Origin of the sequence: Enterococcus sp. S53 (genome assembly GCF_016516865.1) — a bacterium.
GTDB classification, from domain to species: domain Bacteria; phylum Bacillota; class Bacilli; order Lactobacillales; family Enterococcaceae; genus Enterococcus_D; species Enterococcus_D innesii.
In genome coordinates, this window is sequence record NZ_JACVUH010000018.1 from 1 (window position 1) to 53,223 (window position 53,223).

Sequence of the window (53,223 nt, forward strand, 5' to 3'; positions counted from 1 at the left end):
TAGCCCACGGCTACAATAATCACATCCTGCTGAAATTGCTTTCCTTTAAAAGGATTCATCGTCATTCCTCCTGCTATCTTTTTCTATTATTCTACCTTATTTGATAGTAGATTTAAAACTTTGCAACAGAACCCTACAAACCTATCGTCTCCCGAAAGTGCGCAACAGCACCAATCAGGTTCGCATCATTCCGGAAAGCGCAGACTTGGATGTCCGGATCGACAGCTTCTGCGCCATGCGCATTCAGATGATAGGCTGTCCGTTCCCCGATGCGCGCGATCAGATCCTCGCGGACGGAAACGCCGCCACCGATGATGACACGGTCCGGATTGAAGCTGACTGAGAGGTTATAAATACCACGAGCCAAGGCATCGATCATGCCCTCCACAAACTCTACTGCCATCGGTTCGCTTTCTTGCGCTTTCTCGAACAGATACTTCCCGTCGACCACTCCATCGGGCATTTTCATCGCCTTTCCGTAGCGTTCGGCGACTTGGACAGGGCTGCCCAATCTGCTCAGCGTGTTCTCCCCGTCCAGCAGCATGTAGCCGAACTCGCCCCCGAAAAGATTTTTCCCCTTGAACAATTGGCGATTCACGATCACCGCACCGCCGATGCCGGATCCGATGACGATGAACAACGCATGTTGCACATCCTTCGCCGCGCCCAACCATACTTCGGCCAAAGCCGCGCAGTTCGCGTCGTTCTCCACGGAGACCGGGACTCCGAATAAATTTTCCCATTCTGCTTTGATCGGGAAACGATGGATGTACGGAACCGCGCTGATACCGCCGATGATTCCCGCAACGCTGCCGACAGCACCCGGTGAACTGATAGCGACACCCTCAACTGAATCGGTTTTCGCAAAGCCATCAAATACGGACTTCATCTCATTTTTCATTGCATCCCAGCTTTTCGGCGTCTCAAAAGAGCCTTTTCCTGACAAGGCAGCCTCTTTCCATAATCCGAACTTCACGGCGGAACCGCCGATATCAAATACAACTATACTCATATACACACTCCGTTCACTCAGCTTGCTTTTTGTTCAATTACTTGTAAGAACAAACTCCGCGGAAAAGTTATCATAGCGATGAATAGATGTGGAGAATTCAAATGCGCTACCGGTATCCAGATAACCTACTTGCTCCGCCACCGCTACCGGATCACCTTTTTCCATACCCAGTTCCTCAGCTTCAAAATCTGTCGCTTTGCGGACAGAAACCGTCCGATGAGCGCTTTGAATGTTCAGATGAATCTCTTCTTTGATATAGCCATAAATGGATCCCTTGATATTTTTCTCCTTTAAATTCGGAATGAGGTCAATCGGCATATATATCTTCTCCATCACAGTCGGCTTAGCATCCACATAACGAACCCGGTGGATGTCATAAACGAAACTGTCGGACGCGATATTCAGCTTATTGGCAGCCAGTTCCGGAACCTTCTGGATGGAGAAATTCAACACTTTGCTATAAACCTTTTTATCTGGGTACAGAGCAGTCGTTCCGCGGAATTGGTTCGCCAAACTGATGCGGTTGATGGCATCCGCACTCAGATCCTTGACGAATGTACCGGAACCGCGCCTTTTGATGATCAAACCTTCCGACACCAACATATCCAAGGCTTTTTTTACCGTCATTTTACTTGCATTATAATGGACACACAAATCCTTTTCAAAAGGGATCTGTTGGTTTGCAACATACTCCCCATTCAATATTTTATTTCTGATATCATTTGAAATGATGACATATTTTTGCATACTTTTTACCCCTCTCGTTGACAGCTTTCGTGAGAAATGCCAAAAAAAGCAGCTGCCTCAACAAAAAGTCTATATTTTTAGTATATCGAAAATATGCCCCACTGGCAATGACTTGAATCTCATAAAACGATTTCCATTGGTTCTTCACTCACCTGTTTCGCCCATTTAGCAACGATTGTATCCGGAACTTCCAGCTGATTCTCCTCGACTACCTTACGGAACCAACGGCCGGACTTTTTGATTGTCTTCACTTGAGTATGGATATTGGTAGAGATGAAACCATAGCGGTTACGGTAAGCATTCATCCAAGACCAACAGTCGATTGGAGTCCATAAATGGAAACCAAAACAATTGGAGCCTTCTGCCATTCCCTTCGCCAACCAGTATAGATGCTCTTGGATAAATTGGATCCGGTAGTCATCCTCGATAATGCCGTCCTCGTTCAAATATCGTTCTTCCTTGGAAACGCCCATCCCGTTTTCCGACACGAACCAAGGGATATTCCCGTAATTATCACGGATATTTAAAGCGATATCATACAAAGCTTGCGGATATATCTCCCATCCCTTGTCCACATTCATGCGGCGCCCCGGCATTGCGAAACCATCGAAATACTTGGTTGGCAGCCAGTCGACCGCCAAACTGTCAGCTGAAACATCCGGACGTTGGACCCGATTCGGATGATAAAAATTCACACCGAGCAAATCAATCGTGTTCTCCGCAATCTGACAAAGTTCAGCCTCGGACGCATCCCACAAGACACCATCCTTCTGGAACGTATCAGTCAACTCCTTAGGGAACTGTCCCTTGACAGCTGCATCTAAAAACATTTCGTTCATCCATAGATCAGCAAACCTTGCAGCAGACAAGTCCGCTGGATCATCCGAAGCCGGATAAGAAGGTGTCAGATTCAAAATGATGCCGATTTTTCCGTCAACATGTGTATTTATCTTTCTGTATGCTTTGACTGCTTTTGCGGAAGCCAAAGCGATATTGTACGCCACTTGAACGGCCTTTCTGCCGTCCACAAGTTTTGGATAATGGAACTGATACAAGTACGCGCCGTCAACAATGACAAGTGGCTCATTGAAAGTGAACCATTCGGTCACCCGATCACCGAAAAGTTCGAAACATTTGGATGCGAACTTCACGTAAAGATCAACTACGTGTTTCGATTCCCAACCGCCATATTTTTCCTGCAACGCTATTGGCATATCAAAATGGAAAAGATTGATGACAGGCCGGATGCCTTGGAGTAAACATTCATCAATGACCGCATTGTAGAAACGAACGGCATCTTCATTGACAGTCGCTTCCTCGAAATCATCGATCAGACGCGTCCATTGAATCGAAGTTCGAAACGAATTCAATCCGATTTCTTTCATCAAGGCAATATCTTCCTTGTAGCTGTTATAGAAGTTGGAAGCCACATCCGGTCCGACCTGATCGTAGAAGGCATCCGGTTCTATCTCAAACCAATGATCAAACACATTGGCGTGTTTCTTGTTGAAACGACCCTCGCTCTGCGGACCTGATGTCGCTGCACCCCACCAGAATTGCTCTGGAAAATCTATTTTCATTACTTTTCATCCTCACTGTTGTTTATTGTTTGCAAATGATACAGGCGACTTGAAAAATCTCCTGACATTTCCCGGCTCCAGTAATCCTGAGCACGTCCGATATAGTTCCCACCTGAGAGAAGTCCAATTTGCATCAGATCATCTCCGTAGCGGTGTGCTTCCTCTCCCTCTATCCGATAAAGTGCATGGGCATCAAGTCCCTCCAACAGAACGCGTTCATATGCAGGATTTGGTTTCGCCAATACGTGGTACACACCTACCAACGCTTCGGACTTATCTTTCGAAACAACCATCCAAGCTGTGGTGTTGCCATCAAACGGACTCATCAGGCGATAGAAATCCCCTTTGTGAATCAGTGTCTGCCATGCCTTCACCTGAACAATTTGCTCCCGGATGGTTGCTTTATCTGCTTCTGATAGTTTCGTGCTGTCCAGTTCACAACCAAATGTACCAAAAGTAGCTACATCTCCGCGCATCTTCAATGAAGTGACACGTCCCACTTGATGGTTGGGCACTTCCGAAACATGGCTGCCAATCGAAGCCAACGGATACACAAGGGAAGTTCCATATTGAATTTTCAGGCGCTCCACTGCATCCGTGTCGTCGCTCGCCCAGGTTTGAGGAGCATAGTACAACAATCCTGGATCAAAACGACCGCCTCCACCCGCGCAAGACTCAATCAGCAAATCAGGATAACTGGCAAGAAGTTTTTCATAAAGGTCATAGACGCCTAGAATATAGCGGTGCAACACTTCCCCTTGTTTACTTGCCGGAAGGGCTTGCGAAAAAGCTTCGGAAATATAGCGGTTCATGTCCCACTTAACATAATCTATCAGCCCGCATGAAAGGATTGCATCCATTTGGGTAAAAATATTTTCTACAACTTCCTGACGCGAAAAATCAAGAACATACTGGTTACGCCCATGGGAAATATTCTTATTTGGATGGCCTATCTTCCAATCCGGATGCGCTTCGTCAATCGGAGTCCTCTCCGAAACCATTTCCGGTTCGAACCAGAGCCCAAATTGCAGTCCCATTTCGCGTATCTTTTCAGCCAATCCAGCCACACCATTCGGTAACTTGGCCTTATCAACCGTCCAGTCCCCCAAGGAACTGGCATCGTTGTCCCGCTTACCGAACCATCCGTCATCCAATACAAACAATTCGATTCCTAAATTTTTCGCATCGGCAGCCAGTTCCAGAATCTTTTCTTCATCGAATTCAAAGTAAGTAGCTTCCCAATTATTGATCAGGATTGGCCGTTTACTTCCGGACCATTTAGGGCTTATCAGATGTTCCCGGTACAGATTGTGGAATGTGCGACTCATCCCATTCAGTCCGTCCTCACTGTAGACCATCACCGCTTCCGGCGCTGTAAAGATCGTCCCTGGGGTCAGTTCCCACTCGAATTGATGCGGATTGATTCCCAGCATCGCACGTGTGACGTGATAAGCATCCACTTCTACTTGTGCAAGAAAATTGCCGCTGTAGAGTAGGCTGAAACCAAATGCCTCGCCCTGCTTCTCGGTAGTGGTTTCCTTAGCCAAAGCGAAAAATGGATTGTGCACATGACTGCTGGCTCCACGTGTACTCGACACCTGCTGCACGCCGGTCAAGAGCGGTTTTCTTTCGATTTGCGCTTCTCTGGCCCAAGCACCGTGCAAGTGAATGAAGTCATATCCATCCGTCGGCAGATCAAGGTTCAGGCTCATCAGACGTTCCAGAGCATAAGTTTCTTCCCCGCGGTTTTCAATGACAGCATGCCGTGTCATGGCTGCATGTTCATGGAATATCGTATAAGCAAGTGTCAAATACAATTCCGAATAGCGGTCCTTTAAAATGATCTCCAGTGTCGTGGCTTCTGCCGATTCGGCAAAAGTAGTCGGCATTCCCGACAACTTGCGTTTTCCCTCCTCGATCCGGAAAGATTGGTATTCGAACTGACTGATGCGATCCCCTTCCGGATAACGTACTTCCAAGGCAGGATAGCGGAAATCGGTCGTCCCAAACACCGGCATTTCTTGTTTGATATGTTCAAGAGAAGTCGTATGGTCCCCAGTAACTTGATTATTTGAGGGACGTATTTCGCGTTCAATCAGATAACCGAATGCTTCCCGATGTCGGATGGCCTTTCCGGCATACAATTGCTCCATTACATTCGTTTGTTCCATCACTCGGAAAATATAGCTGATTTTACCGTTCGTAAGATGAAATTCATTCATTTCTTTATTAACATAAACATATTTATTCACAGGGCACCTCTATTATAATTTTCTGGTGACTTCTTAATGTCCGGATACTTTTTGCAAATTTTTAGCCATACGGATCTTGATTTTCGAAACAGTCCAAACGCTGGATATCCCCAATATGCCTGGTGCAAAACCGAAGAGGAATATACCGTTCTGCAGACTGAACCAGAGAACCAAAAGAATTTCCATTAACAACAGGATTGTCCAGCTCATGCCTTTTACCAGCATGTAGACCTGTAAAGGTATCGACCATTCCAAATTGCTGAACGCTCTTTTAAAAGATTCCCGGGTAAACAACATCAGGAATGTCCCTCCCTCCATAAATAAGACTAGATGGGTGATTCCTTGCCACAGTGTTTCTTCAATCAATTTTGGCGCCGGCAGAAAGGGAATGATGAACAGATACAACATAAGAAAAAAGAGAAAAACAGAAAGAAATCTTCGTCGATCATTATTCTTGTAATTACGCTTATAATTCTCAAAAGTGTGTTTTCGTTCATTTACCAAAACATCGGAACTTACTGCAAGTAAAGCATCAATAGCTGCATACAGTGTAAAAATACCAGCTCCTTTGATCAAATATAGCCAGAAAAAGAAGCTATTTTTGATCAATTCATAAAGGAAATCGGTCAACAAGTAAATCCTATGCACGAAAGCATCCATTTTATTCGCATTTTGTTGCATGATGATTCCTCCTTTCAGAAATGATATAAAAAGACTGAAAGCACATCGGCGCTTCCAGTCTCCCAAACAATCCGGATAAATCCGCGCTTAATCCAATTTGTATTCCTTGCGCAAATCTTCAGCAAGTTTTTTCAGTGGCTGTTCCACAGGCGTATTGTTCAAATTCAATGTTTCGATCAGAGCAGTTATTTTTGACTCAACTTCCGATACAGCCGGATGGTAAGGTGTGTTCAAAATAATGCTTCCGTCACTCAGTTGGTTCACAAGTGATTGCGCATTGTCAGGTGCACCAGCAAGAGACAATACGTCATCGGCAGCTCTGTTTACAACCGGCACAGCTGATGCGATTTCTGCTTGGATGTCTTGTCCACCGCCGTAAGTCAAGAATTCAAGCAATTCCCAAGCTTCCTCCGGATATTCCGTATCAGCATTGATACTGATCGGCAGATAAGCTGCAGAAGATTGCGTTCCTTTATCGCTTCCTACAGGCAATGGTACAACATCGAATTCAAAGTCAGCATTTTTTTCATACTCAATCCAATCCCATGGCCCCGTCATCCGCATCGCGGCAACTCCAGAAAGGAACAAGTTCGAAAGCCCTTCTTGTTGTGCTCCAGTAGGCTGTACATTATACTCATTGGCTAACGATTGGCTGAAGGCGATTGCTTCAATGGTTTGTGGATCGTCCAATTTTACAGCAGCAGTCACTGGATCGAGCATGCTTGTGCCGTATGCAGTCAACAACTCTTTCAGATAGAAGTTCTCTATGCCGAATTGTACAGTCCGTTCACCCTCTTTGACCGTCAGTTTTTTTGAAATCTCAAGGAACTCATCCATTGTCCAATCATCTTCCGGATAAGGAATTCCTGCTTCATCAAACATATCTTTGTTGTAACCGATTTGGACAGTAGAGCGATCGCGCGTCATTGCATATTGTGCGCCATCAACCTGTCCCAATTCCAATACACCCGGCTGAAATTCTTCCGTATCCAACGCAGCAACTTTATCGGTCAAGTCCGTTAATAAACCATTTTCAACGAAACCGCCGAATCCAGAGGGCTGAACCCACAGCAAGTCCGGGAGATTTCCGCCCGCAGCCATTGTCAATACTCGTTCATTGTACTCAGCGTATGTGGCGGATATTTGTTCGATTTTTACATTCGGATGTTCTTTTGTGAAGGCATCAAGAATTTCTTGTTCTTTCTTTGTTCCTTCCGGGTTGTTGTTCCATGTCATGATTTTTAACGTAATCGTATCTTCACCATTGGCATTTTGACCAGAAGAATCCGTTGCAGCTCCGCTACCGCACGCAGCCAATAACGTCGCACCAATAACTGCCATCGAATATAATGCTTTTTTCCCAAATTTCATCTTTATTTCCCTCCTATAATTATCCTTTATTTCCTTGCGTCGCAATACCTTGTACAAAATATTTTTGTCCAGTAAAGAAAATAATGATCAACGGTACCAACATCAACGTACTTGCAGCCATCATCGGTCCCCAGTATACCGTCAGCGCCCCTTGGAATTGCATGACCCCAATCGCCAACGTGTATTTTTCCATGCTTTGCAGATAAATCAGTGGTGTCATGAAATCATTCCAAAATCCCATGAAGCTCAATAAAGTGACCGTTATGATGGAAGCACGTGACATTGGAAGGATCAGCTTCCAATAAATCTGAAACGTATTGGCCCCATCCAGATAAGCCGACTCTTCGACCTCTTTTGGGATTGTACGGAAAAACTGCCGCAACAAGAAAATATAATAAGAATTACCCAGAAAAGCCGGCAATACCAGCGGCACTAACGTATCCACAAAGCCCAACTTTGACCAAATCACGTACACCGGAATCATTGTTACTTGAGGCGGTAACATCAACGTGGATAACAGTAAAGCGAACCAAATCCCTTTCCCTTTAGCCTTTATGCGGGCAAATCCGTAGGCTACCAGTGAACTGGAAACCACCGTACCGAATGTTCCTAGCCCCGCAACCAACAAGGAGTTTTTATAAAACGTTGCGAATGGAACGATTTCGAATACTTCCTTATAATTATCCCAATCCCAAATTTTAGGAAGCAAGCTTGGCGGAAACGCCATCGCTTCATTTTCCGGTTTGAATGCTGTGAAAATCATCCAAAGGAACGGGAGTATAAACAATAATGAAAGTGAGATCAAGAGTGAGTATATCAGCAGTCTGTTTAATTTATTAGCTTGTTTCTTGCTTCTCAATTTCTTGTTTGTCTTTAATGCTTCTTGCGGTGTCTCCATTTCAAATTCTCCTTTCTTTTATTATTAGTCCCCTGCTTCGTAATAAACTTGCTTACCGACAAATTTGAAAATGAAGACCGTCAGTACAAGGACTATGACGAACAGGACCCATGCTAATGCAGATCCGTAACCTTGATTGAAGAAACGGAATCCCTGTTGATACAAATAAAACACGTAGAACATCGACTGGTAATTGGGTCCTCCCGTACCGCTGCTGACAACGTAAGCTTGGGTAAATACTTGGAGCGATCCGATCAAGCCCATGATCAGTTGGAAGAATATCACCGGTGAAGTGATTGGAACCGTAATGTTCCAGAATTTGTTCCAAGTACTCGCGCCATCCAATTCGGCCGCTTCATAAAGCGTAACAGGCACTTCTTGTAGGCTGGCTAAGTAAATGACCATCCCCCCGCCGATTCCCCATAGACTCATGATCACCAAAGTAGGCTTGACCATCTGCTCGCTCAACAACCACATCGAAGTAGGCAGACCAAAGAAATCCAAGACAGCGTTTGCAATTCCGAAGTTAGGTTGGAAGATAAGCGTCCAAAGCAGAGATGTAGCAACTGTCGGCACAATCGAAGGCAGATAAAAAATCGTCCGGAAAATACCGATCATCTTCACCTTCGCGTTCAATAACACTGCCAACAAATAACCGGTTACCAGACTCAACGGTACGCTCAGCAGCGTGTAGAACAAGGTGTTCCCCATAGATTTCCAAAACAGAGGATCCTCCGTGAACATATTTTGATAATTCTCCAAGCCGATCCATTGTGGAGCTCCAAAACCGGTAGAGTCGGTAAAGGAAAGATAAAGCGAATAAAGCATGGGCCCCGCTGTCAGCAGGATGAAGCCTGCAATCCATGGGAAAGTAAACATGTAAAATAATTTCGTTCTATTTTTGCTTAACATTCTGTACTCCTTTCTCACTCGCTGACGAATGCCATCCATCGTAAATACTGCGGCTTTTACGAATGCATGCATAACATCCTATAAATGATACCCTTTACAATTTGTTTGATTGCCAAATTGTGCTTTTTTCAAGAAAGCATGTATTTATCACTCATTGCATTCGATACTGATGGTCGAATCTTATTTCCGCTCCTCTCCTTAAATCTTCATTCCGCTCATGCACAGTAAGCCGTCGCCGCAGCCTGTTTTTCATTTGATCTCAACCACAAGCATATTTTAACATATATACTTTTAAAAGCAAACATATAGTTATATCTTTTTTCGATAATGTATTGACATGCTTTTTTCAATGTATATATTTATATGTATGCGGTACCATTATTCCCTATCCGCTGCACTTTGTAAAGTACTGATGTGTTCAAGATTTCTGTACATGCACTAAGAGGTTGCAAAAAATATAAAACAAGGAGAAGTATGAATGAAACACTCTGATTGGAAAAGCTATTCAGGAAGCGGGATACGGCCGCAGGATTTCGACGCTTTTTGGGAAGATGGTTTGCGTGAATTGGAGAGTCTGCCGCTTGCGTACAACTTGGAGATAGAAGCTATCCCGTCACAAGTCGCAACCTTCTATCATCTGACGTTCATCGGTGTCGGTGGCGCTCAAGTGCACTGCCAGCTTGTGACACCGAAATTCACAGCAGGCAAAAAATTAAAGGGCATGCTGCAATTCCACGGGTACCATGGCGACTCTGGAGATTTCCAGGACAAAGTCGGTTGGGTGGCGGAAGGTTTTGTCGTGTTGGCAATGGATGCCAGGGGCCAAGGTGGTCTTTCCGAGGACTGCACAAAAACAAAAGGAGGCGTCATGAAGGGGCTGATCATCCGCGGCTTGGAGGAAGGCAAAGAAAACCTCTATTATCGTCAGGTTTTTCTGGATACCGCTCATGCTGCTCACATTCTCAAATCGCTTGATTTTGTGGATGAAACCAGGATCTATGCGCAAGGTGCTTCACAAGGGGGCGGTCTGACGATTGCCTGTGCAGGACTCGTGCCTGACCTGTATCGCGTGTACGTCACCTACCCGTTCCTTTCCGATTACCGCAAAGCCTATGCGCTCGGCGCCCAGACTTCCGCCTTCGAAGAAATTCCGTACTGGTTCCAATTCCGCGATCCACTGCACAAGCGTGAAAAGGAAGTCTTCGATACGCTGGAATACATCGATATCCAGCATTTCGCGCCGCGCATCCAAGCGGAAGTCTGCTGGGTTGTCGGGTTGCAGGATGCTGTCGTTCCACCGATCACGCAGATGGCTACCTACAACAAAATCACTGCAAGAAAACAACTAGTTGAACTGCCGGAATACGGACATGAGTACCTGCCGAAAGTCAGTGATGAGTTGCGGGGGTATTTTGTGGAGTAAGAGATTAAATCTGAAGAAGCACACCAATAATCAAAGGAAAAGATCAGATACAAAATGATTCGAAATTTGCTTTTATGACAGAGAATATGGTCAAGTACGCTGCCTTGGTAATCTTGTAAGCAGAGGAACTACTTCTTGGTTCTCAGAAAAAAAGGTTCCAATCACCAAAATTTGGTGATTGGAACCTTTTTTCAGGCCCTTCAGGCAACTAAATAAAAGTACAATCGGAAAAACAGTCAGAGCCCTTTAAAAGGATGATGAGTTTGCTTTCGTCAGATCTTCTGTTGCATTTTGCAAAGATATCCAAGCTTGCCAGAGTTCATACTTATCCGCTGATTTATTTTTTATAACCTTTTCTGCATATTTTCGAGCAGCCTTGAAAGTACTCCAACTTTTTTTTGTGTACTCTTTTTTTACAAATGCATCTGTATCAGCAATAGCTTTCTTAAGAGTTTCAACAGTCATCTCATCAATGGATATTTCTTCGACTGTTTCAAATGATGCCTCAGTCTTGTCGGAGGCAACAGCGATGATTTCGTCATAATAGATCGTTCCGCTGACTCTGCCATCTGCAATTGCGGAAGAATCACTTATTGCGTTCATCCAAAGACCAAAGTTTGTCACGCCGCCTGCTACTTCGCTTGTGAGACGAGTTTGGTTTCTTTTATCCACAAATTCCAAAAACGGAAGGGTGACAAGCATCGGCTCAGTTGTAGTTGCATATTCTTCGTATGTGTTCAGATATGCCTCGTAAGAGCCGCCATCTTCAGTATTGATCTGAATGACAGTTTTTTGATTTTTCCCGTCGGGAACAACCCAAAACTGCAGTGCGTTGCATGCTGACCAGTCAGATTCTTTGGCGATTGTGGCACCCGCCCAGCCCGTGTTCGTCTCATCATAAGAAAACTGAAGTGAGAAATCACCCTCAAAAACGTTATCTTCAGATAAAGAAATAACCAGATTGCTCCCGCTATCTTTATTTACAGCCCAACTGCTGTTCAGCATAGAGGATTCTCCGTAATAGGATTCAAAATTATCTACCAACAGTGAATCCTTTTCTTGCTCAGGAATATTGAACAGAACTGGGATTTCTTGCAGCTTCGTATCGTCAGCGTACAGAAGGATTTTTCCATTAGGGGCTGCACCAAGTCGTGCTAGGATATCATCAGTCAAAATAGCTCCCACGGTTTTGCCGTCTACGTGCGTATCAAGCGGTATTTCTAGAATACCATTGGAAACACGTATAGAAGCCGATATTCCTTCTTTATTCAATCGTGCATTCAAATTTATTTCTTCCAAAATACGGCTTCCTGCAATCGGAATGGTAAGGTAGCCGCTTGTCTGAGTCCATGCTATGTTGGATGGAACTTCAGGTTGTACAGACAAAACTGATTTTTGGTCGTTGGCAAAGATACTCTTTTCGTTATTATAAAATTCAATAAACGGATCCATCAATTCATGGCCATGCAATAGACCTTCCTGATCGACTGATGCGACATAGGGTGTATAAAAACTGCTATCAGAATAGTTTGTCCAAGTCATGAAAAAGCTACAATCATAAATATCTTTTGAAAGGATATCAAGAATTTCCATAAACCATTCCGGTCGTCTATTCCCGGTGTCGGTCATACCGGCAATCCCTATTTCAGTTACTGCAAAAAGTTTGCCATGCTGTTTCGCAAATGCATCTGTAAGTTTTACTGAATTTTCAAAATTTTTCTGGAACATGTATCCTTCATCGTCCGGCACTGGATTGGAATCATAGGTATCAAATCCAATTAAATCCACAAATTCATCGCCTGGATATCTCTCGTCGTACTCTTCAAGTGAGGAAGCCTCGGATCCTGGACCGTATAGGTAAAGAATATTGTGTACTTCCTTTGTATCGCGCAGGTACTCTACAGTATACTTAAATACGCTTTTATAGGTTTCGGGATCACAAAATGCTTTTCCCCACCAGAACCAGCTTCCGGTATTCTCATGGAAAGGGCGGAATAGCAATGAGCCATCCACTTGTTTTGCGTACTCAGCAATCATATCCAGATACGCATTAAACTGCTCATGATATTGTCCGCCCGGAAGAATCTGATTCATGACGTTACCTTTTAAATTGTAAGAGTCTGCCACGGTATAGTCATATCGATCGTATGTTTTTGTCGCTGAAGCATCCTTTGTAGCAGCGAAAGCAAAATTCGGCATATGTGCAGAAAGGGTCATCAAAGCACCTTTTTCAGATGCTTCATTTGTAAATAAAGCTGCTGCTCTGATATTTCCTTCTGTATTCTCCGGAATCTGTTCGACTTCTGGGTGACGGGTGTTATATTTTGCTGCAAATCCTGCAAACAGATTTCCGCAGTCTAGTCCGTTAAGCCCGGAAATCGAGCCAGTCAGATCTTCGGTGTCTGAGTAAGTCAGCTCGGAACTTCCAGCTTTTAATACGGTATCTTCCATATGCCCATAGATAACCGCATCTGATTCCCCTACTGCTTTCAGATATTGGTAAACTACCTTGGCAGAATCATCTGCTCTTGGATCTGCAAGTTGTATTTCCGTAGAGTAAGGAATGGATTGCCCATTTACGGTAAGCGCTTTATTTTGTCCCGAAAGTTGAGTTCGAGTTTCTGGTGTTACCGTCGCGTCTACATAATTATCCTCGATTGCAGGAGCAGAGAGGCGGATATTATCAAACCATAAGCTACCCTTATAATCCGTGCTATTTCCCACAATCAAAAGCATCAGTTTTTCGGGGGTTTCTGTTTTTGCATAGCTCGAATCAAGCTGAAATTGTATGGCTGCTTTCTTCAGAGTTCCGCCTGCATCTTCCGTCACTAAATTGTGGAATCCTGCCATTTGATCTTGAAAGACATTGTCGGAATTAGCCTTAATCGTTATTTGACCTGTTGTGAAAGCTTCCGAATCATAGTATAAATCAAAAGTTAGTGTGGTGAATGCCGAAAAGTCGATACCAGCTTCTTCAGAAAAGCTAATCCCAGGCTGGGACCAGCCGTTAGTACTATCCTGAGAAAAGTCTATATCTACTTTCAGCATGTTCTTTCCTACGTCATGACTGTATCCACTTATGCCGTGATAGCCGTCACCTGCCCAGCTACTATCAAAAAACCATCCCTGTGTCCCGTCAGAAAAATCCCAAATCCGTTCTTGAGAAGCACTCTCTTCCGCTGCAACCATCGGAACCACTGGATCCAAATAACCTACACTTAAAGAAACTCCTAAAAGTAGCAAACTTACACTCTTAACAAATATCTTTTTCATGAAACTACCTCCTTTTGGTCAAATCTTAACACACCTCTCGAAAAATTCAATAGTATATACTTTTTAATTTTCGAGCGAACTAGTTTATTCAAGAAGAACACGGTTGTTTTAAAGTGTGTTTGTTCGTTATTTGACAGTATTAGAACTTCTCGGTTACTTTCTTATTATTCCGGGTTATCGGACAACTAGCAATTCAAATCGTACGCATTATGGAAATCGTGATAAGTAAATAATAAAGCTGCAAAGAATAGATATAGCATCCATTCTTTGCAGCTTTATTTTTATACCATTTCTTTCTTCTTTGATCTTAATTCATTAGTGATACCAAATTTCATTCTATATCTCCTGAAAGTTCTCCTATTTATGCCTGTTTGCGCTTCTACATCTTTGTCTGTTGCTCCTTCTAGGAACAACTTGAACGCCAGGTGAAGACGAGGGTCATTATCTCTATATTTGGGTTTCCCGCCTTTGTATTTACCTTTTGCTTTAGCAAGTGCAATTCCTTGTTGTTGCGTTTCACGAATATACCGACGTTCTTCTTCAGCCTGGTACTTGTACAGTTCGATAATTAAGTTATTAAGTAATCGACGCAAATTATCATCAGTGATACCTGTTAGCGCTGGCAAATTCAAAACTTCCAGTGTAGCTTTCTTCAGCTGAATTAAATTCATCGTTTCTGTTAGCTCTTTATTATTTCGCCCAAGACGTTTTAATTCTGTCACAACGACTATATCACCTTCACGTATGAATCGCATCATTTCTTGAAATCCTTCACGATTGGTATCTTTCCCCCTTGCTTTATCACTAAAAATTTTATCACACTCTGATAACAACTCTAACTGTCGATCTAAATTTTGATCTATGCTGCTTACTCGAGCATACCCAATTTTCGCCATAATAAAACTCCATTAAAATTCTCAAATCCGGATCATTTTTTTATTTCTGTTGCCCAACTCTGTTGACCTCTTAGAAATCCAAGTATATCACAAATATTCAAAACGACCAATAGGGTATACTCTGGTGGCCTCTAGAATCATCTTTCTGCCCTAATGCTGAAGGAACCATGAAACGAGTAATTAAAAAAGGTCAAAACATTTAGTTTCTGACCTTTTAATATAATTTAATTCGAATTCAAAAGTTGTTAATGCTCTTAGAGATTTAGCTTCCACAGATTTTTTTACAAACACTACTAATCAAAAAATCACTCAACTTGTTATAGATTATTGTTGTTCTCCTAGTATTCTCATCTCTGAAATACCTAGAAAATTTGCCCACATATATATTCGAACATACTTATATGCTATTCCTCTATGATTGCTATCTGGAATAAAACTCTGCCAGTCTTTTGTATTCTTTCCTCGTGGAGCTGCATCTTCCCAAAGAACCCCGTCTTGTGAAACTTGAAATTGAAAAGCCTCTGCTCTCTTTGAATATTCATCCTGTCGAGCTAAAAATTCAATTCTATCAATGACTATCGGTTTATCCGAAAAATCGAATTGTACATATGTTTCGCCATTCTGCTCTTTTCTAAATTCTGACATGGTACTACTATCGCCATCAAACCATGCAGATACATCCTTTGGACTTCCACTACTTGTCTTGTAAACACGTGCGAGTGCATCTTTGATAAGCCGAGCATTACTAGATTTATAAAATTCTTTTTTATCGGTCGTTTCAAATAATGTTGCCCCTGGGTTTCCATCGGCATCTAAGTAATCAACTTTTACTGAGATATCTGAACCAAAATCTTTGCCTTCTGGATAAGTAATTGATGCAATCCAATTTAAGTCTCCATTCTCTTTTACCTCAGCTTTGACTTGATCAATTTCCACTTCTAGATTGCTTATATTTTCTATTGCCTCTATTTCTAGCTTGACTTCCTCCCCAGGTAAAATCATATTTTTAATTCCTGAATTTTTCATTTCAACTCTGGTAATCTTATGATTGACTTCATGCCTTTCCCCGAAAATCCGCAACTCGGAAAATGAACTAATATTGGGATAGGCTGGATCTGTTGGAGTGCCAGGATTATCTACGCGTAACATAAAATATCGATAGAATGTATTTTTATATTCTTCTTTTACATGGAGTGTTTCCATTTCTTCGGTAAAAGTCGTCGAATTTTCAGTTAGTAACGTCCATGTTTTATTATCTTCTGACCCATAAATATTAAACCCTTGATAGCGGTTAGGAAATCCTCGTCTCGTTTGCATTTGAAAAGAGTTGACCGTCATTCGATACTCTGAGCCAAAGTCTAAATAATATGGATTTTTTAAATCTCCACTGAATGTTGCATCATCATTATCTAGTAAAACGTGCAGATTGGAATTATTTGGTAAAATCGAAGAATAGGCTGCATAATCAAACGAGCCATCTTCAACTAATGGATTCAACAATTCTAAATCTGCTTGAGCCTGCGTAAATGCCTCGTAAGCTTCCATAAATTCTTCATCTGAATATTTTTCATCTATTGCCTTTTCAACTTCCTCCATGGTTTCTAAAAAAGTAGTTTTTGAGCTGCTAGTATAAATCTGATTTGAATCAAATTCTTTCATCGCCTCATCAAAAGCAGTTTGTCGGTCTGGGTAAACGTTTAAGTGAATGGTTTCCCCGCGAATGAATTGATCATTTTCCATGCCTATAACTATATTTCTCTTTCCTAGAGCCATATTATTGCTGTCTATCGTCATTTTAGCATCCTCTAGTTGAATCCCCTCTGAATTATCCCCTAAAAAGATATTTGCTCCCTCACCATCAACGATATCTATATTAAACGAAGCTATTTGTCCTTTAATGATATGTCTAGCTTTAGAAGTATCTTTTGCAAATTTAGGTATGGTTCCTTTTATCCCATCATTAGCTGTGTTTACATAATTGACCCATTCAAAATCCACTGTGACTTCTTGATCAGATAAAACAGCGTAAAAATCGATATTAGGCAGATTTTGAGCTTTAGTGTCTATCCCCTCTTCTGTCGAATATACAACTGTTTTCCATTCCCCTTCTGTATTTGGTAATACGATCACTTGGTAAGGGTCACTATAGTCATTGGAACTGGATAAATTTAAACGAGACTCTCCATTCGATCGATAGCGAATTGCCATATTAGCCGTCTTTCCTAAACTAGCAACAGAAAAGTGATTGCCACCCCTAATAGTCGATGTATCTTTAGGGTAGCTTTTATCATAAGCAGTTTCCTTTAAATCTTGTATAGTTGGTACAGCTTTAGTTGTAAAAAACTGTTTTCCATTCTCAGTATTAAGTTTTGTGTGAGTTTCATCTAACAGGGTTCCTCTTACTGTTACATTCACTTCGGGATTACCTTGAGTTGCTGGCACAGATAGCTCCGGTTCATTTGCTCGATCTAGGGGCATCGATAGCCAGTATTCCGCGCCAATTTCGGTCATTTTATTATCAGAATGTGATCCCCAAAAATTATTTTTCTTATCAAATGAATAAAAGACTGGTGCTGCTTGATTTTTTGCCATATGCGCGATCATAGGAGCTTTTTCTTCAATTTCAGAATCGCTCATACCTATTTTGTACCGATACATATCATAGAGTTCGGTACTACTATAGTATAATCCGGTCCTACCACGATAAGCCGGAGATATTTCCCCACCAAAATCCATCCCATTGCCAGTCTTCGTCCATGGAATTGTTTGTCCAACCATGTACTTCGCCCACTGCTCTGTTCCTTCTAATAACCGATTATTTAAAAATTCATATATTGTTGTAGCATCCTCATTAGTAGAAACTGTCCCCTCAGTAGGATCAATTCGCGTTTTTTGCTGAGTAAGTATTCTGGCTAACCCTATCATATTCAAAACATCCCCTGAAGAATGTGCATTATCACGTCCCATTTCAAGATGTTGGATATAATCTTGACCAATTGGATTCCCCTGTTTATTAGCTTCAATCAAGGAATATTGATGAATCAGGGAACCATTTCGTTCAGGTCTATCCGTATCTTTATTCACCGTGAACCATTCAACAGCTTCCTCATACATTGCTTGATCATTTTTAAAGATTGCTGTTAGAATCACACCTGTTGTAGCATACAAGTGTTGATTCATATAGTAATCATTTCTGTTATAGAATGTTTTTTGAGCGGGATCAATAAAGTTTTCAATCAAACGTTGATTATCCTCTTTTGTCCAATTCAAATCATAATCCTTTACATCTTCATTGCTAAATGTTTGATCTAAGGGTTCCGTATACTTAATCATTTCAGCAGCACTGACTAGGTAGTACACTGGAACAGCTACGTGTATATGAGCATCTGGGAAATAGTTGAATTTTTCAGCATCTAGATTACTCCAGATTCTAATTAATCGGATAGCATTATATCGATACGTGCTATCTCCAGTTAAATAATAGAGAATCGATTGTGTATACGCTTTGAAACTATCTTGACTCAATCTTACTGTTTGTGAGGCATTGTCATAACTTGTAACAGCAGGATCGTGTAAAGTTCCCTCAACTAAATTGCTGGATTTAAATTGCTTTTCGGCAGCAGCGGTTTCTTTCATTGCTTTGTAGTATCCTAGATACGTTTCATTTCCTTCAATTAATTGCTGCCTGGTAATCTCCAATTGTTCTGGGTCGACACTTATTCCTGGATGAATAAATCCATTTTCTTCTGTAATTTTTAAATTTACTTTATCTTCGATTTCCTCCGTTTCACTCGCATAAGCATTTGATGGGGCAAGTAAAGTCATTACAGTCATTGCCAAAACTGCTATAAAAAAGTGGATACCGTTTCTCATTTTCTTCCTCCTAAGCCTTTTATATTAGCGCTTTCATTTATACGTATTCGCTTTCCTGTGAAAAATATTTTTGAAATTAAGCGGTTAAGGTCTCCTTTCCTGGCTCCTTGCCTATTTTATTTGAAGTATTTCAGTAATGATTCATGGTATTTGTAAAAAATAGATCTGAGTCACACCAATTTATGGAATCAATTGTTTTTCCTTATAATTTAGTGAAACGGACAGATCTATAGAGTACCAAAAGTAATTCTTCTTGAATGGACCTTTCTTCTAGCCAAGTTTTTACGTGATTAGAAGTTTAGTGCATCATTTTATTCTTTGTATCTTATCTAACGATCTAACGTCATTCTAAGCTATAAACAACAATTCTTTCTTACAAACCGCAAACCCTAAAAATACAATACACAATCGTTTAATGTGTTTGGCAATGATTCTTTTTCTCGTAAAAAAGTAACCTGACTTTCATTCACGAATGGGTCATGCGTCGTGATGCTGTTCCTGATAGTGAAAGAAATCAAAATCGGCAAAAGAACTGTGGTCATCCATATCTTGTGCACATAGCCCAACCATGGCTCCGGTAAATGCAAGTTTTCCATTTGCTTTGATGTAATCATCACTTAAATGATCAGCAGGTGTTTTGTCACCAATGGCTTGAAGTTCTTGATCCCCCACTGCAAAAAAGAATTGAGCCTTATCTCTCGCCACTTCCACTGCTAAGGTGATCGGTTGATTTGCTTCAATCATGATTCGCTCAGAAGCATAGGACATATGATTCACGTCATTGATCTCAAGTTGAATATATTTCTCAGCTGTACTTTCATCATACGATACATGAAGATAATGCCAATTATCTGTGTCATAGAACAAGATCAGACCAGCGATTTGTTGAAAATTTTTCGGTTCAAAAGCCATCACGGTTTCAGCCCGAAAAGAAAAATGCTGCCAACGTCGAGCAACCAATGTCTGCTTATGCAAACTGCTAGGGCTTTGTTCCCCGTACAAACGTAACCATCCGGGACGTTCACTTAAAGAAAGCTTAGGGTGTTTTTTTAAAGGTTGTCGCAAACTTTTAAAATAAGCTGGTAATTCCAGTTCCTCAAAATCAGTAAACGTAGAAAAATCTCTTTTTTGAGTAGTATTTTTAGCAATACTAGGTGCTTCCACTTCTAAATCCGGGAAAATCGTGCCGTTACTTAGCCGTGGCCAACCATCGATCCATTCGATTTTTTGTAGCGCGGTTTCTCGTCCTAGCGTACAATTTCCTCGCTCTGTCAAGGGTCTAGAACAAATATGCAGAATATACCACTCTTCTTTAGAAACCTCTACAAAAGAAGCATGACCGCTTTTTTGCAACGGATTGGTTGGATCTGGTTTGGTAGTAAGCAATGGGTGATACGGAGAAAGTTCATAGGGCCCCAATACATTTGTTGAACGGCAAACCGTTGCTGCATGGGAGTAACCTGTCCCACCGGCAGCACATAATAAATAGTAATAGCCATCTTTTTTTAAGATTTGTGGTCCTTCACAGACACCCAGATCTGTGCCATGGAAAAAGTGTTTTCGAGTTCCCACTAATTTCATTTGTTCCACATCGTACTCCTGAATCACCAATCCATCAAATCGCTGTCTGTCTAAACGGTGATCAAATAACATACTCATAATATAATGCTTACCATCGTCATCGTGAAAAAAGGCCGGATCAAAACCAGAAGCTGTGACAAACACCGGATCACTCCATGGACCCGTCACATCATCAGCAAACAGTACATAGTTTAATGTATCTTTAAACTCCGTTCCTGTTTTTACATCCGTGATCAACAACCAAAATTTGCCGTCAGAATAACTTAAATGCGGTGCCCAGATGCTGCCAGAATTGTAATTTCCAATCAAATTGGCATGCTGATACTCTTGTAATGGGCAGGCGATTGCTTCCCAATTGATCAAATCGCGCGAGTGATAAATCTCTACTCCCGGCATCCATTCAAATGTTGATGTTGCGAGATAATAATCCTGCCCCACTTTCGTAACTGTTGCATCAGGATTGAATCCCCGTAGAATTGGATTTTCAATTTTTCTCATGTTCTTCCATCCTTTAAAAAAAAGCTGTGACAGAAGGATCCGCTAAACAAAAATCTCCGAACAACAGCACTTCATTATCGTTGGATATTCAGTTTGCTGAAAAACGAACGTCACAGCTTATATTTTATTGATATTTTCCACCAAAAGGTTTTTCCGTCCACACCACTCGTAAATCTCGTTTCTTCTCTCCAAATACTTCGATTGGCAGTATGCTGTAGCCAGAAGCTTGCAGATTTTCTGGTTTCCAATGATCCAGCATCAAGTAGACTTCCCCCTCTACTTCAAAGGCATAATTGGTTTGTCCAAAAAAAGTTTGACGGTAATTTGGTCCCTCACAGGGGTTATCGATCAGTTTATGTGGAGAGAACAAAAATGGTGATCTGGAATATAGTGCTGCGTTGGGATCCCACCCTGTCGTTCCAGAGGTGAGCATAAAATACAGACCATTGCGTTTAAAGACGGCTGGTGCTTCACGTTCTTGATCAATCAATATTTTTGTATAAAGACCCGTGAGCGCTTTACGGTCTTCTGTCAATTCAGAAATATACATGGTTTTATTGAAATCACTACTATGAATCAAATACGCTTTTTCCCCATCTTCAAAAATAGTCATATCACGACAATCTTTGCGATTTGGTTTAAAGATATCTTGTAAGATAAAAGGACCGGTTGGGCTTTTCGCAGTAGCCACACCACAAGCAGCATATAAATAATCATCGTGATCGTAGTGGAACCACAAAACAAATTCTTGCGTCGTTTTCGAGAAAATCACCTTGGGTCGTTCGATGATCTTGTCTTTATATAGCTTATCTTGTGGCTCCTCAGAAGCTGTTAAAACTAAGCCTTCATAGTGCCAGTCCTTCAAATTAGTGGAGGTATAACAAGAGATTCCAATAAAATCCACTTTCCTTCCGCCAATGGAAGAAACTACATTCGGTCCGGATTTGTTCTCCCCATACCAATAAAACGTATCTTCATGTTTTAAGATCATCCCACCGTGGGCCTGAACGGGGTTGCCATCTGTGTCAAGCCACTGTTCACCATTTCTATTTGGCATTATTTTACATAACTCCCAAAACAGCTAAGATTGCTGAAAGAATAAGAATCAATATCATGATATAATTCGGTGATTTCCCTTTCCGCAACAACTGTGTAGAAACTAGTACCAATGATAAAGGTAAGATCCCTTTCATCACTTTATCAAGAATATCTTGCAGAACAAATTCTTGTCCAGAAATGTCCGCTTTAAAATTTAAAACAAATGGAACGTTCAAGAAAGTCATTGCACCAACCATAATTAAACCAAGCAGTGTTGCACCTTTTGTCACAGCTTTTATCAAGCCACTTTCAGTAGCTGTTTTAATATAGTTCGCTCCTAATGAATAACCAACAAAAGTTCCGTAATAACGAACGGCAAAGAATGGAATATGGAACAATAGGAAAAATAGGAGCGGACCTAAAACATTTCCTTGGCTTGCCAATGATAAAGCAATCCCAGTAACAATAACTCGCAATGTACCCATGAAGAATGAATCTCCAAGACCTGCTAAAGGCCCCATCAATCCCACTTTGATCCCGTTAACGGTTTCGTCCATATTCGGTATTGGCTCAATAGAATTTTCTTTCTCCATCGATAAGGTCACGCCTAAGATAAAAGGAATAAACCCTGGATAACAGTTAAAATAAGAAGAACTACGACTGAGTGCTTTATAATATTCATCTTCATCATTTTTATAAAACTTTTTAAGCATTGGAATTGAGGCAAACCCGTACCCTACTCCTTGCATTTTAATAAAATTCATTTCAGCAGATTGCGTCAATGAACGCCAGTAAACTTTTTTCAGCAGCTTTTTATCTTCTGCATCAATTTTTAAATTAGACATAAATCCCATGTTTTTCTTCCCCCTTCTTAATCAAAGAAATCATCAACAACATCATCACCGGATGTAGCGCTTGTTCTACTTAGTTTAGCTGCTTCAGTAATTTTCTTGTCTTGATTTTGTTTTTGTAAATAATTATAGCCGTATAGGAAAGCTAAGACCGTACCTACTAAAGCAATCCCCATAGTGTCTAATTGGAAATAGGCTGCTAGAGCAAACCCAACAAAAAAGTAAGGGATCAGTTCTTTGTCCCATAAAGATTTTAACAACATACCAAACCCCATAGCAGGTAACAGTTTTGAAGCAATTGCTAAGAAACTATTTACAACCTCTGGCAAGTTGTTCATTAATGTACTGATTGGATCAACACCAACCATGATTACAACAAATGAAATAATGGCATATGGTATCCCAAAGAAAAAGACTGCTGCTAAGTGAATTCGTTCATACCCTTTATCATTGTGATTTTCTACAGATTTATCAACAATCGCTACGACAGCATTGTGCCAAACAATCTTGATCAAGTTATAGACAAAAATTGAAAGCAAACCAACTGGAACAGCCAAAGCTACTGCGGATTCCACATCATTACCAGCTAAGATTGCAAAAGAAGTTCCTACGATGGCACCCATTTCTGTATCAGAAGGTAGACTGCCTCCAACACCGAAAACACCTAGAAAAACTGCTTCTAACGAGGCCCCAATGATAATTCCTTGGGTGAAATCACCCAAAATCAAACCGATGATTGGTCCAATGATCAATGGCCGCATTTGAAAATTGGCAAAGCTCAAAGCAAAAAATTTAATAAAATAAGTCGCAACCGCGATAAGTATTGCATTAACTAACATACTCTTTTTCCTCCTTTATTTATTGGAATTTCTTTCCAACTAATGCTTTTAATGATTCAGCTGTTTGTCCTGGAACAGGTTGATAGCTCACATCCCCTGCTGCTTCAAAAATTCGTTTGAAGTTTTCGACGTCTGCTTGATCCAAATAGACAGAAGAGGCTACCTCTTGTTTTGGGTTCTCACCTCCGCCTAGTTGACGACCATAGTTTGACAGATTTAATCTTTCCACTTTAACGTCACTTTTTAGGATTCGAAGCATATCTGTTGGGTTATTGACCAAAACCAAAATCTTCATGTCTTTTGCTCGTTGATCATTCACAATAGCTATCGCCTTATCTACAGGTACGATAGCTGCTTTAACAGAAGTGGGAGCTGCTAGTAGCAATGCACTTTTTTGAATCTCATTTTGAGCAACTTCATCATTGGCTACAATAATTCGTTCAACCCCCAATTCCTTCGTCCACATGACCGCGACTTGTCCATGAATTAAACGGTCGTCAATTCTTAACATTGAAATCATCTTTTTTTCCTCCAATAATTATTATGTTTTCTTTCCACACTCTTTAATAAGCAATTAGCATGCCAATATTTTGTCGAAAGCACTTTCACGCTTCTGTTCCATAGACTTCCCACTGTGTCAGCGCTGGAAATGGCGAGTCATCGTGATGTTTGATTAATTGTTTCAATTTGACACTAGATGTCACTTTTTCAGCGAAAGAAAAGAACTGTCGCTCTAAACGATCATTTGTTGCGAAGGTTAATGTACTAGTGTCGGAGAACTCTACCGTGACATTTGTCCAAAAACTATCATGGGGATAGTCTCCCCGAAAAACGAATGCCATCTCATCGATTTTGACTTGTCGGCCAAAGTCAATCGTCATTTCAGCATCTGCTTGTTGATTGATTCCCCACGACTGATATGGATAAGAGCCGTGTGATTCATTAGCGATCATGCCATCGATCGCGTTGCGGGCAAAAAACGTTGAGTCATTTCTCGTTTCAACATTTGCAAAAGCATGGGGATACGCTCCTTGAAAATCTTTTTGCGCATGAACATTCAAAGCCAGATTTCGGCGAGCAGAAACTTCCTCCTTCGTTGCCTTCTTGACCCGTAGGTAGTGTCGCTCGCCGCTAAAAATTTTAGGCGAATAAGCCCGTTTTAATTGTTCATCTATCACTACTTCATAAATGAACTGACCCTCGGGGATGTAAACCAAACTAGGTGCCAAGGCTTCGTCCAGTTGAACCCAAAGAAATGTTTCATCCGTGAGGATTTCAATAAAATCTCTAGTTTGATACGAATAATTTTTAAATGCGAGATAAGTTTCCACTTCGTGTGATCTACTACTGATGTTTTCGCCGCTGTGATTTTTTAAAGATAACGTAATCATGAAAGTAACTCCTTTTTTAGGTAGATTTTTTTGTTGCTTACAAAACAGTTCCAGAGATTGAGCATGGGATAAAAGTTAAAAGCATGTTTGTTCCACCCTTTAAACACGTATAAACGGCGAGAGCAGAAGCAACTCCTGCGGAAATAAGTCATGTGAGAGCCAATCTCCATGTATTTCTACTTATTTCTCGGAGTTTCACACTTCTGTTCCAGCCTCTCTACGATTAGTCAAGAGGGCTTTACTAAAAGAAATCTACTTCCTCGCTAGTTGGATTTAAGACGAGGCGCTTCATGCCACTTTGACCGTTGGCAATAATCGTTTCCATCGTTTCACTATCCGTTGGTGCTAACAAAATCATTTCCAAAACTAATGGCAGGCTCATTCCCGCAACTAATGTTACATTTTCTTGCAGCGTCAATTCCAACATTTCGTTGCAAACACTCCCCCCTGCAATATCTCCCAAGATCAATACATCATCTTCTGAAGAAATTTGGTCAGCAATTGCTTTTCTGATCTGCGAAGGGTGACCGCCAGGCATCAGACCATAGGCTTTTAAATTTTCTTGCTTGCCAGCAATCATTTCAGCAGAGTCTTTCATTCCTTGGGCTAAATGATTGTGTGATACTAAAAATATTTTCCGCATATTAAAAACTCCTTAAATTCAAGATTTCTATTATTTTATGGCCTACGCCAGACTCATTGTTACTTAATGTTATTTCGTCAGCGATTGCTTTCAACGGTGGAATGGCGTTCCCCATGGCGACACCGCAACCTGCAAAAGTCAGCATTTCCATGTCATTTTGCTGGTCCCCAAACGCGACAACATGTGTCGGTGACACGTTCAGATACTGGCTCAAAAAGGCCAATGCAGCTCCTTTATCAATGGTTGGATCCATCATTTCAATGTAATTTGTGTCGGAGAAAACAATTCTAAAGCCGGCCTGCTGCATTTCTTCTTGTACTGCCTGCAACAATGAAATCTGATTACTGCTCAATGCGACTTTCAAAATTTCTGTCGCATTTTCTGCTAGTACCAAAGGGATTTGTTCATAACTTTGCTCCTCTAACCGCCAAGCTTGATTTTGGAACTCTTGAATGTTCTCTTGGCTTTCCTCTTTCGAGATGAAGCGATAATTAAGCTTTTCGGTATTCAGATAGCCTGTCATCCCGTAGTTGCTGCCTTTGATCAAAAAAGTTTGGACCGCCTGTCGATGGACTGTCTTTTTCCAAAGAGGCGCATTTCGACTCATCTCTTTGATATATGCACCATTTAATGCGATCACATAGCCATCTGAAAGACCAATCTCTTGAAAGATCTTTTCTGCAGAGTTTAGACTTCTTCCCGTACAGATAGCAATTTTATGTCCTAATTTTGCCGCTTGTTGGATCGCATTCCGATTGATTTCACTTATTTGATGATCCGTCGTAAGGAGAGTCCCATCAATATCTATTGCAAATAATTTCACTTATAACACCGCCTCATCGTTTTATGTGCAATAAGTGTGCCAACATTCTGTCGAAAAAAAGCCAACCAAGAAACTGGTTCGCTTTTAATGAAAAATTCCTATCCTCTGCTTGTTCGCACCATCGATTTCCTATATTTCAAAAATGATATCGTAGAGATAATCCAACTCATACTCGCTGATTTTGATGTTGTACGCATTTTCAAGGATTTGAAGGGAGGTTGCAATGGCCTTGATCCTTCGTTGTCGTTGTTCGTCATGAGAAGTGCTTTGATAGTGAGACACTTCTTGGTTACGAATCATCCGCTCGACTAAGCCAGCAATGTGGATGTACAGAATCGCCTTTTTAGAATTTTCCATGGTGATTTTCAAGTTTCGTTCCATTTCGATAATCGCTTCGTCGATATAACCGATGACTCGTTTCACATCCAAAATCGTTATGACGGAAACCAATCGTTCAATAGAGAGGTTACGCACAAGATTATCATTGATATCTTTCCGAAAGGCTGGATCTGCTACCTGTTTAAACAATTTATCAATCTGTTCTTTCCCGGAACCGGAAATCAAATCCTCTAAGGCGACATAGTCGACACCTTCAATTTCAGGATCAGCAGTTCCTACTATTCCCTGCACATCAAACTGTTTAAAGTATTGATTGTCTTTTCCGTATTTTTTCAAAAAATGATAATCTACTGCTTCTACTGCATAATCGATTTCTTTAGGTAGACTCGTGCTTAAAAATTCTTTTAGCTGCTGCGCAGCGCCTAATCCAGTGTGACAAACCGTTAAAATCAGAGCTTGCTTGGTTTTTTTCGGATATGCCAAGCGATATTCGACGATCAACTCTTCTTGGATTCGTTGGCCGATACGTTCAAAATCCGTTTTCTTTTTGACCATGTCGCCAACAAAGAGGGCTTGCTGAGTATTGACATTGTTCATGATCAATAACGGCCCCTCCAACTGATCTTTTAACACATTATCCAGAATCATCAAAGAACCCATATCTGCTAGAATAATCAGTCCTTTCGAGCAGTCATTTTCCTTAATATAATGCTTAACAAATTCCTGTACTTTGTTAGCAGGAACATTAAAAGGCATATCAAAAGAATCAAATAAATGCTCATCCATGAAGCGATTGACCACATCAGCAATACTGCTAGCAGTGGAGAAACCATGGGCCAAGATCAATCCCCGAACTTCAGGTTTGCGAATCTCGATGTCTAATCCTTTTAAATAAAAGGTCAACAAGATTTTTTCAGAGTCTAATAACTGCAGATCCAACTTTGATTCCACCAATTCCAATAGCGCATTCAAAATTTTTTGTTCGGTTTGCATATGCATATTCAAAAAATCCTTGATCATCACAATTGTTTTGGGTTTAAAACTAGGCAATTCATCAAAGAAGTTGGACCGTTTATACAAATAATTGGTCAATGCCATGATGGAATTTCCGCTGATTTTTACAAAGTAATTTGATTCTAAAAAGTTGACCAATTCCTTGATCGTATTCTGCAATAGAAGTAAAGTGTTTTTTTCTTGAACTGTTTGAAAGACGAGCATTTCAATTACTGTATTGGCTTCCCGGGACAATTGTTGAATCAAATAATTTGTCTCAACTTCTCCTTGTTGATATTGTTGGAAAATTTTCTCATAGACTTTAAAAATTCCAGCCATAATCAGTGATTCATCGGTCTTTTTGTGCAAAAAGTCTGTTAAAACGCTTTCTGGAGTTACTAATACATCATTTTTTTCTGTGCTGTCGACCTCTTTTAGCGACAGGAAGCGAGAAAGCAAATGATCTTCCAAGGTTTCTGAATTTACTAAAACGCTAGGACCCATACCACGTTTACTAAATGCATTGGCACAAATCACCTTAATAATATTCTTCAGCTCTCCTACATTGTCTTGGTAATTGAGGGTACTCAACCGATTGATGATCCAAGGTGTAATCAAGATTGGACGATTAAAGTTGCGGCTTTCATTGATGAAAAAAGTATAGATGTACTCGGATATCTCTTGTGGGGTACGTTCTTTCAAGGCTGGGATATGAATCGTGATTGGGACTCGGCGCAAAAAGGTGCGCAAAAAATTGGTTTGAACATCCTCAGTCGTAGCAAAAATCAAACGAACTTGGGACTTGCGAGTGATATTGTTTTCCCCGATTCGTGAAAATTGTTGCGTGTCGATGAAAGTGAAGAGTTTTTCCTGACTTTCCGGCGATAAGCGATGGCATTCGTCCAAAAAAAGAATCCCTCCATCTGAAGCTTCTAACAAACCGACTTGATCACTGTCTGCGCCAGTGAATGCGCCTTTTTTGTACCCGAATAATATACTGCTCAACAGCTCTTGGTTATGGTAGTATTGCGCGCAGTTCAATTCATGAAAAGGCGCCTCTTCATGAATCAGTTGCTGATCAATACAAAATTCATAGGTTTTCCTTGCCAGCAGACTTTTTCCTACACCTGTCTCACCATGTAACATCACCGGTAAACCTATCCCTGGGTAAAATACTGAAGCTTTCAGCTGATCCACAGCCATTCGGAGACTCGTTTTTGCGCCGATCAAATCTGCAAACAAATCCGTTTTGGTTCGATGGCTATTTTCTTCATTCTTTAATTGCTCTAAATTATCATACACCGATTGACTTGGTTTAAAAAATAGCTGACTGAACGCTTCTTTGTCGAAAAAGACCGCGGGTCGGCTCTTGACTTTGATTGCCAAGCCTTCTTTTACAAATTCATTTAAATATTGACTAGTCGTATTTCGTCGAATCGCTACCAATTCTGAAATGCCTTCCGTCGTTAGTAACTCATTAAACGTAAGTTCACCCAGTGCTTGGGTGTTTTCTTTTAGAATAGCCAGAACTTGTTGTTTTGACAAAACAGTTCCTCCTAAAAAGTGCGTATTCTTCTCTTTGTCAGCTGTTATAGACTTTTTTGGTAGAAGTATCGCAAGAAGGCTATAGATGCTGACGAACAAGTTAATTATAGAACTTCATTCCGACACATTCAACGGCTGTTTCCTTTCTGTCGAAATGAGAAGACAGCGAACTTTTTTCAGTAAGTTCGCTGTCATGCTGCCTTTGATTACCAAATCAGAAAATCTTTGTCTAAAAGACGCAAGATTCCTTCCACAAAATAGTAGTCAGTATAAATGATTGGGACTTCCGTCCAACGTTCCTCATGGTAGGAGCCTGTCGCATCATCAATCAAACCATCTTTTGCCTGATCCTCGATCCCATGATTCTCATAAGCAGCTTTTAAGCATTTGACGGCTGCATCAATGAAGAAATCCTTTTCATATTCTCCCACGTGTTTCGCAATTTCCAAAAAGCCGCAAGCCGCACAAACCCCTGCGGAAGTATCCAGCATCACGGGTTCTTTTGGTGCTCTAAAATCTACTACAGGAACCCAGTTTGTTTGTTCTACTTGAGCAATAAAGTAATGGGCAACTTTCTTTGCTGTTTCCAAATATTCCTTCTTACCGGTATGGAGATAGCTTAATGCAAAGCCATAAATCGCCCACGATTGGCCTCGGGACCAAGACGAACCATCGGCATAGCCTTGTCCTGCGGGTGTTTCCAACAGCTCGCCATTGGTTGGATCAAAGACACCAATATGCGCAACAGAGCCATCTCCTCGCACGATATTGTTCATGACTTTGTCGGCATGGTCTTCCGCAACATAGCCAAAGCGAGGATCATCAATTGCCTCTTTTGCCCAGTAAAGTAAAGGAATATTCAGCATCGAATCAATGATCACCCAACCTGCGCGATCCCGATTCCAAGACCGGATAAACTGTCCTCTCGGGTTGTAACGGCCTGCCAGCAAGTGAGCGGCATGCAAACCCCGGGCTTTCGAGCGTTCGTTTCCAGTCAAGCGATAATTGGCAACAGCTGTGTGTAGCCACATAAAGCCAACATCATGGTGTAAACCAGTATAAATATCAAATGCCTTATCTAAACGTGTTTCATTTGCTTCCGCAGTTTGTCTGTATAGGTCATTTCCAGTCGCATGGTACATTTGCCACATCATCCCTGACCAAAATCCGTTACACCACCAAACCGGCTCCGTTATGCCTTTGTCTTCTTCATAAAGACCTGTTTCTTCGTCCACGATATAAGGAATTTTATCTCCCAGTCGTTCTGCCTGTAAAGTCAGCTTCCCATCAATTTTATTAAAAACTTCTGTCGCCCACTGTTTTATCTCTTCATTTATCATTGTTTTCCTCCAATTTACGGTTGTTTTCCAATGTAAGCTAAGATTCCGCCATCTACATATAAAATATGCCCGTTAACAAAGTTTGAGGCATCGGAAGCCAAAAAGACAGCTGGACCTTGCAAGTCTGAGGCTTCTCCCCAACGGGCTGCAGGTGTTTTTGCAATAATGAATTCATCAAATGGATGACGAGAACCATCCGCTTGTTTTTCCCGCAATGGTGCTGTTTGAGGTGTCGCAATGTAGCCAGGTCCGATGCCATTACACTGGATGTTGGCTTCACCAAACTCTGAACAAATATTTTTCGTCAACATTTTCAAGCCGCCTTTTGCTGCCGCATAGCCCGCCACTGTTTCACGACCTAATTCCGACATCATCGAGCAGATATTGATGATTTTGCCATGCCCTTTTTTTATCATGCCAGGTAAAACGGCTTTTGCTACGATAAATGGCCCGTTCAAGTCAATATCGATTACTTGACGAAAATCAGCTGCAGACATTTCCAACATTGGAATGCGTTTGATGATCCCTGCATTGTTGATTAAAATATCGATCACACCAACTTCTTTTTCTACTTGAGCGATAAAGGCGCCTACTTGTTCTTCATCGGTCACATCCGCTACATACCCGTGGGCTTCGATACCCGCTTCTTTATAAGCAGCCATTCCTTTATCCACTAGGTCTTGATTAATATCATTAAACACAATCGTTGCCCCAGCTTTTGCCAAAGCTTCTGCTAATGCAAAACCAATCCCATAGGTTGCGCCTGTAACTAGTGCGATCTTTCCGTCTAAATTAAATAAATCCATTGAAAATGACATAGAAAATGACATATTGAAAGCCTCCGAATAATTGTTTTATTTTAGTTCTGACATTGGCACCATGTCCATGTCCATGTAAGTAATGTTTTCACCGCACATTGCCCAGATAAAAGAGTAGTTTGACGTACCTACGCCCGAATGGATCGACCATGAAGGAGAAATCACTGCTTGCCCTTCATCGACAACTAAATGTTTGGTTTCATCGGGTTTTCCCATCATATGGAACACACGTGTATCTTCATTATTGAAATCAAAATACACATAAGCTTCCATGCGTCGTTCATGAGTGTGACAAGGCATCGTGTTCCAAGCAGAGCCTTCTTCAAGAACGGTGTAACCCATTTGTAGTTGGCAGCTTTGACAGATATTTGGATGAATGTATTGATAGATCTTTCGTTCATTCAATGTCTGACCTTCACCAGTTTCCATAGGTTTTACTTGATCAATCGCAATTTTTACATTGGGGTATTTATGATGCGCAGGGGTTGAACTCACGTAGAATTTCGCCGGCTGAGCGGCATCGGCTGAAGTAAAGACCACTTGCTTGGTTTCTTTCCCAATATAATAGCCATCTTGTTTTTTCATGGGCTCTTTTTTGCCGTCGATCTCGATAAATCCAGGTCCCCCTACGTTGATTACGCCTAACTCACGACGTTCCAAAAAATAGTCCACCCCTAATTCTTTGTCCAAAACAATCTCTAATGCAGAGGATGTTGGGGTCACTCCGCCGAAAATCATCCGGTCATTGTGGGTATATGTCAACGCAATCTCACCGGGTACAAAGACGTTTTCGACTAAAAACTCCCGACACAGTTCTTCTGTAGAATAATGACGAATATCTTCTGGACTATGCGTATAACGAGTTACCATTTTTTGCATTTCAATCTTCTCCTTACTTATCATTTACAGTCTTCAATAAACTTACAAGCAAAATCTATGCCAAAATGTGTCGAAAGAAAGATAAAAACCGTTTTATCACTTCGTAGAAATCAGCGTACCTCTGACTGAAAAAAGAACAGAAGCGTTTCATGAAATTTCATTGACGACTGATGGAAACCTGCAGAAACAATCCTTCCTTCAACGAATCTTCACCTACCAAATTGCCGCTTTTCTGATTAGCATTTTCTGGTTAATCGCTGATCTTTTCTAAAATCCAGCGACTGGCAAAATAGTCTTGGGTCGCTTTTGGTAACGGTAAGCCTATCTGCATTAGTTCAGAATCGGTATACACTTGTCCCGTCTTTGCTAAACGATATTGGCCTGGCATTAAATCGATCAATTTTAATCGCTTAGGGACCGTATTCGCTTTCGCTCTAATATAGACGTGACTTACGATCACCTTTTCTTCATCGTTTTGTTGCCAAGCATACTCATTTTGTTCCTCATAAACGGGTAATTGCTGCCACTTGCCAAATTGCATCGTATGGCGGATTTGTTTATATTCTTGAATGTGTTCTTTGATCTCAGCTTTTTCTTCTGCTGACAGTTCAAGTAGATTTAATTCATAACCAAAATTTCCTTGTTGCGCAACAATTGTTCTAGTCGCTAAGCTGGTGATGCGGCCGACTTGGTGATTTGGTACCGCAGAGACATGACAACTCATGGAAGCTTGCGGATAAATCAAAGCCGTTCCTTTTTGAATGGCCAAGCGCTCAATGGCATCGGTATCATCAGAGGTCCAGATTTGCGGACTGTACGCCAACATTCCCGGATCAAAGCGTCCCCCACCGCCAGCGCAGCTTTCTAAAAGAACTTGAGGGTATTTTTTGGTGATTGTAGCCAAAATGCGATAGAGTCCTAAGATATATCGATGAGACAATTCTTTCTGATGCTCAGCACCCAGAGCATCACTACCAGAATCAGTAATATTGCGATTCATGTCCCATTTGAGATATGAAATATTATTTTCACTTAATAGCTGATCCAACGAATGGATAATATACTCTTGAACCGCTGCTTTTGACAGATCCAGCACATATTGGTGGCGGACTTGTTGCGGCTCTTGGTTGGCAACGCGAATGATCCAATCCGGATGAGCACGGTAGAGTTCACTATTAGGTGAAACCATCTCTGGCTCTATCCACAAACCAAAGTCCAGACCAAGTTGATTGATCTCAGCAATCAATTGGGTTAAGCTTCCCCCTAATTTTTGAGAATTCGGCTGCCAATCGCCTAATGACGAATCATCGTTGTCACGTTTACCAAACCAACCATCATCCAGCACAAAGAGTTCCATTCCTAGCGCTTGTCCTTCTTTCGCAAGTGCTAAAATCGTTTCTTTATTAAAATCAAAATACGTGGCTTCCCAGTTATTCATGAGAATCGGCCGGACTTTATGTGCAAACGTTTTGGGAATGAGACAATCTGTATAAAAGTGATGATAGCGTTGGCTCAGCTGATTTAACCCGCGATTGGCATACACCATCACTACTTCTGGCGTTTGAAATGTTGCGCCAGTCTCCAATCGCCAACTAAACTCAAAAGGATTGATACCAATTTGCATCCGGGTGTTTTGGTGCATATCCACATCGGCTAACGCTAAAAAATTGCCGCTATACACTAAGTTCATGCTGTAAACCGCGCCTTGCGTCTCCGAGGTTCCTTCTTCTAAAAGCGCAATAAAAGGATTCTGGCCATGTCCTGAAGCCCCACGTTTTGAATCCACCCCTTGAAAACCTTGGTGCAGCCGGCGACGATTGTAGTGAGTTTCACGTCCCCATGCTCCTCCTAAGGTCAACAAATCAAATTTATCGGTCAAAAAATCAAGATTTGCACTCATCATTCGTTCAATCGTCAGTTCATTCGCACTTTCATTTAGCAAAGTAACATTTTGTGTAAAAACATCATATTCAGGAAAAACGCGAATACACACCTCTATCTGGAGTTTTGCCGCTTCGTCAGACAACCGTATTTTTAATGTTTCCGCATTTGCATGTTGTGCTGACGGCATTTCCATTGGTTCCCACGTTTTGGTCACTTCATGATTTTGATAACGAAAATTCGATAGTCGTGTCCCATCAGCCAATACTATTTGGAAAGCCGGCGTCCGCATATCGGGATTGCCGTAAGCGGGATAAACCAGCGGCATTTGTTCTAGTTTAAAATCTTTCACACCGTCTGTGTCTGCCAGATAGCTAGCGCGTTTAATATCACCTACCACATACTTAAGATCTACATTCCCAATTTTGGAACCAAAATAGTAAAATACTAAATGCCCACTTGACAAGACTCCCAATGATAATTGATCATTGGCAGAAAATAAATTGAATTGCTGATATTCTTTATTGTAAGTAATCATTCTCTTTCACCCTTTATAAAAATATTTTTATTAGTCATCAATTATTTCATTAGCTAAAGGTCTTTTTTCTATTTCTACTCTAAAAAATTCTATGCCTCCATAAGTCATCATGGATTCAATTTCTAAATAGAACTACTTCCGACAGTAAGACTACTCTGACAACAAGAACTTACTATCCAACTAAATTGAAGCAAAAATTATGCCAACTAATAAAAAAACCAATATACTAGGAAAATTATCACCTTTATTCGCCACAAAAAATAAATATTCGACAGAATAGTCATAGTGATGTAAATAGTAGACTTCGTACGTCTTATCTATTTGATAATTTTTAAAAGTGATTAAATGAAAGTAAGAATGTTTTCAGAAACAATTTCTTCTGACTTTATAATTTATGGGGCTGATGAATCAGAATTGACTCATCAACCCCATTTTCATTAATGATTTTAGTAAAAAACCACCCGTTTTCACGGGTGGCTTGATAACAGCTCTTCGATATCCCATTAAGATGACCACCAAGTGCTCACAGCATACTTTAAAACTTAATTATTCGCTACAGAAGATGAGATTTTTGGAATTATCTAAACAAGTGTATCTCTAAGATCATAGAATGATTTTGGAATCACGCTACTATTTCATAACAAGATTTCAGTTAAGAATACTTATTATTTTCAGAATTTGCATCTCTTTGTGCTTGGCTACCTTCTTTCATGCAACAGCGAAACCTAATTACTCAATAACATTGTCTTATTGTTGTCAAACACTATCTATTATTATGCACTTTCTCAGAAACACTTATTATATATCTTTTGTTCTATTAACTTTATAAAAAGATGTCCCAAATTCATTAATTTTACATCTTTACCAGTTACATGCTCAACGTATTCCTGACACTATTGTTGAGCGAGGAGGAACCCTTCATCACTGAATTCGAGACAATTTTCTCGCTTAGACTCTTCTGTATCCGCATAATCGGTGATAAATACATTAGTATGAAATACATATAATTCGTAGAAGCTAGTTGCTAGCGTTTCTCAAATACACTTTTTTCATACATACCTAATCCTCCTCCTCAATTTTTTTCTTAATTCTGAAAAGCGTACTTCGACTGAAACCGGTTATGGATTCAACCTCTTTATATGATTTGCCTGAAATAAGAAGTTCATATGCGTGCCGTTTTTTTGGAGTGATTGTAGCTTTCGGACGTCCTTCCTTAAAGTTCGGGTTATTCTTTCTTGCAAACATCTTTCCTTCTTGCGTACGTTCTACAATCATATCACGTTCCATTTCTGCTACACTCAATAACGTTCGTGTAACCATTCGGCCCATCGACGTATTTTCGATTGTTCCAAGATTCAATACCTTGATCGTAACGTTATCATCGAGTAAAGGTTCAATGATATCCAAAGCTTCTCTCGTATTACGCGCAAAACGATCAAGTTTAGTAACAACGATTTCATCTCCAGGCTTCAGACCAGCCAACAGCTGATTAAACTTTGGCCGATCTCGTTTTGTACCTGTAAATTTTTCAGAGAAAATATTCTTCTTCTCAACACCGTTCTCAAGCAGCTGTTGAATCTGTTCCTTTGTACTTTGAGAAGCAGTTGAGACACGTGCATAGCCGTATTTTGTCATTTGATCCACCTGCTCTTACAAATCATCTATCGTATACTCTGAGTACCCCTCATAGAAATAACTGACATCGATACCTTTCATGTATAACTCGCGATCGTCAATTTTATCAGTTAGAGCGTTAGAAATTAAGTAGCGTATTTCTAAGTCATTTATTGGACTGCGCTCCATTGCGGAAAGGTAGTCTTCTTTATTGATCAAGTTCCAATCAACAACTTTTTGTAATTCTTCTTTCAAAATGAGATCCAGCCAAATTCTAGTACTCCGACCATTTCCTTCACGAAACGGGTGAGCGATATTCATTTCCACGTATTTTTTGATAATCTCTTCAAAAGAAGTTTGCAGCATCTGATCAATATGCTTTAACGAATGTTCCAGGTACATGACCGGTGCGAAACGAAAATTTCCTTTTGCGATATTGACCGAACGAGTTTTTCCTGCAAAATCGTAAATTTCTGAAAAAAGAAAATCATGAATTTCCGATAAGCCTTTAAACGTGCCGACTTCGATTTCATTTATTTTTCCTGAATCATATAATCCCTTCGCTTTTTGCTTGCTGAGTTTTTCTTCAGCCTTGGCCAACTCAACTTGATTGGTCAAACCTAATTTATTCTCTAAAATCATGTAAAATCCCCTTAACATTATGACATAAGTTTATGAAACACTCCCAAGCCTACTATATCGCGGATTTAATCATGTGTCAAAAACTATTAAGTTTCTGACCTTTATCTTCATTATGCATTAACTGACATTTCAAGATTTTGGAAATCATAGATATTCTCATCTATAATTCTTATTTAATAAATTTGATAAATACTTTACTTGTCGTATCTGCTTCTAAGAAATTATTACCTGTTTTAGTATTCTCTCAAAACTATTCCTTCTCAACTTTTGAGAATTGTCAATAGATATAAACGATTTAATCTCTCATCAAAGATGATACTCAAAAATTTCGATTCTAACTTACCAACATAATCAGTAAATTTATGTACAAATTAGGATATAGTATTTTTTAAATATCTCATTTGAGAATTGTGTAAATTGGTGGTATAATTCATATAAATATCTATCGAAACGTTTCGATAGATTAGAAAGGAGATAGAGATGAAATTAGATTCTGAAAGAGAGATTCAATACATTTACAAAAAAATCAATGATTTAACTGAAAAAGACTATCTCTCAAGCTACGTTTTCAAAATTAATCAAGTATTATCTATACACATTTGTAACAAAGTCTGGAGATATACAGAAAAACACAAAAATTTTATGGACAAAATCAAGCATATATTTTTAAAAACAGATTTTTATTCTAATATGAAATATATCGACGATGAACTATACTCTTTGCAAATTGATGAGTACAATAGAGCGGTTATTAGTTATAAATGTGATAAATGTGAAGTTCTTTTTCTTTATAATAATTATATAACTAAAAATGATACCGTTATCAAAGAACTTGAGTTAATACAGAATAAGTTTCCAATCGTAGATTCAACAACCGACACTTTAAATAAAATAATTCATGAAAAAAAATCCTTATCTAGATTTGGCGATGGTGAATTTAATTTAATATTAAAGAAAGACATTGGGTTTCAGAAACATAGCGATCGATTATCGAAAAAGCTTATAGAGATTCTTACATCTCAGAAAAATAGCATACAAATTTCCATACCTGAGTTTAATTCTATGCACAATAATATACCAAAATGTTTTGGGGATTTATCATTCTGGGAACACTACTGGTACACTAATTTCTATAGCTTAAAAAATTATTTTACTCGTTCTAGTTATGGTAATACGGATATGACAAGAAATACGGTTTTTTTTGAAAATACGATCAGTGAAATAAAAAAAATATGGCAAAGAAAGAAAGTAGTTTTTGTCTATGGTAATAAGTCAAGATTTAATACCGACAGTGTCCTCTTCGAAAACATTTGTGAAAAATTCGAAATAGAGTGTCCAGCAACAGATGCTTTCTCTTCTTATAGTGAAATAGAAAAAAGATGTTTACAGTTTTCAAAAGACACCCTTTTTCTAATATCATTAGGACCAACTGCTACAGTACTGTCTTACGAACTAGCAAATTTAGGTTATCAAGCAATAGATATTGGGCATTTAACTAGCTCCTATGAACAATACTTGGGGAAAATTTCATTTCCTGAGTCATTACCTATAAAATGAATACAAATATGGAAAGAAGAAATACATTAAGTTTGATCGTAATCGGAATTTGTATGCTCGTTATAATCTTTTTAAACTCTTTTCTTATTTCAAAAATCAATATAATTATTGGTCAAATTATTGATTTTATGAAGCAAAAAATGTATCTAGAAATCCATAACATTCTTAAGTACCTACTTATATTATTGGTAGCTTTTTTTATTCTAGATATTTTACAATCTTTAATCACAAAGTTTTTCTTAGAAATATATAGTGCCTTACTAAAAATAAATAACTTTAATAAAATATTATATTTAAACCCCTTACATTTTCAATTGTCAAATGAAAGAAATTACTTTACAAATGTTTTTTTGAATGTAATCGAAAACTATTGTAATTGTATGACCACCTTCTTTACTTGGCATTTAGTTTTAATTCTAAATGGAATTGTTGCATTAGTATCTCTCTTTAAGATTAATCATGTTTGCACGCTCGTATTGCTGATAATATTCCCGACATTCAGTATATTTTTCTCTAGGATTGCTAATCGAATTGCAGAATCCCAAACAAAAATTTATAAAGAGCAAAAAGAACAGATTAACTTTGCTTACTCTATTCTAAAAAATATATTTAAAATTAGAAATTTAAAAATAGAAGATTTCATGCTTTACAAATATAAAAAATATCTCGAATCAATTTTTATGAGCCAGAAAATATCAAATTTATCAGATGCATTTTTATCGATACTATCATACTTACAAAAATGTTCTATTGCAATTACCTTGTTTTTAATTGGTTTTTTTTCGATAAAAAACAATATTTTAACGATTGGGGAGTTCATTTCTTTTATTATTTTAGCCAATATTGTTAGGAACCCGATAGAGCTTTCTGGCGAAATTATTAAGAATTTGCGTTTAATCAAAATGAACAGAGATGAAATAAAAAACTCTTTTTCGTTCTCAAAGATAGAAAAAGAAGTATCAAATCTATTAGTATATGATCAAAATTCAAAATATTGTATAGAAATGAAAAATGTCGAAAATCGTATAAAAGACAAGTTAATTCTAAAAAATATTTGTATTAAATTAGAAACGAATAAAAGCGTAGGGGTGTTCGGTGAGAGTGGCTCTGGAAAAACAACCTTACTTAAGGTACTCACTAAAAACCTTCCGTACAATGGACAAATACTTGTATTAGATAATGAACTAAAGGATCTATCTTTTGAGCAAGTAAGCAATTTAATGGACGTTAGTTTTCAACATTCTTCTTTTTTTCCTGGAACATTGAAACAAAATATTGTCAATAAACATAGCAATCTTAACAAGATGAACAGTTACACTGAAAAATCAAGCTTATTCTATTTTCTAAATAACTATAATTTAGAAGGGGAAATAAATAATTATAATGAACAATTTTCAGGTGGTGAAATGCAACGTCTAAGTTTGTTATCGACTTTTATTACAGAAAAGAAAATTATACTTTTAGATGAACCTACCGCATCTTTAGATTTAGAAAATGAAATTATGGTGACCCGTGAAATAAATAAATTGAAACAGGAAAAAATAATTCTAACAATATCTCATAAAAAAACAACATTATGTTCTCTGGATTATCTGTACGGTATTAAAGACGGGGAAATAATTGAAGAAGGTAGTCCTTATGAATTATGTACAAAAAAAAATAGTTACTTCAACAAGATTTTTGCAAACTAATATTTCTAGTTTTTCCTATGAATTTAAAAATTCTTTCAAATCAATTTCCTTTTCTCTAAAATCAATTGAAAAAAAAAAATTTGCTTTCATGCTTGCTACCACTTTATCTTTAGGAGATATAATCGTATCTTTTTTAATGCCTGTTTTTTATAAGAATATACCAGATATTGTACAAGGAAAAATTAATGTATCAGAAGATTCTTTACTGTTTTTTTTACTACTTTTTTTATCAGTTGGCTTAGTTATAGGTATCAGTAAGTTTATTCAACAACAACTTTTACTTTTTGGGTATTCTAACCTTAGCTATAAAATGTTAAAAAAAGTTTTATTGACGGACTTAAATGTATTATTTGATTCTTATGATATTCCAACCATTATAACGCGCTTAGTTAAAGACACAAATAAGTCTGTTTCATTATTAGGATCTTATTCCTTTATATCGTTAGTGAAGTTCCTTGCTATCTTCATAATTGGAAATATTATTTTTATAAAATTTTCATATGTATTTTTATTGGTAAACATTTTATTATTCATCATCTTGTTGATCAATTCATGTATATTAAATCCTTTGATTCGAAAACTAGAGAAAGAAAATAAATCCCAAATAGATGACTCTATAAACTTTGTATCTAATTCCGTCTCATCTTTACCATCAGTACGTATCAACGAAAGTCAAAGTTTATTAAGTGGCATATTTTTTGTTCAAATAAAAAAAATAATTAAAAACAGAATAATATCAAGTATATTCACTGGTTTATATCATTCGGTCGGCGAATCGTTAGTATTCATTGCAAAAATAGTTGTTTTGCTGATAACTCAAAATTTATTCAAAAAAGAATCTGTATCCTTTGATGATGTCATATTTTTAATTACTTTGAATGAACTAGTTTCTCAATCATATAAAGACTTAGCCACTTTTATACAATATATACAAAATAGTATTGTTTCAATAAAAAGAGTAGAAGAAATATTGCAAATCAGTAGAAAAAAATCTGAAGAAAACTCTATTGAAGAATCACATAACGTGGCAATTCAAATAAAAAACCTATGTTTCAGTTATAGTAGTTCAAATAACATATTTTGCAACTATAATCTTTCAATATTTAAAGGTGAGCATGTAGCAATAATAGGAAAGTCAGGAGAGGGAAAATCTACACTAGCAAAGTTGTTATTATCCCAATTGAGGCCAATTTCTGGAGAAATAATAATTAATGGAGATATTTTAAATGTGGATCAAAAAAATAGCCCCTTCTATATGTCACTAAAAGAAAACATTGTCTTAAACGAGCCATTTGACTCTTTTAAGTTCTCGGATGTTCTCGAATTATCATCATTAGACAATACAATTATGCAAAACCAAATAAATATAGAAGAAAATATTGCGTATATGTCTGGTGGCGAAGCACAGAAATTAGAATTTTCCAGGTTATTTTATCATAATGTGGATATTTTAATACTTGATGAGGCTACTTCTGCATTAGACAAAAATTCAGCAAAGTTTATTATCAAAAATCTAGTATCTAATTTTAGAGAAAAAACAATTGTCTTCATTACTCATGATCTAGAATTATTGAGTTTATTCGATAGAGTAATTGAAATAACATCCTACAAAGGAGAATAAATATGTTACTAACTGCCTGTATTCTTGAATTCAATGAAAATGACCGCCTAAAGGAAACAATAGAAAGTGTGAATCAATATGTTGACGAAATTGTCGTTGTAAGTAATGGTCAATTTGATAAATCAATAACAAGTAGCAATAATAAAATAAAACATGTTAATGGGAACTCACTCGAATATGATTTAGCTAGAAATATATATTTAGATCAAGCTAACGGTGACTGGATATTAGTTATTGATTGTGATGAAAGAATATTTTCACATGATTTAAAAAAACTCCGAAGCCTATTAAAAAATGCCAACTATGATGCACTTATTACTCCTAGATACGATTATTTAGGAAACGGAAACTGGTCACAAATCGAAGTGCTCAGGATCTTCAAAAACAATAAGAATATTAGATACAATTCTTCGCCTATTCATGCATCTGTATATACTTCAATTAAAAAGATCAATGGGAATTTCAAATATGAAGATATAGGTTTCCATCATTTTGATCTACTAATTAATGAAAAAAAGAATACATCAAAAAGAATGAGAAATATTGAATTGTTGGAGAAAGAAATAAATAAGCCAGAGCATTCAGTATTTCTGCATGCAATGTTAGGCCTTGAACTTGCAGCATTAGGTAACTATTCTTTAGCACTAGAACAGTTTGATATTGGATATTATTTGAATAGTCCAAGCGCAGCATTATTTAAAGCACAATTACTGTACGATTTGGGTGACTTGAAAGACTCCCAAAAGATTTTAGATGTGATTGTTAAGACAGATGATTCTTTTCTTCTTGATAAGATTTATGTCTTGAAAGCTAATATCCTCCTAAAAATGAACAAAGAAAAAGAATTACAAGAAATAGTGAAATTCGCATTAAAAAAATATCCAAACTCAATACATTGGAATATAAACGCAGCATATCTTACAAGTGATAAAAATGAAAGAAAGTCTTTAATTTTAAAAAGTCTAACTATGAACTCAAACTTAGCAAATCCCTGCATATATAAAGATATACAGGAAAAAAACTTGTTTTGGATACAACGATCATTATTAGATTGTGTAAATAAAAGTTTAGAAATGGAGTGTTACGAATTATATGAAAACTGATCAAAAAGGAAGCGGTATAATTTTAGTGTCAATGATTGAAAGAGAGATTTTGACAGTTCTACATCCTGAAGGACATATTGGTTTTCCAAAAGGAGAAATAGAGACGACAGATATCTCAGAAGAAGCGGCCGCTCTTCGAGAATTATATGAGGAAACGGGTCTAACGCCCAATTTTCTTTTGGATACAGACAAGTATTTCTTTACTGAAAAATATAAAGCCCATGAAAACCAAAAACAAATAAAGTATTTTATCGGAATTATTTGTAACCCTTACTTATTGAAAAACTCTGGTACCTTGGCAGCAGCTTGGTCTTCAATTAATGAATTAAAACAAAACAGACTCTTTCTATCTCAAGATGTTTTAAAATTTATAGAACCTCTAATAAAAAAAGAAATATTTTTTCTTGCGAATAGCGGTAAAAGAAATACTTATAGTTTGGGTAATAATCAAACTTACTCTAAGCACGCATATTCGAGAATCGCCCCTTTAAAGCTTTATTTTGATGACCTAAAAATATTTGGTACCCCAAATACTATAGATGCCTACTATATCGAAAAAATTATTCATCTATCTAAAAGCAATAAAAACAAAACTTTGTTTTTATCAGAAAATAACTTAACAAAATGCTGGTCTGCTGTAAATATGATACCCTTTTTAATGACTAATCATTCAGAAGTCATTTTGGAAACTAAACCTTCTGGATGTCAAATTGGTGAAAGACCTATAGATTTATATTTAGAAATGTTAAAAAATTTTGGTCATGTAGTTAATAATAATTCTAAAGGCATTTCAATAAAATTTAAAAAATGTATACACTCCAGTATTAATTGCTTTTTAGAATACCCATCGTTCACGGCTACTTCAATATTTATTTATCTTTGTTTGATATCAAATGTTTCTTATGCTTCGCTTGATAACAGTTCAATAGAGCCAGAAATAATTTTTTTAATTGAAACACTACAAGAATTCGGTTTTAATATATCTATAAATTATGAAGAGCGAAAAATAGAGTTTTATAAAACAAAAAGAATAACAACAATTAAAAGCGTTAGTATTCCTCCAGATAGAAATGTTATTGTTACAGAGATGATAGATTGTTTAACATCTTACAATTCTTATAAATTTAATCCTTCTTCGATGATTAATCCATTATTAGGTGTGCTAGATAAATTGGGGTTTGATATAAATAGTAACATTGTATCACCAAATCCAGTCAACGATAAAGGTGAAATAGTTGAAGCAAAATGTGGTTTCTATCCAAAAATATGTAGTGATTGGCAACCATTATTGGTAGCTCTATGCCTTAACTATAAGCTACGAATTGATATACATGATGAAGTTTTTGAAAATAGATATCAGTTAATTAAACATATAAGTTCAGTTAACAATAACGTTCTATACAATATTGATTCTAACAATAATTTGAAGATTCGTTATAAAAATGTCAATACTATTTTTAGCCAAGAAATGAAAACGTTTGATTGTTTGAATATTCGAGACGGAGCTGCTCAACTTATTTTGTCAAAGAATGGGACAATAACTACCTTCACCAATATAATTCAAATATTTAGAGGCTACGAACATATAGATCAAATTTCGCCAAATGTAGCTTCTCAAGGGAGGTTTTTATTTGAATAAATTTGAATTTAAAAAGTTTGCACAAAAACAAATAGAACAGAATCTAGATTTGTTTGAAAATGATTTGATCTTATTAACCGGATCAATATTTTTTAAACATGATAATGACACATTTAATGATTTTTTTAATGGTAAAAAAGATGTAGATATCCTTTTAATTCGCACTGATGAGGATTTTGATGTCTCATTAGAACCATTTCTGTGTGAATATAATATTGATATAGTAACAAAGACTATTAAATATGGTGCTGGTCGAAATTCTATAAATGTTAAAATATTTAAACGATCTAGTTTAATTAATATTCTGAATTTTAACCAGATAAGTTTTACAAGCTATCGTAAAAATTCTTTAAAAAAATTCAAACCTACTACTTCATTCTTTGGAAATACCACTGAAAATAGAAAAGAAATTCCCTTCGACTATAATGAGATTACAACATCAAATGGTTGTTTAATAAAGTATTATTTTAATCCTTTCAAGTCAAACGTATATTATCTAAGTGATTTACATTCGATGTTTTTGTTTTGTGAGATTTTAAACCAAGATAAGAAAATATTAAGTATAATTAAGAAATTTCAAAAAGATCTTCTTTTAATCATTATGACTTCACCAATAGAAAAAATAAACTCTTTATTCAAGTATTTCGTAGATAAGCATTCGATTAAACCAATGGAAATACTTCTAAAATTACTTAGAGATTATAGTAGGATTAACATACTAATCAATACAGCAGAGTTTACTATAGATCTTTATTTTTATTTTAGAATAATTAAGAATAACTTGGACTATTTACAAAAAAGTTTTGGGTTATTGATTGATGATTTAAACTATAATAATATTGATTTTTTAAAACAACAATTTAATTCTGTTTCATCAATATACACTTATATTAATGATACTGTATGGTTGGATACATTAAGGACTACAACTGTAAATGAAATAAAAGATGGGTTAAATATTGCTGATTTACTAAGCAATGCTGTTCAAAATTCGATTGTGAAAGATAAAAAAGAAATTACTTATACTATAACCGACTTTGACATTCTGTTTGAAAAAAATATCAAAACTTCATTTTTTTTTACTTACCCAATTCATGCTAATACTTGCGATTTAGATCTAATAAAACTTTTTCTAAAGGCCAACGATTCAGATATAGATTTTTTACAGAATCTATTTCTAGGAAAAACTCGAAAAATCGCCTCTATTGAAGATAAATATAAAATTGTTTGGGAATTATTAAAGTTTTTAATAGGAGAATCCTTTGATCAAAATTATAGATTAAAGAAATTTCATATTAATAACCTAAAAGAATATATAGTTATACCTACTGTAAAAGGAGTAGAATTAATAAATTTATTGTCGCATAATTCGCGCTTAAATCTAAGTAAAAAAAAATTACGAGCTATGTTTCATGATAACGCAATAAAGATTTATCCGGAACTAGAAATAGTTAACGAAAGTTTTGTTATTAATAAAAATACAAATATACAGATTGGAAAAGGAAAGGTTGTTGAAATTGAAATTCTCAGCGAAAAGCGGTCTTAATATAAAAGAAAACTCTTCTTTTGGAATAGTCATATGGGCCAGAAGTAGCCCAAAAAAAGCATTTGAAGTAATTATAGCAGAATGCAATAATTGCTTTGGCTCTAAGCCGTTGTTTGTTGTTGACGATATTTGTCCTCAGATTATGATGGGATATACAGATTCATATCAAGAAAAGCTAAGAGAGCAATATCGAAATTTTTTTAAAGAACACAGAATAAACTATGTATTTCTGAGCAATCATGTAAATTTAAGTAAAGAAATATCAAGTAAAAGAATTATGGATTTTTATAAGCCAATTAGTGTTAATCAGTACAAAAATATGCTTCCATTGTCTAAGAGAAGAGGAGACTTTAAATTAATAGAAGTTATTCATACTTACTTAGAAATTAGAGCTATTGATTTAGCCAAGGAAAGAGTCGATTATCTTATTTTCGGGAAATTTAGTTTGAACATTGCCTATTTCTACAATAAATTCTGTTCTCCTTTAAATTATGTAATATTAGACAAAATTTAGTAATATAAAAGAGAGAGTACCAGCCATTATGATTTTAATAACGGTAGTACTTCCTCTCTTTACTTTAAAAAATAAAATATTAATGTCTAACTTTTAGATACTTATCGGCCTCTTCTTTCCCGTGTATATCTTTTACTACTTCATATCCTAGTCTACTTTGTGCTAATTTTTTCTCAGGACATTCTGTATGGAGTTTTTTAATTATACTTATCTCTTCTAGTGATAAAAATGTAAGTCTTTTTAGGTATTGAAAGACATCTACTTCGGAAGAGCTCATTAGGTAATTAAACAGTTCCTCGGACGATGTTTTGTTAATATCTAACCAAATTGCGTTTCCTTCGCTTTTGCCAAACTTTTTTCCACTACTGTCTACCACTAAAGGCATAGTAAATCCAAACACTTCTTTTCCCAAAGTTTTTCTGACTAATTCGATTCCTGTTGTGATGTTCCCCCATTGGTCTGATCCAGCAATTTGCAAATTTATATCATATTTTTCTGTCAAATATTTAAAATCATATGCTTGTAATAACATGTACGAAAATTCAGCAAATGATATACCTGATTCTAACTGACGCTTTACTAAATCTTTATTAATCATGTATGAAACATTAATATGCTTACCAACATCTTTTAAAAATTCTAAACTATTTACATCTTCTGTCCACTCTATATTATTTATAACTTCGAATGAGAATATTTTTTTAATCTGCTTTTCTAGAGATTCTGAATTTTTTTTTATAATATTTTTCTGTACTTTTTCTCTTTCTGCAGTTCCTCTAGGATCACCTATTAATCCAGTTGCTCCACCAATAAGAATAAACGCTTTATGACCATTCATCTCCAATCTTTTCGCTGTAATAAGAGAGGAGTAGTGCCCTAAGTGTAGGCTATCTGCTGTAGGATCAGTTCCAATATAGAAATTCAATTTATCTTTATTTAGTTTATCACTAAGAAATTCGCTTGAAAAATCCTTTATAGCTCCTCTACCTAGTAACTCCTCATACAAGTTATCGTTCATCCCACTTCTCCTTGCTAAAAAATTTTAGTTAATTAAAAATAATACAAACACTATAAATAATCAATTTTGTATTTTTTCTTATTGTTAAAATCATGAAAATAATTATTAACATTCAAAAATCGAAACTAATTATTACCTGAACCTTCAAACCATTTCTCTAAAGATTTACTACGAATAATACAAAATGATATTTACCCATATAATACCACAAACAATCGCAAAAACCTAAATATACCAAGGGTTTGAATCAATGAAGACAATCTCGCCATATATACAAAACTAAAATCACTCCTTGGAAAATGTAACACTATACCATGCACATACTGTTTTCCATAAGATAAGACAAAAATGATTATAAAGAGGGCACGTTAGATATTTAACATAAAAATAAAATTGTTCTCTTCAGATGAAAATACTTTTAACTACCTGTTTAACTAAACTGTTCGACAGTAAATAAATACCCGTATCTGTGTAGAGCAAAAGGTTGATATTTCACTGAAATCTTGCTATAATTACTATGTAAAGAGGAGTTGCGCTAACAACTCCCCTACAGCACCGTTTAAGACGGTGGCAGTACTATTATTTAAACGAAAATAACCGTGATCTGCTAAAGTAGACGGTTATTTTTTTGCACTCTTTTTTTGTTTCTTCTTGCTTTTACGCTTAGAAGAACGAGTGTTTATAATCGTATCTGCTAGCTTCACACATGCTTCGATTAAACCCATGAAGGCTAACAAAACAGGCGCTATTGCTAACAAAATGCCGATTATATTCACATCTTGCAAAAGGCTACTCCTTTCTTCAGATTTCGATAGTACATTCATAATGCACCACCTCACTTTCAAAAAAAGCGCCACCGTCACAAACTTTACTGTACTCATATTATACCATAACTCACGCTAAAAACCTATATTTATCAAGGCTTTTAGCGTTTTTTTATGTCTAAATCCGAGTGAAATACTTGTTCCTTCAGTTGCTCCAGCCACCACGACCGCTCCTTCAGAAACCGTGTTGCTGACACAACACGAAGTGATCGATAGAAAAAAATACTAGGATCAGGCAGAGATCTCTTGTTCTTTTAAAGCCAAAATAGACAAAGCATTCGCAAACTGTAGTAAGCCTAATTGAGAATCATCGACGATCACATTTTTCTGATAATGGATCCGATCGGTGATTTCTGGTTTATATGGATGGCTAATGGCCGTCAGACCCAAAGAAAACAAGTGGTGAAAATAAAGAAACTCTTGTTTGAACTGCTGATTTTCTTGAACAAAGCTAGAGTGTTTGATTTCTGGTATATCTTGGTCTAAGAGCGAATGCGTTGAATGAATCGGCGGCATCCTCGTCAATCCCATCCTTTCTCTTGAAACAAGATAACTAACAAGAACAAGCAAGTGGACGGATTTATAGTCCACTTGCTTGTTCGATAAATTTATTTGATATAAATATATTGATTCGGTATAATTTTCACAATATTTAAACTTTTCAAAATATTAAATGTTCGGGGGAGAAATTCGAAAGAAAGGAGCAGATATGAAAAATATGAAGCGCTCAAAAAAATGGTGATTGTAGTTATTTTGTTTTTTGTGGTATTAATTGGGGGAGTTACAGGATTTGCTACAGTTCAAAAGAATAAACTCTCTGATTTATATTCACAAGTTTCTACATGGGAAAAAACTGGGAGAACGTATACTACCAATGAAAATGGTATTGGGTATTCTGTTGTTGAACTTAGTACTGAAAATATATTTGAAGTGCCAGCCAGTCTTCCTATTACAGCTACAGATTATGAAAATGGCATATTAGTTGATTACGATGGAAATGACAATGATTTTCAAGTGACATGGACAACAAGCGGAAATATCAGTGAAACGGTACACATGGATTCGAGTTTTAAGGTTATAGACGAAACAACTGGAAAAACAGTTTCTAATGAAGATATAAAAGTTGTAAAAAATGTTTTTACTAGTGCGAAAGATAAGTGGATTCAAATCAATCAAAATTAGCAATAGTTAGGCGTGTTGTACATGAAAAATATTTGTTTTTATTGGGAGTAATTGTGTCTTTGGGCGTATTGTTTTCTAAAAATGTTGAAGCTTCAGAAACGAAGGTTGCTACTATTGACAATGAAACGGTAGTTTTAGAAAAAGTTGAAGACTTAAAAACAATTAGCTCGATTTTAGAAGAATATGGTTACTCGACAGAAGAAGTTGGATCTGTATATAAATATACTGTTGAAGATCCTATACCAGTTTTTAATCGCACACGTGCTTACAGAGTGGATGTTCTATCTGCAGCTTATAGAAAGCATAAAATTGCTACAGGAGCAGCAGTCGGGGACTATTATAATAAGCTCTATAAGGCTTTAAATGTTCGAAATGGGTAAGTGGGTATGCAGTTTATGTCAAGCAGGTAAGCACGACAGAGGATGTTCTAGATCATATTCGAGTTTATAAGACATGGTAATATGCCATCTAAAAAAGTGATTCTTGAAAGGAAATAAGAGGTATTTAGAAATGAAAGTATTATTAGGCTCACAAGTAGACATTCTATTTTTAAACGATAAAATAGAAAATATTAGAGGTACAGTAATAAATATTTTTGAAGATTCTATGAGAGTAGAAGTTGAAACAACAAAAAAGCATTTAATCATATTGAAAACAGCAATCGCAACAATAACACTTTTGGATTAACTCAGTTATTTTAAATATAGTTAACACAAGACGCCCGTCAATCAAACGATTGACGGGCGTTCTTTGTGATTTTCAATTGGTCTAGCTATGTTGAAAGCCTAAAACGTCGGTAAATCAAGCTTCTTCTCTTTGGGTCTTTTGTGAAGAAACCGGGGGGACGAGTTGGAACGGTGTTATGTTCCAAGCTGGACTCGTCGCAAGATAAGCGAAATGTTGCTTTTCTAACAAGCGTAAAATGCAGCGGACTTGATCCGCTGTTTTGTCGGACGTAATAGCCAGGCATTCCACAAAGTCAGCAGGCAAGGAGAAAACGGAACGATTCGCTGTTTGCCACCCCGTGACGATTGTGGGATCGAATTCATACTGTCGACAAAAATCACCCACTGATAAACCAAGGTGACCTACGATATACGCAGTCACAGGATAGCTGTCAACATAAGCTGAAAACGACATACACAATTCATCCTTTCAACACTATCTTAGAGTTCACGGAAAAAGTGCCACCACTTCTTCTGTCTTTCTTGTTTCGGTTGCATGACTTCATTTTCAGGTGTAAATTTCCCTTCATGTTCTGAGGGGCTCTCATAACCACTCTGAGACGTTTTAAAATTTTTGGTATTATTTTGTAGGATTCTTTGTTTAAATCTTCTGAAAAATGTTCCTGCGACGTCAGAAGCAGTATTTGTTTGGTCGCTTGCAAAGTTAGTTGTTGTTGCTGATCAAGAAGTTTTTGTTGTTGGACTAATAACGACTGTAGCTGATCAATTTGTGCGTCCTTTTGTTGCAACTGTGCAAACAACTTCGTTTCTATACTGTCAGAGCTTGCTACGTCAGGAAGTTCTAACGCTTCAAGCAACTCAGCACGTCCTAGCCACGTCCTAGCTTGTCAGCAAGGTTCAACACTCCCGACCACAGAACTGTCTTATACCCTTGGCTGTTTATGGCAAGGTACGTTGGCTCTAGGTTGTCAGCATGTTTCCTCATAGCTTGTCTGCTGATACCAAAAAGTTCAGCAAGTTCTTTTACTGTCAACATTTGTTTTGGTTATCTATCCGTTGCCACAAGGGTGTCACCTCGTTTGTTTTTCTTTTAGTATACAGGAATCCGATCTAATAAACGAATTTCAATAAGATTCTTTCTAATCAATTAGAAAATATTTTTCAAAAATGCATATGAAAAAAATATAATAAGCAACTATTTAGAGATTAGAGAGAAAAATGAACGCTAATAGTTTTTATCACTAATCGGTCTAAAGGTCCATGGTTTTCCATCCAAATTATGTTTTAATAATGTTAAAATCATTTATGGAGAATACTTAGTATGAAAATAGTGAAGCGTGTTTTATTAGCTGTAGTGACAATATGTGTTTTATTTTTAGGGATTATCTATTTTTGGGGGTATAAATTAAACATATATTTAGTACCACCATCCCCTCAGAAGTATGTACAAGTTGCCCTAAATAACATGGACGAACTTGGGCTGTTCACTGACTCAAAAGAATGGGTAGAAACTAAAAAAAATACGATACAAGAAACATCAAATGCTAAAGATTATGCAGAAACAATCCCTAATTTAAAAAAGGCGATTAAAGTTGCAGGAGGCAAGCATTCGTTTATTGAATATGAAGAAAATATGTCAAAAAAAAGTATTGAAGAATATATAAAACCCAAGGCAGAAGTCGAAAATGATATTTTAGTATTAACTATTCCTGCATTTACTGGAAGTGATAAAGAAGCTGAAGAGTATACTACTATTTTAGAAACGGCGTTGCATAAGAAAATTTATAAGTCCGTAATTGTTGATTTACGTGGAAATACAGGAGGAGATATGGCTCCTATGATATTAGGTCTATCTGCCATATTACCAGATGGTAAATTATTTAGTTATGTAGATAGAAACAACGATTTAGAGCCTGTAACTCTTAAAAGTGGCGAATTAAACAGTAACATATCAACAATAAAAATAAGTGATAACAAAAAAATAAAAAAAGTGCCGATTGCCATATTAATAGACAGTAATACAGGGAGTTCTGGCGAATTAACCGCTTTGTGCTTTAAGGGGATCCCTAATGTTAAATTTTTTGGGTCTGATTCAGCAGGTTACACTTCTGCCAATCAAACTGTCTATTTATATGATGGATCGACATTACAAATAACTTCTGCTTTTGTAAAAGACAGAACAAATAAAATTTATAAAAATGTTCCTATTAATCCAGATGTTCAAACAAATAATAGCAAAAGTTCTGCAATAGAATGGATAAAATCTCAATTAAAGTAAAAAAAAACTTGCAAAGGTTTTTCTTTGCAAGTTTTTTTTACTTTGCTACTTGTGCTTTTTTCTTGCAACATGAGTAAATCCAATACTTAACCACCCGAAAAATAACACTAACCAAATTGTACTACGTCTTGCTAGAAATGCGATTAAACTTAAAATAGCGACAATAAAATATAAAAAAAAATCATATTTTGAAAAGAATTTACCCATAACTATTCCACCTTAAAGTTATATTTTCTATAATATATTCTCTTTTCTTAATGTTGGTCTATCAGTTTTTAGTCTTAGTATACGTGCAGCTGCTGTGTCAGGAACTTCGAACGCTTCAAGCAACTCGAGACGACCTAGCTTGTCTGCTGATACCAAAAAATTCAGCAAGTTCTTTTACTGTCAATA

Annotated in this window: 43 protein-coding genes; 12 read left to right on the forward strand and 31 right to left on the reverse strand. The window is 37.5% G+C overall.

Features of this window, described 5'->3' with window-relative positions; translation table 11 throughout:
* Positions 1 to 133: 133 nt before the first annotated feature.
* From IAE45_RS16150 to IAE45_RS16185, 8 genes are all read right to left on the reverse strand, one after another.
* The gene (locus IAE45_RS16150; RefSeq protein WP_200127337.1) at positions 134 to 1,012 is read right to left on the reverse strand and encodes an ROK family protein; all 879 of its coding nucleotides are present in this window, start codon (positions 1,010 to 1,012) and stop codon (positions 134 to 136) included.
* 33 nt (positions 1,013 to 1,045) lie between these two features.
* A complete protein-coding gene (locus tag IAE45_RS16155) occupies positions 1,046 to 1,759 on the reverse strand; it encodes a GntR family transcriptional regulator (protein ID WP_200127340.1) in 714 nt (237 codons plus the stop codon).
* Between the two features lie 119 nt (positions 1,760 to 1,878).
* Positions 1,879 to 3,339: a glycoside hydrolase family 1 protein gene (locus IAE45_RS16160; RefSeq protein ID WP_200127342.1), complete on the reverse strand. Its 1,461-nt coding sequence runs from the start codon at positions 3,337 to 3,339 to the stop codon at positions 1,879 to 1,881.
* The gene (locus IAE45_RS16165; protein WP_200127406.1) at positions 3,339 to 5,561 is read right to left on the reverse strand and encodes an alpha-galactosidase; all 2,223 of its coding nucleotides are present in this window, start codon (positions 5,559 to 5,561) and stop codon (positions 3,339 to 3,341) included. Before IAE45_RS16165 ends, IAE45_RS16160 begins: the two co-directional genes overlap by 1 nt.
* A 63-nt stretch (positions 5,562 to 5,624) precedes the next feature.
* Positions 5,625 to 6,272: a DUF624 domain-containing protein gene (locus IAE45_RS16170; RefSeq protein ID WP_200127344.1), complete on the reverse strand. Its 648-nt coding sequence runs from the start codon at positions 6,270 to 6,272 to the stop codon at positions 5,625 to 5,627.
* Between the two features lie 87 nt (positions 6,273 to 6,359).
* Positions 6,360 to 7,643: an ABC transporter substrate-binding protein gene (locus tag IAE45_RS16175; RefSeq protein WP_200127346.1), complete on the reverse strand. Its 1,284-nt coding sequence runs from the start codon at positions 7,641 to 7,643 to the stop codon at positions 6,360 to 6,362.
* A gap of 19 nt (positions 7,644 to 7,662) precedes the next feature.
* Positions 7,663 to 8,541 carry a carbohydrate ABC transporter permease gene (locus tag IAE45_RS16180; protein ID WP_200127348.1) on the reverse strand — a complete coding sequence of 293 codons (879 nt, stop codon included), beginning with the start codon at positions 8,539 to 8,541 and terminating at the stop codon, positions 7,663 to 7,665.
* Between the two features lie 24 nt (positions 8,542 to 8,565).
* The gene (locus tag IAE45_RS16185; protein WP_200143140.1) at positions 8,566 to 9,453 is read right to left on the reverse strand and encodes a carbohydrate ABC transporter permease; all 888 of its coding nucleotides are present in this window, start codon (positions 9,451 to 9,453) and stop codon (positions 8,566 to 8,568) included.
* Between the two features lie 478 nt (positions 9,454 to 9,931).
* Between IAE45_RS16185 and IAE45_RS16190 the strand changes: the two genes are divergently transcribed.
* Positions 9,932 to 10,876, forward strand: coding sequence for an acetylxylan esterase (locus IAE45_RS16190; protein WP_200127353.1), 945 nt, complete (start codon positions 9,932 to 9,934; stop codon positions 10,874 to 10,876).
* A gap of 246 nt (positions 10,877 to 11,122) precedes the next feature.
* Here IAE45_RS16190 and IAE45_RS16195 read toward each other — a convergent pair whose 3' ends face one another.
* The 18 genes from IAE45_RS16195 to fic form a co-directional block, all read right to left on the reverse strand.
* Entirely contained in the window at positions 11,123 to 14,149 is a 3,027-nt protein-coding gene (locus IAE45_RS16195) for a glycosyl hydrolase (protein ID WP_200127355.1), read from the reverse strand.
* A gap of 281 nt (positions 14,150 to 14,430) precedes the next feature.
* Entirely contained in the window at positions 14,431 to 15,045 is a 615-nt protein-coding gene (locus IAE45_RS16200) for a recombinase family protein (RefSeq protein ID WP_200127357.1), read from the reverse strand.
* 324 nt (positions 15,046 to 15,369) lie between these two features.
* Positions 15,370 to 18,918 (reverse strand): discoidin domain-containing protein, encoded by a 3,549-nt coding sequence (locus tag IAE45_RS16205; RefSeq protein WP_200127359.1) that lies wholly within the window; start codon positions 18,916 to 18,918, stop codon positions 15,370 to 15,372.
* A gap of 477 nt (positions 18,919 to 19,395) precedes the next feature.
* A complete protein-coding gene (locus IAE45_RS16210) occupies positions 19,396 to 20,997 on the reverse strand; it encodes a glycoside hydrolase family 43 protein (RefSeq protein ID WP_200127361.1) in 1,602 nt (533 codons plus the stop codon).
* A gap of 124 nt (positions 20,998 to 21,121) precedes the next feature.
* Positions 21,122 to 22,054 (reverse strand): glycoside hydrolase family 43 protein, encoded by a 933-nt coding sequence (locus IAE45_RS16215; RefSeq protein WP_200127362.1) that lies wholly within the window; start codon positions 22,052 to 22,054, stop codon positions 21,122 to 21,124.
* Between the two features lie 4 nt (positions 22,055 to 22,058).
* Entirely contained in the window at positions 22,059 to 22,889 is an 831-nt protein-coding gene (locus IAE45_RS16220) for a PTS system mannose/fructose/sorbose family transporter subunit IID (RefSeq protein ID WP_200143141.1), read from the reverse strand.
* 17 nt (positions 22,890 to 22,906) lie between these two features.
* A complete protein-coding gene (locus IAE45_RS16225) occupies positions 22,907 to 23,725 on the reverse strand; it encodes a PTS mannose/fructose/sorbose/N-acetylgalactosamine transporter subunit IIC (protein ID WP_200127366.1) in 819 nt (272 codons plus the stop codon).
* 19 nt (positions 23,726 to 23,744) lie between these two features.
* Complete coding sequence (locus IAE45_RS16230) at positions 23,745 to 24,245, reverse strand: PTS system mannose/fructose/N-acetylgalactosamine-transporter subunit IIB (protein WP_200127368.1); 501 nt, start codon at positions 24,243 to 24,245, stop codon at positions 23,745 to 23,747.
* An 85-nt stretch (positions 24,246 to 24,330) separates the two neighbouring features.
* Positions 24,331 to 25,116: a hypothetical protein gene (locus IAE45_RS16235; RefSeq protein WP_200127370.1), complete on the reverse strand. Its 786-nt coding sequence runs from the start codon at positions 25,114 to 25,116 to the stop codon at positions 24,331 to 24,333.
* 241 nt (positions 25,117 to 25,357) lie between these two features.
* Positions 25,358 to 25,759, reverse strand: coding sequence for a PTS sugar transporter subunit IIA (locus tag IAE45_RS16240; RefSeq protein WP_200127372.1), 402 nt, complete (start codon positions 25,757 to 25,759; stop codon positions 25,358 to 25,360).
* Between the two features lies 1 nt (position 25,760).
* Entirely contained in the window at positions 25,761 to 26,582 is an 822-nt protein-coding gene (locus IAE45_RS16245) for a Cof-type HAD-IIB family hydrolase (RefSeq protein ID WP_200127374.1), read from the reverse strand.
* A gap of 129 nt (positions 26,583 to 26,711) precedes the next feature.
* On the reverse strand, positions 26,712 to 29,459 hold the full coding sequence (locus tag IAE45_RS16250; RefSeq protein WP_200127376.1) for a sigma 54-interacting transcriptional regulator: 2,748 nt from the start codon (positions 29,457 to 29,459) through the stop codon (positions 26,712 to 26,714).
* A gap of 206 nt (positions 29,460 to 29,665) precedes the next feature.
* Entirely contained in the window at positions 29,666 to 30,799 is a 1,134-nt protein-coding gene (locus tag IAE45_RS16255; RefSeq protein ID WP_233619125.1) for a glycoside hydrolase family 88 protein, read from the reverse strand.
* 14 nt (positions 30,800 to 30,813) lie between these two features.
* The gene (locus tag IAE45_RS16260; protein ID WP_200127410.1) at positions 30,814 to 31,617 is read right to left on the reverse strand and encodes a gluconate 5-dehydrogenase; all 804 of its coding nucleotides are present in this window, start codon (positions 31,615 to 31,617) and stop codon (positions 30,814 to 30,816) included.
* 36 nt (positions 31,618 to 31,653) lie between these two features.
* Positions 31,654 to 32,496 carry a 5-dehydro-4-deoxy-D-glucuronate isomerase gene (gene kduI / locus IAE45_RS16265; RefSeq protein ID WP_200127378.1) on the reverse strand — a complete coding sequence of 281 codons (843 nt, stop codon included), beginning with the start codon at positions 32,494 to 32,496 and terminating at the stop codon, positions 31,654 to 31,656.
* Positions 32,497 to 32,746: 250 nt separating this feature from the next.
* A complete protein-coding gene (locus IAE45_RS16270) occupies positions 32,747 to 34,915 on the reverse strand; it encodes an alpha-galactosidase (RefSeq protein ID WP_200127379.1) in 2,169 nt (722 codons plus the stop codon).
* A 1,059-nt stretch (positions 34,916 to 35,974) separates the two neighbouring features.
* A complete protein-coding gene (locus IAE45_RS16275) occupies positions 35,975 to 36,550 on the reverse strand; it encodes a recombinase family protein (RefSeq protein ID WP_200127380.1) in 576 nt (191 codons plus the stop codon).
* Positions 36,551 to 36,565: 15 nt separating this feature from the next.
* Entirely contained in the window at positions 36,566 to 37,171 is a 606-nt protein-coding gene (gene fic / locus IAE45_RS16280; RefSeq protein ID WP_200127381.1) for a protein adenylyltransferase Fic, read from the reverse strand.
* Between the two features lie 480 nt (positions 37,172 to 37,651).
* On the opposite strand from fic, the gene IAE45_RS16285 reads away from it, so the two are divergent.
* The 7 genes from IAE45_RS16285 to IAE45_RS16315 are packed head-to-tail and all read left to right on the forward strand — an operon-like array spanning position 37,652 to position 46,842.
* Positions 37,652 to 38,728: a GT-D fold domain-containing glycosyltransferase gene (locus IAE45_RS16285; protein ID WP_200127382.1), complete on the forward strand. Its 1,077-nt coding sequence runs from the start codon at positions 37,652 to 37,654 to the stop codon at positions 38,726 to 38,728.
* A complete protein-coding gene (locus IAE45_RS16290; protein WP_200127383.1) occupies positions 38,725 to 40,419 on the forward strand; it encodes an ATP-binding cassette domain-containing protein in 1,695 nt (564 codons plus the stop codon). The genes IAE45_RS16285 and IAE45_RS16290 overlap by 4 nt, the downstream gene beginning before the upstream one ends.
* Positions 40,367 to 42,040 carry an ATP-binding cassette domain-containing protein gene (locus IAE45_RS16295; RefSeq protein WP_200127386.1) on the forward strand — a complete coding sequence of 558 codons (1,674 nt, stop codon included), beginning with the start codon at positions 40,367 to 40,369 and terminating at the stop codon, positions 42,038 to 42,040. Before IAE45_RS16290 ends, IAE45_RS16295 begins: the two co-directional genes overlap by 53 nt.
* A gap of 2 nt (positions 42,041 to 42,042) precedes the next feature.
* On the forward strand, positions 42,043 to 43,143 hold the full coding sequence (locus IAE45_RS16300; protein WP_200127388.1) for a tetratricopeptide repeat-containing glycosyltransferase: 1,101 nt from the start codon (positions 42,043 to 42,045) through the stop codon (positions 43,141 to 43,143).
* Positions 43,133 to 44,782, forward strand: coding sequence for an NUDIX domain-containing protein (locus IAE45_RS16305; RefSeq protein ID WP_200127390.1), 1,650 nt, complete (start codon positions 43,133 to 43,135; stop codon positions 44,780 to 44,782). The genes IAE45_RS16300 and IAE45_RS16305 overlap by 11 nt, the downstream gene beginning before the upstream one ends.
* Positions 44,775 to 46,328: a hypothetical protein gene (locus IAE45_RS16310; protein WP_200127392.1), complete on the forward strand. Its 1,554-nt coding sequence runs from the start codon at positions 44,775 to 44,777 to the stop codon at positions 46,326 to 46,328. Before IAE45_RS16305 ends, IAE45_RS16310 begins: the two co-directional genes overlap by 8 nt.
* Positions 46,294 to 46,842, forward strand: coding sequence for a hypothetical protein (locus IAE45_RS16315; protein WP_200143142.1), 549 nt, complete (start codon positions 46,294 to 46,296; stop codon positions 46,840 to 46,842). The genes IAE45_RS16310 and IAE45_RS16315 overlap by 35 nt, the downstream gene beginning before the upstream one ends.
* A 79-nt stretch (positions 46,843 to 46,921) precedes the next feature.
* On the opposite strand, the gene tyrS is transcribed toward IAE45_RS16315, so the two are convergent.
* From tyrS to IAE45_RS16330, 3 genes are all read right to left on the reverse strand, one after another.
* Positions 46,922 to 47,860, reverse strand: a complete 939-nt coding sequence (gene tyrS / locus IAE45_RS16320; protein WP_200127396.1) for a tyrosine--tRNA ligase — start codon at positions 47,858 to 47,860, stop codon at positions 46,922 to 46,924.
* A 620-nt stretch (positions 47,861 to 48,480) separates the two neighbouring features.
* A complete protein-coding gene (locus IAE45_RS16325; RefSeq protein ID WP_200127398.1) occupies positions 48,481 to 48,684 on the reverse strand; it encodes a hypothetical protein in 204 nt (67 codons plus the stop codon).
* A 231-nt stretch (positions 48,685 to 48,915) separates the two neighbouring features.
* A complete protein-coding gene (locus IAE45_RS16330; protein WP_233619127.1) occupies positions 48,916 to 49,200 on the reverse strand; it encodes a hypothetical protein in 285 nt (94 codons plus the stop codon).
* Positions 49,201 to 49,419: 219 nt separating this feature from the next.
* Between IAE45_RS16330 and IAE45_RS16335 the strand changes: the two genes are divergently transcribed.
* The 3 genes from IAE45_RS16335 (at position 49,420) to IAE45_RS16345 (ending at position 50,553) form a co-directional block, all read left to right on the forward strand.
* Positions 49,420 to 49,866 carry a hypothetical protein gene (locus tag IAE45_RS16335; protein WP_200127400.1) on the forward strand — a complete coding sequence of 149 codons (447 nt, stop codon included), beginning with the start codon at positions 49,420 to 49,422 and terminating at the stop codon, positions 49,864 to 49,866.
* A complete protein-coding gene (locus IAE45_RS16340; RefSeq protein WP_233619129.1) occupies positions 49,842 to 50,246 on the forward strand; it encodes a hypothetical protein in 405 nt (134 codons plus the stop codon). The genes IAE45_RS16335 and IAE45_RS16340 overlap by 25 nt, the downstream gene beginning before the upstream one ends.
* 130 nt (positions 50,247 to 50,376) lie before the next feature.
* Positions 50,377 to 50,553, forward strand: a complete 177-nt coding sequence (locus tag IAE45_RS16345) for a hypothetical protein (RefSeq protein WP_010748115.1) — start codon at positions 50,377 to 50,379, stop codon at positions 50,551 to 50,553.
* A gap of 114 nt (positions 50,554 to 50,667) precedes the next feature.
* Here the strand turns inward: IAE45_RS16345 and IAE45_RS16350 are convergent, their stop codons facing one another.
* Both IAE45_RS16350 and IAE45_RS19045 read right to left on the reverse strand, forming a co-directional pair.
* Entirely contained in the window at positions 50,668 to 51,006 is a 339-nt protein-coding gene (locus tag IAE45_RS16350; RefSeq protein WP_200127402.1) for a hypothetical protein, read from the reverse strand.
* 7 nt (positions 51,007 to 51,013) lie between these two features.
* Positions 51,014 to 51,409: a hypothetical protein gene (locus IAE45_RS19045; protein ID WP_233619131.1), complete on the reverse strand. Its 396-nt coding sequence runs from the start codon at positions 51,407 to 51,409 to the stop codon at positions 51,014 to 51,016.
* A 464-nt stretch (positions 51,410 to 51,873) separates the two neighbouring features.
* On the opposite strand from IAE45_RS19045, the gene IAE45_RS16360 reads away from it, so the two are divergent.
* Positions 51,874 to 52,830, forward strand: coding sequence for a S41 family peptidase (locus IAE45_RS16360; RefSeq protein WP_200127404.1), 957 nt, complete (start codon positions 51,874 to 51,876; stop codon positions 52,828 to 52,830).
* Positions 52,831 to 53,223: the final 393 nt, after the last annotated feature.

What these genes read in the sequence shown, in the direction of transcription:
- IAE45_RS16150 (WP_200127337.1), bottom strand. Translation starts at nt 1,012, where the DNA reads ATGAGTATAGTTGTATTTGATATCGGCGGTTCCGCCGTGAAGTTCGGA.
- IAE45_RS16155 (WP_200127340.1), bottom strand. Translation starts at nt 1,759, where the DNA reads ATGCAAAAATATGTCATCATTTCAAATGATATCAGAAATAAAATATTG.
- IAE45_RS16160 (WP_200127342.1), bottom strand. Translation starts at nt 3,339, where the DNA reads ATGAAAATAGATTTTCCAGAGCAATTCTGGTGGGGTGCAGCGACATCA.
- IAE45_RS16165 (WP_200127406.1), bottom strand. Translation starts at nt 5,561, where the DNA reads ATGAATGAATTTCATCTTACGAACGGTAAAATCAGCTATATTTTCCGA.
- IAE45_RS16170 (WP_200127344.1), bottom strand. Translation starts at nt 6,272, where the DNA reads ATGCAACAAAATGCGAATAAAATGGATGCTTTCGTGCATAGGATTTAC.
- IAE45_RS16175 (WP_200127346.1), bottom strand. Translation starts at nt 7,643, where the DNA reads ATGAAATTTGGGAAAAAAGCATTATATTCGATGGCAGTTATTGGTGCG.
- IAE45_RS16180 (WP_200127348.1), bottom strand. Translation starts at nt 8,541, where the DNA reads ATGGAGACACCGCAAGAAGCATTAAAGACAAACAAGAAATTGAGAAGC.
- IAE45_RS16185 (WP_200143140.1), bottom strand. Translation starts at nt 9,453, where the DNA reads ATGTTAAGCAAAAATAGAACGAAATTATTTTACATGTTTACTTTCCCA.
- IAE45_RS16190 (WP_200127353.1), top strand. Translation starts at nt 9,932, where the DNA reads ATGAAACACTCTGATTGGAAAAGCTATTCAGGAAGCGGGATACGGCCG.
- IAE45_RS16195 (WP_200127355.1), bottom strand. Translation starts at nt 14,149, where the DNA reads ATGAAAAAGATATTTGTTAAGAGTGTAAGTTTGCTACTTTTAGGAGTT.
- IAE45_RS16200 (WP_200127357.1), bottom strand. Translation starts at nt 15,045, where the DNA reads ATGGCGAAAATTGGGTATGCTCGAGTAAGCAGCATAGATCAAAATTTA.
- IAE45_RS16205 (WP_200127359.1), bottom strand. Translation starts at nt 18,918, where the DNA reads ATGAGAAACGGTATCCACTTTTTTATAGCAGTTTTGGCAATGACTGTA.
- IAE45_RS16210 (WP_200127361.1), bottom strand. Translation starts at nt 20,997, where the DNA reads ATGAGAAAAATTGAAAATCCAATTCTACGGGGATTCAATCCTGATGCA.
- IAE45_RS16215 (WP_200127362.1), bottom strand. Translation starts at nt 22,054, where the DNA reads ATGCCAAATAGAAATGGTGAACAGTGGCTTGACACAGATGGCAACCCC.
- IAE45_RS16220 (WP_200143141.1), bottom strand. Translation starts at nt 22,889, where the DNA reads ATGGGATTTATGTCTAATTTAAAAATTGATGCAGAAGATAAAAAGCTG.
- IAE45_RS16225 (WP_200127366.1), bottom strand. Translation starts at nt 23,725, where the DNA reads ATGTTAGTTAATGCAATACTTATCGCGGTTGCGACTTATTTTATTAAA.
- IAE45_RS16230 (WP_200127368.1), bottom strand. Translation starts at nt 24,245, where the DNA reads ATGATTTCAATGTTAAGAATTGACGACCGTTTAATTCATGGACAAGTC.
- IAE45_RS16235 (WP_200127370.1), bottom strand. Translation starts at nt 25,116, where the DNA reads ATGATTACGTTATCTTTAAAAAATCACAGCGGCGAAAACATCAGTAGT.
- IAE45_RS16240 (WP_200127372.1), bottom strand. Translation starts at nt 25,759, where the DNA reads ATGCGGAAAATATTTTTAGTATCACACAATCATTTAGCCCAAGGAATG.
- IAE45_RS16255 (WP_233619125.1), bottom strand. Translation starts at nt 30,799, where the DNA reads ATGATAAATGAAGAGATAAAACAGTGGGCGACAGAAGTTTTTAATAAA.
- IAE45_RS16260 (WP_200127410.1), bottom strand. Translation starts at nt 31,617, where the DNA reads ATGTCATTTTCAATGGATTTATTTAATTTAGACGGAAAGATCGCACTA.
- kduI (WP_200127378.1), bottom strand. Translation starts at nt 32,496, where the DNA reads ATGCAAAAAATGGTAACTCGTTATACGCATAGTCCAGAAGATATTCGT.
- IAE45_RS16270 (WP_200127379.1), bottom strand. Translation starts at nt 34,915, where the DNA reads ATGATTACTTACAATAAAGAATATCAGCAATTCAATTTATTTTCTGCC.
- IAE45_RS16275 (WP_200127380.1), bottom strand. Translation starts at nt 36,550, where the DNA reads ATGACAAAATACGGCTATGCACGTGTCTCAACTGCTTCTCAAAGTACA.
- fic (WP_200127381.1), bottom strand. Translation starts at nt 37,171, where the DNA reads ATGATTTTAGAGAATAAATTAGGTTTGACCAATCAAGTTGAGTTGGCC.
- IAE45_RS16285 (WP_200127382.1), top strand. Translation starts at nt 37,652, where the DNA reads ATGAAATTAGATTCTGAAAGAGAGATTCAATACATTTACAAAAAAATC.
- IAE45_RS16290 (WP_200127383.1), top strand. Translation starts at nt 38,725, where the DNA reads ATGAATACAAATATGGAAAGAAGAAATACATTAAGTTTGATCGTAATC.
- IAE45_RS16295 (WP_200127386.1), top strand. Translation starts at nt 40,367, where the DNA reads ATGAATTATGTACAAAAAAAAATAGTTACTTCAACAAGATTTTTGCAA.
- IAE45_RS16300 (WP_200127388.1), top strand. Translation starts at nt 42,043, where the DNA reads ATGTTACTAACTGCCTGTATTCTTGAATTCAATGAAAATGACCGCCTA.
- IAE45_RS16305 (WP_200127390.1), top strand. Translation starts at nt 43,133, where the DNA reads ATGAAAACTGATCAAAAAGGAAGCGGTATAATTTTAGTGTCAATGATT.
- tyrS (WP_200127396.1), bottom strand. Translation starts at nt 47,860, where the DNA reads ATGAACGATAACTTGTATGAGGAGTTACTAGGTAGAGGAGCTATAAAG.
- IAE45_RS16325 (WP_200127398.1), bottom strand. Translation starts at nt 48,684, where the DNA reads ATGAATGTACTATCGAAATCTGAAGAAAGGAGTAGCCTTTTGCAAGAT.
- IAE45_RS16330 (WP_233619127.1), bottom strand. Translation starts at nt 49,200, where the DNA reads ATGCCGCCGATTCATTCAACGCATTCGCTCTTAGACCAAGATATACCA.
- IAE45_RS16335 (WP_200127400.1), top strand. Translation starts at nt 49,420, where the DNA reads ATGGTGATTGTAGTTATTTTGTTTTTTGTGGTATTAATTGGGGGAGTT.
- IAE45_RS16345 (WP_010748115.1), top strand. Translation starts at nt 50,377, where the DNA reads ATGAAAGTATTATTAGGCTCACAAGTAGACATTCTATTTTTAAACGAT.
- IAE45_RS16350 (WP_200127402.1), bottom strand. Translation starts at nt 51,006, where the DNA reads ATGTCGTTTTCAGCTTATGTTGACAGCTATCCTGTGACTGCGTATATC.
- IAE45_RS16360 (WP_200127404.1), top strand. Translation starts at nt 51,874, where the DNA reads ATGAAAATAGTGAAGCGTGTTTTATTAGCTGTAGTGACAATATGTGTT.